This window comes from Pseudomonas sp. GW821-FHT11D10 (genome assembly GCF_058808435.1).
This window is the reverse complement of record NZ_JBXARR010000007.1, coordinates 1-57,671: the sequence shown is the minus strand read 5'-3', so window position 1 is coordinate 57,671 and position 57,671 is coordinate 1. Positions and strand designations below refer to the sequence as shown.

At 61.4% G+C, this 57,671-nt stretch carries 47 protein-coding genes (1 of these 47 running past the window's edge); 12 read left to right on the top strand and 35 right to left on the bottom strand.

Features of this window, described 5'->3' with window-relative positions:
• Together AC1RT4_RS20495 and AC1RT4_RS20490 are read left to right on the top strand one after the other, a co-directional pair.
• Nucleotides 1-472 carry the 3' portion of a methyl-accepting chemotaxis protein gene (locus tag AC1RT4_RS20495; RefSeq protein ID WP_371321019.1) on the top strand. The gene continues 392 nt to the left of window position 1, outside the view, so only the last 472 of its 864 coding nucleotides appear in the window; its start codon lies beyond the left edge, outside the window; its stop codon occupies nt 470-472.
• Between the two features lie 470 nt (nt 473-942).
• Complete coding sequence (locus tag AC1RT4_RS20490; RefSeq protein ID WP_085685558.1) at nt 943-1,326, top strand: DUF6124 family protein; 384 nt, start codon at nt 943-945, stop codon at nt 1,324-1,326.
• 107 nt (nt 1,327-1,433) lie between these two features.
• On the opposite strand, the gene AC1RT4_RS20485 is transcribed toward AC1RT4_RS20490, so the two are convergent.
• From AC1RT4_RS20485 to AC1RT4_RS20455, 7 genes are all read right to left on the bottom strand, one after another.
• Nucleotides 1,434-1,628 (bottom strand): FitA-like ribbon-helix-helix domain-containing protein, encoded by a 195-nt coding sequence (locus tag AC1RT4_RS20485; protein ID WP_262158578.1) that lies wholly within the window; start codon nt 1,626-1,628, stop codon nt 1,434-1,436.
• 488 nt (nt 1,629-2,116) lie between these two features.
• Nucleotides 2,117-3,490 carry a DUF1329 domain-containing protein gene (locus tag AC1RT4_RS20480; RefSeq protein WP_493087449.1) on the bottom strand — a complete coding sequence of 458 codons (1,374 nt, stop codon included), beginning with the start codon at nt 3,488-3,490 and terminating at the stop codon, nt 2,117-2,119.
• Nucleotides 3,491-3,521: 31 nt separating this feature from the next.
• The gene (locus tag AC1RT4_RS20475) at nt 3,522-5,480 is read right to left on the bottom strand and encodes a DUF1302 domain-containing protein (RefSeq protein ID WP_493087447.1); all 1,959 of its coding nucleotides are present in this window, start codon (nt 5,478-5,480) and stop codon (nt 3,522-3,524) included.
• Between the two features lie 45 nt (nt 5,481-5,525).
• Nucleotides 5,526-6,812 carry a phospholipase gene (locus AC1RT4_RS20470; protein WP_493087445.1) on the bottom strand — a complete coding sequence of 429 codons (1,287 nt, stop codon included), beginning with the start codon at nt 6,810-6,812 and terminating at the stop codon, nt 5,526-5,528.
• Between the two features lie 116 nt (nt 6,813-6,928).
• Nucleotides 6,929-8,497, bottom strand: coding sequence for an FGGY-family carbohydrate kinase (locus tag AC1RT4_RS20465; RefSeq protein ID WP_493087444.1), 1,569 nt, complete (start codon nt 8,495-8,497; stop codon nt 6,929-6,931).
• A gap of 20 nt (nt 8,498-8,517) precedes the next feature.
• The gene (locus AC1RT4_RS20460) at nt 8,518-10,113 is read right to left on the bottom strand and encodes a glycerol-3-phosphate dehydrogenase/oxidase (RefSeq protein ID WP_493087442.1); all 1,596 of its coding nucleotides are present in this window, start codon (nt 10,111-10,113) and stop codon (nt 8,518-8,520) included.
• Between the two features lie 5 nt (nt 10,114-10,118).
• Nucleotides 10,119-11,714 carry an FAD-binding oxidoreductase gene (locus AC1RT4_RS20455; RefSeq protein ID WP_493087440.1) on the bottom strand — a complete coding sequence of 532 codons (1,596 nt, stop codon included), beginning with the start codon at nt 11,712-11,714 and terminating at the stop codon, nt 10,119-10,121.
• A gap of 211 nt (nt 11,715-11,925) precedes the next feature.
• Between AC1RT4_RS20455 and gliR the strand changes: the two genes are divergently transcribed.
• On the top strand, nt 11,926-12,954 hold the full coding sequence (gene gliR, locus AC1RT4_RS20450; RefSeq protein WP_493087438.1) for an AraC family transcriptional regulator GliR: 1,029 nt from the start codon (nt 11,926-11,928) through the stop codon (nt 12,952-12,954).
• Here gliR and AC1RT4_RS20445 read toward each other — a convergent pair.
• The 7 genes from AC1RT4_RS20445 to mdaB form a co-directional block, all read right to left on the bottom strand.
• Nucleotides 12,951-13,319: a glyoxalase superfamily protein gene (locus AC1RT4_RS20445; protein ID WP_007953815.1), complete on the bottom strand. Its 369-nt coding sequence runs from the start codon at nt 13,317-13,319 to the stop codon at nt 12,951-12,953. The genes gliR and AC1RT4_RS20445 overlap by 4 nt on opposite strands.
• A gap of 117 nt (nt 13,320-13,436) precedes the next feature.
• Entirely contained in the window at nt 13,437-14,894 is a 1,458-nt protein-coding gene (locus AC1RT4_RS20440; RefSeq protein WP_493087435.1) for a D-aminoacylase, read from the bottom strand.
• A 1-nt stretch (nt 14,895) separates the two neighbouring features.
• Nucleotides 14,896-15,756: a MurR/RpiR family transcriptional regulator gene (locus AC1RT4_RS20435; protein ID WP_007953817.1), complete on the bottom strand. Its 861-nt coding sequence runs from the start codon at nt 15,754-15,756 to the stop codon at nt 14,896-14,898.
• A gap of 15 nt (nt 15,757-15,771) precedes the next feature.
• Complete coding sequence (locus AC1RT4_RS20430) at nt 15,772-17,121, bottom strand: GntP family permease (protein ID WP_085608174.1); 1,350 nt, start codon at nt 17,119-17,121, stop codon at nt 15,772-15,774.
• Nucleotides 17,122-17,370: 249 nt separating this feature from the next.
• Nucleotides 17,371-18,264 (bottom strand): NAD-dependent epimerase/dehydratase family protein, encoded by an 894-nt coding sequence (locus AC1RT4_RS20425; protein WP_493087432.1) that lies wholly within the window; start codon nt 18,262-18,264, stop codon nt 17,371-17,373.
• Nucleotides 18,265-18,367: 103 nt separating this feature from the next.
• Nucleotides 18,368-19,279, bottom strand: a complete 912-nt coding sequence (locus AC1RT4_RS20420; RefSeq protein ID WP_192563425.1) for a LysR family transcriptional regulator — start codon at nt 19,277-19,279, stop codon at nt 18,368-18,370.
• A 60-nt stretch (nt 19,280-19,339) separates the two neighbouring features.
• Nucleotides 19,340-19,930: an NADPH:quinone oxidoreductase MdaB gene (gene mdaB, locus AC1RT4_RS20415; protein WP_085701350.1), complete on the bottom strand. Its 591-nt coding sequence runs from the start codon at nt 19,928-19,930 to the stop codon at nt 19,340-19,342.
• Between the two features lie 204 nt (nt 19,931-20,134).
• Between mdaB and AC1RT4_RS20410 the strand changes: the two genes are divergently transcribed.
• Nucleotides 20,135-20,449, top strand: a complete 315-nt coding sequence (locus tag AC1RT4_RS20410; protein WP_102687323.1) for a putative quinol monooxygenase — start codon at nt 20,135-20,137, stop codon at nt 20,447-20,449.
• Here the strand turns inward: AC1RT4_RS20410 and AC1RT4_RS20405 are convergent.
• A complete protein-coding gene (locus AC1RT4_RS20405) occupies nt 20,439-21,203 on the bottom strand; it encodes a sulfite exporter TauE/SafE family protein (RefSeq protein ID WP_493087429.1) in 765 nt (254 codons plus the stop codon). The genes AC1RT4_RS20410 and AC1RT4_RS20405 overlap by 11 nt on opposite strands.
• 82 nt (nt 21,204-21,285) lie before the next feature.
• Between AC1RT4_RS20405 and AC1RT4_RS20400 the strand changes: the two genes are divergently transcribed.
• From AC1RT4_RS20400 to AC1RT4_RS20380, 5 genes are all read left to right on the top strand, one after another.
• Nucleotides 21,286-22,167 (top strand): LysR family transcriptional regulator, encoded by an 882-nt coding sequence (locus AC1RT4_RS20400; protein WP_493087427.1) that lies wholly within the window; start codon nt 21,286-21,288, stop codon nt 22,165-22,167.
• A gap of 42 nt (nt 22,168-22,209) precedes the next feature.
• Entirely contained in the window at nt 22,210-22,788 is a 579-nt protein-coding gene (locus tag AC1RT4_RS20395) for an NAD(P)H-dependent oxidoreductase (RefSeq protein ID WP_493087425.1), read from the top strand.
• 51 nt (nt 22,789-22,839) lie between these two features.
• On the top strand, nt 22,840-23,217 hold the full coding sequence (locus AC1RT4_RS20390; RefSeq protein ID WP_493087423.1) for a MerR family transcriptional regulator: 378 nt from the start codon (nt 22,840-22,842) through the stop codon (nt 23,215-23,217).
• Between the two features lie 146 nt (nt 23,218-23,363).
• Nucleotides 23,364-23,873 carry a flavin reductase gene (locus tag AC1RT4_RS20385; RefSeq protein ID WP_007953834.1) on the top strand — a complete coding sequence of 170 codons (510 nt, stop codon included), beginning with the start codon at nt 23,364-23,366 and terminating at the stop codon, nt 23,871-23,873.
• Nucleotides 23,874-23,932: 59 nt separating this feature from the next.
• The gene (locus tag AC1RT4_RS20380; protein WP_007953837.1) at nt 23,933-24,208 is read left to right on the top strand and encodes a helix-turn-helix domain-containing protein; all 276 of its coding nucleotides are present in this window, start codon (nt 23,933-23,935) and stop codon (nt 24,206-24,208) included.
• A gap of 51 nt (nt 24,209-24,259) precedes the next feature.
• On the opposite strand, the gene AC1RT4_RS20375 is transcribed toward AC1RT4_RS20380, so the two are convergent.
• The 7 genes from AC1RT4_RS20375 to AC1RT4_RS20345 all read right to left on the bottom strand — a co-directional run bounded on the left by AC1RT4_RS20375 (nt 24,260) and on the right by AC1RT4_RS20345 (nt 33,497).
• On the bottom strand, nt 24,260-24,817 hold the full coding sequence (locus AC1RT4_RS20375; RefSeq protein ID WP_493087421.1) for a chorismate--pyruvate lyase family protein: 558 nt from the start codon (nt 24,815-24,817) through the stop codon (nt 24,260-24,262).
• Nucleotides 24,818-24,891: 74 nt separating this feature from the next.
• Nucleotides 24,892-25,257, bottom strand: a complete 366-nt coding sequence (locus AC1RT4_RS20370) for an ArsR/SmtB family transcription factor (RefSeq protein WP_007953843.1) — start codon at nt 25,255-25,257, stop codon at nt 24,892-24,894.
• A gap of 130 nt (nt 25,258-25,387) precedes the next feature.
• The gene (locus tag AC1RT4_RS20365; RefSeq protein WP_480400950.1) at nt 25,388-26,839 is read right to left on the bottom strand and encodes an efflux transporter outer membrane subunit; all 1,452 of its coding nucleotides are present in this window, start codon (nt 26,837-26,839) and stop codon (nt 25,388-25,390) included.
• 9 nt (nt 26,840-26,848) lie between these two features.
• Nucleotides 26,849-29,926, bottom strand: coding sequence for a MexW/MexI family multidrug efflux RND transporter permease subunit (locus AC1RT4_RS20360; RefSeq protein WP_127796852.1), 3,078 nt, complete (start codon nt 29,924-29,926; stop codon nt 26,849-26,851).
• The gene (locus AC1RT4_RS20355; RefSeq protein ID WP_493087418.1) at nt 29,923-31,023 is read right to left on the bottom strand and encodes an efflux RND transporter periplasmic adaptor subunit; all 1,101 of its coding nucleotides are present in this window, start codon (nt 31,021-31,023) and stop codon (nt 29,923-29,925) included. The genes AC1RT4_RS20360 and AC1RT4_RS20355 overlap by 4 nt, the downstream gene beginning before the upstream one ends.
• 135 nt (nt 31,024-31,158) lie before the next feature.
• On the bottom strand, nt 31,159-32,316 hold the full coding sequence (locus AC1RT4_RS20350) for an acyl-CoA dehydrogenase family protein (protein WP_115076459.1): 1,158 nt from the start codon (nt 32,314-32,316) through the stop codon (nt 31,159-31,161).
• A 230-nt stretch (nt 32,317-32,546) separates the two neighbouring features.
• Nucleotides 32,547-33,497 (bottom strand): NAD(P)-dependent oxidoreductase, encoded by a 951-nt coding sequence (locus AC1RT4_RS20345; RefSeq protein ID WP_493087757.1) that lies wholly within the window; start codon nt 33,495-33,497, stop codon nt 32,547-32,549.
• 81 nt (nt 33,498-33,578) lie between these two features.
• Here AC1RT4_RS20345 and AC1RT4_RS20340 point away from each other — a divergent pair, with 81 nt between their 5' ends.
• Entirely contained in the window at nt 33,579-34,715 is a 1,137-nt protein-coding gene (locus AC1RT4_RS20340) for an LLM class flavin-dependent oxidoreductase (RefSeq protein WP_493087416.1), read from the top strand.
• A gap of 36 nt (nt 34,716-34,751) precedes the next feature.
• Here AC1RT4_RS20340 and rfbA read toward each other — a convergent pair whose 3' ends face one another.
• The 5 genes from rfbA to AC1RT4_RS20315 are packed head-to-tail and all read right to left on the bottom strand — an operon-like array spanning nt 34,752 to nt 41,132.
• The gene (gene rfbA, locus AC1RT4_RS20335) at nt 34,752-35,675 is read right to left on the bottom strand and encodes a glucose-1-phosphate thymidylyltransferase RfbA (RefSeq protein WP_493087414.1); all 924 of its coding nucleotides are present in this window, start codon (nt 35,673-35,675) and stop codon (nt 34,752-34,754) included.
• 42 nt (nt 35,676-35,717) lie between these two features.
• Nucleotides 35,718-36,800 carry a dTDP-glucose 4,6-dehydratase gene (gene rfbB / locus AC1RT4_RS20330; RefSeq protein WP_493087412.1) on the bottom strand — a complete coding sequence of 361 codons (1,083 nt, stop codon included), beginning with the start codon at nt 36,798-36,800 and terminating at the stop codon, nt 35,718-35,720.
• A gap of 54 nt (nt 36,801-36,854) precedes the next feature.
• Nucleotides 36,855-39,032: a prenyltransferase/squalene oxidase repeat-containing protein gene (locus tag AC1RT4_RS20325; protein ID WP_493087410.1), complete on the bottom strand. Its 2,178-nt coding sequence runs from the start codon at nt 39,030-39,032 to the stop codon at nt 36,855-36,857.
• A 22-nt stretch (nt 39,033-39,054) separates the two neighbouring features.
• Nucleotides 39,055-40,305, bottom strand: coding sequence for a glycosyltransferase family 28 protein (locus AC1RT4_RS20320; RefSeq protein ID WP_039772933.1), 1,251 nt, complete (start codon nt 40,303-40,305; stop codon nt 39,055-39,057).
• Nucleotides 40,302-41,132, bottom strand: a complete 831-nt coding sequence (locus AC1RT4_RS20315; protein ID WP_493087408.1) for an acyltransferase — start codon at nt 41,130-41,132, stop codon at nt 40,302-40,304. The genes AC1RT4_RS20320 and AC1RT4_RS20315 overlap by 4 nt, the downstream gene beginning before the upstream one ends.
• A gap of 708 nt (nt 41,133-41,840) precedes the next feature.
• Here AC1RT4_RS20315 and AC1RT4_RS20310 point away from each other — a divergent pair.
• Nucleotides 41,841-42,185, top strand: a complete 345-nt coding sequence (locus tag AC1RT4_RS20310) for a cupin domain-containing protein (RefSeq protein ID WP_007953863.1) — start codon at nt 41,841-41,843, stop codon at nt 42,183-42,185.
• Nucleotides 42,186-42,279: 94 nt separating this feature from the next.
• Here AC1RT4_RS20310 and mmsB read toward each other — a convergent pair whose 3' ends face one another.
• Both mmsB and AC1RT4_RS20300 read right to left on the bottom strand, forming a co-directional pair.
• The gene (gene mmsB, locus AC1RT4_RS20305; protein ID WP_039772935.1) at nt 42,280-43,167 is read right to left on the bottom strand and encodes a 3-hydroxyisobutyrate dehydrogenase; all 888 of its coding nucleotides are present in this window, start codon (nt 43,165-43,167) and stop codon (nt 42,280-42,282) included.
• A gap of 9 nt (nt 43,168-43,176) precedes the next feature.
• Nucleotides 43,177-44,703, bottom strand: coding sequence for a CoA-acylating methylmalonate-semialdehyde dehydrogenase (locus AC1RT4_RS20300; protein ID WP_011332335.1), 1,527 nt, complete (start codon nt 44,701-44,703; stop codon nt 43,177-43,179).
• Nucleotides 44,704-44,852: 149 nt separating this feature from the next.
• Between AC1RT4_RS20300 and AC1RT4_RS20295 the strand changes: the two genes are divergently transcribed.
• Nucleotides 44,853-45,800, top strand: a complete 948-nt coding sequence (locus tag AC1RT4_RS20295) for a LysR family transcriptional regulator (RefSeq protein ID WP_493087405.1) — start codon at nt 44,853-44,855, stop codon at nt 45,798-45,800.
• On the opposite strand, the gene yfiB is transcribed toward AC1RT4_RS20295, so the two are convergent.
• The 6 genes from yfiB to recC form a co-directional block, all read right to left on the bottom strand.
• Nucleotides 45,797-46,297 carry an outer membrane lipoprotein YfiB gene (yfiB, locus tag AC1RT4_RS20290; RefSeq protein WP_170929403.1) on the bottom strand — a complete coding sequence of 167 codons (501 nt, stop codon included), beginning with the start codon at nt 46,295-46,297 and terminating at the stop codon, nt 45,797-45,799. The genes AC1RT4_RS20295 and yfiB overlap by 4 nt on opposite strands.
• Nucleotides 46,297-47,565 (bottom strand): diguanylate cyclase DgcN/YfiN, encoded by a 1,269-nt coding sequence (gene dgcN / locus AC1RT4_RS20285; protein ID WP_273902674.1) that lies wholly within the window; start codon nt 47,563-47,565, stop codon nt 46,297-46,299. The genes yfiB and dgcN overlap by 1 nt, the downstream gene beginning before the upstream one ends.
• Complete coding sequence (yfiR, locus tag AC1RT4_RS20280) at nt 47,562-48,137, bottom strand: regulatory sequestration protein YfiR (protein WP_493087402.1); 576 nt, start codon at nt 48,135-48,137, stop codon at nt 47,562-47,564. The genes dgcN and yfiR overlap by 4 nt, the downstream gene beginning before the upstream one ends.
• Before the next feature lie 119 nt (nt 48,138-48,256).
• Entirely contained in the window at nt 48,257-50,365 is a 2,109-nt protein-coding gene (recD, locus tag AC1RT4_RS20275; RefSeq protein ID WP_493087400.1) for an exodeoxyribonuclease V subunit alpha, read from the bottom strand.
• Nucleotides 50,362-54,051 (bottom strand): exodeoxyribonuclease V subunit beta, encoded by a 3,690-nt coding sequence (recB, locus tag AC1RT4_RS20270; RefSeq protein WP_493087398.1) that lies wholly within the window; start codon nt 54,049-54,051, stop codon nt 50,362-50,364. The genes recD and recB overlap by 4 nt, the downstream gene beginning before the upstream one ends.
• On the bottom strand, nt 54,048-57,500 hold the full coding sequence (gene recC, locus AC1RT4_RS20265; protein ID WP_493087396.1) for an exodeoxyribonuclease V subunit gamma: 3,453 nt from the start codon (nt 57,498-57,500) through the stop codon (nt 54,048-54,050). Before recC ends, recB begins: the two co-directional genes overlap by 4 nt.
• Between the last annotated feature and the right edge of the window lie 171 nt (nt 57,501-57,671).

The following is a 57,671-nucleotide window of genomic DNA, read 5'->3' as shown; positions in this document are numbered from 1 at the left end:
CAACCTGCTGGCCCTCAACGCCGCCATCGAAGCCGCCCGTGCCGGTGAAGCCGGTCGCGGTTTTGCCGTGGTCGCCGACGAAGTCCGTGGCCTGGCCCAGCGCACCCAGAAATCCACCGAGGAAATCGAAGGCCTGGTGGCCGGTCTGCAGAACGGCACGCAACAGGTTTCCGCCGTGATGAACAACAGCCGCGCACTGACCGACAGCAGCGTGGCCCTGACCCGCAAGGCCGGCGACTCCCTGGAAAACATCACCCGCACGGTGTCGAACATCCAGTCGATGAACCAGCAGATCGCCGCAGCCGCCGAACAGCAAAGCGCCGTGGCCGAAGAAATCAGCCGCAGCATCATCAACGTCCGCGACGTGTCGGAACAGACGGCGGCGGCGAGTGATGAGACGGCTAAATCCAGCGTTGAGCTGGCGCGGTTGGGTGGGCAGTTGCAGCAGATGGTGAGCCATTTCCGCGTGTAAGCACTGCACGCGAAAGCCGATGTACAAAGAAGGGCAGCTGAAAAGCTGCCCTTCTTTTTTGTCCTGAAATTGCCATCTTCGGGAATTGGATGACGCGTTCTGAAACGTAATTACACGCGGTTGGCGATGGGTGTTTAAGGACACGCGGTGATACGTCCCGAAGCCCACAAAACCTTGCGCCGTTGCCTACGGCTACGCCAGAATCCGCCGGCTTGTGCGCCTTGGGCTGGCTGCGTAATTTGATTGCGTCACTGATTTCCAGTGATCGAGCTTAGCGGCTCGGGTAGTCGCTTTACGGTTGCACATGTCGAATCCAGTCAGGCACTCGCCTGCACTTGATGGTGGCTGTGCGCATGGCACCTTCGGGTGCGCCGGGTTTAAGGTGACTACCGGTCCGCTAACTTGCGCACAGCTGCCACCCTTTTGCTTAGCGGCGAAAAGGTGCGGCCTCAACCAAGAGGTTAGTCACCATGTTCAAGGTAACGCCAAACCCACCGCTCACCGAACCCACAACCCTCCCGGATCCGGCATCCCCCTACGAATGCCCCGGCTCAAAACGTTTCAACGAAGCCGCCGAACGCGCCCTCGATTATCACCTGGGCCCACTCAGCGCCCACATCATGGCCGCGCCCTACAAACCCAACACTCTCTACCAGGCTCATCCCGAAGCCGACACTGAATCCCTGCTGGTAGACGCCAGCGAATCCCTCGGCTCCGCCACCGTCATGCTCAACAATCATGTGGCGCTGGTCGAGGGCAGCCACCGCAAGACTCTGCAAGGCATCGCCCAGATCGTGATGATCGCCGAAATGGCCGTTAACCGTGCGCTGGACAAGGTCGTGCCGACGGACTGATGCGGGAGGTGGCGAGTGCGGTGCACTCGCCATTTTTTGCACCCTGTAAAAAGCCCGCCGCCACACTGTTTTTAGTGTGGCGGCGGGCTTTTTGTGAGCGGTGTTTATCAGCCGCTGAGGTTTTCTGAACGTGATGGCAGATCGAGCTCGACGCCACCCATGGTGCCGAATCGATTGCGTATCCGAGTACCTAACCCGCCAGCTCGATCAACGGTAGCCAACGCGTTTTCCAAAATCTTCCGCGCTTCGTCTTCCATGGAATGGCCGTTTTGGGCGGCAGCGATACGCAGTTGCTCTGTCATCTCCGACGGAGAGGGATAAGGAATAAAAACGGTTTCAGTCTCGTACTCATACACACGATCAGCCACCAACTCTGCAAATCGTGCCGCTGCATGATCTTCACTGTCAGCATGCGAGTAGAGCTCATCGATTAACGCCATTCGCCCCTGCAAGTCAGCATCGCTCTTTATCGAGTCATGACAGGCAGATAACAGTTTTTGATCATTTGCTACCTGACCGCCGAGCTCACCAATCATCTGTGCAATATCAGCTCTGGAGGCATTGGATTCCGTTGAATCGGGCATATTGCGCTGCATGCTTTCGCCTTCAATCTTGTTCGAGGGCGAAATCTATCTCGGATGCTGTTCTGGGTTCAGCAGCTACTTCGTCACACTTTATTGCGCAGTTAACCGATGACTGAATCATCGGCGCGCTGGCACCGCCAACAGCCACTCCCTCACCCCGCCCACTCTCGAAAGGGTGAAGGAGAAAGGGAGCTGATTCCCGTCGTTTACCGAGTCCCCCGCTGCCGCAACGCCGACGGCATGAAATACGAATCCTCCGGCACCGGTTGCGAGAAGTCGACGGTCGAGGCCTCTTCGTTATCCAGGTTCTGCACGTAGTACCGACGGGCCTGCAAATCGTGGAAGACGTCCAGTGCGCTCCAGGTGGTGGGCAGGTCGTAGAAGTTTTTCAGGTAGGCCATCGATACGCGCCACAGCTCGCCTCGCCCGTCGTATTGATCCACCAGTGCGGCGCCCCAGCTGTCTTCGTCGAGGAACAGCACGCGTTTGGAATAGATATGCCGTGAGCCTGGCTTGAGTGTGCCTTCGACCACCCAGACCCGGTGCAGCTCGTATCGTGTGTATTGCGGGTTGAGGTGGCCGGGGGTGAGCAGTTGGGCGTATTTCACGTCGGGGCTGCCGACTTTGTAGTTGTTGTAGGGGATGTAGATTTCCTGCTTGCCCTTGAGCTTCCAGTCGAAGCGATCCGGCGAGCCGTTGAACAGGTCGGTGTCGTCTGCGGTGCGCAGGCCATCGGAGGAAGCGATCGGTGTGTCGTAGGCGAGGTTCGGCGCGCGACGGACGCGGCGTTGGCCGGCGTCGTAGATCCAGGCCTGGCGGGCGTCCCTGAGCTGGTCCAGTGTCTCGTGCACCAGCGCTGCGCCACCGGCTAGGCGGGCCGGGCTTTTCACGAAGGCGAGGTAGTAGAACAGGATGTTTTTCAGGTCGGCAAACTGGCCGCCCGGGCGGTAGTAGTTGAAGAAGCCCTCCTGCTGCGAGGTCACCAGCGCGAAGCTGCCGTTGCGCTGCACCGGTGCTTCGGAAGCGCGACGGACCACGTAGATGCCGCGATAGCGGGTGATGTGGTTCCACAGCACTTCGACGCCATCCTTGGGCACCGGAAACGGTACACCGCCATAGGCATCGGCGAACCCGCTGCCGCCCTCCAGCAGTTTGGCCGAGGTCGCATTCTTCAGGGTGTTGTCATACAGCCACTGCGGCGCCGAACCGGATCGGCGCGAAGGATAGACCGGCATCTGGAAGGTGTCGGGGTAGCTGTTGAACAGGGCGATCTGGCCCGGCGTGAGATGCGCTTTGTACTGGTCGAGATTGGCCTTGGTGATGGTGAACAGCGGTTTGTCCGCCGCGTACGGATCAGGGTGATGCTGGCCGGGCTTGTAGCCGGCCGGCGCCTGGGTGATGCCGCCGGTCCAGGCCGGAATGGTGCCGGCCGCATTGCCGGCGCGCTCGGCGCCCATGGGGGTGAGCGAGGTTTTCAGTTGTTCGGCTTGCTGGGGCGAGATGGCGGCCAGTGCGCTTGCGGCGGTGAGGCTCAAAAGTAACGCCAGTGTGGACTTGGTCAGTCGTGATGCAGGAAACATGTTCGTTCTCCGAATTCAAAAACCTGTGGGCTCACAAGAAATACTTGAGGTTGAAACCGACGTTGTCGCGGTCGCGAATGCCGTTGTTCTGCCCACCGCCGTAGAACTCGGTGTACTGCAACTCGGCTTCGAGCCTGTTCTGGTAGTTGGCCTTGATCCCCAGCGTGTAGGCCTTGCGGCCCTCGATGGTGTTGCCGGCCTGGTAGCTGTTGCCCTTGAAGTCGTCCTTGTAGACGACGTAAGGCGAGACGTTGACCCCGGCGTACACGTCGTTCCAGGTGCCGTTGAACATCACCGTGTAGCTGTAGGAATCGCGGTTGACCTGATCGTCGCGATCGCCGCCGGACACATACGAAGTGTTGCCGGTACCGGCGTAGTAACGGTTGCTGCCGTCGTAGGCGGTGTATTGCAGGCTGCTGCCGCGCAGGTGCTCGGAGGCCAGTTCGAAGATGCCGAACATCGAGTCGAACGACAGCGTCGGGCCGAAGTTGTAGATGCTGCCCAGCGAAGTGTTGAACGCTTCCACCCGCTCGGCGTTGTTGATCTGGCTGTCGAGGGTGACCATTTGCCCGCCGACGTTGATGGTCTTGCCGGACACCGCTGCGGCAGCGCCATTGGCCAGGTCGCCGATCAAATCGTTGGTGGCCGCCACGCCGATGGGCAGGTTCGGCCGATAGGCCACTTCACCGAACACCGAAGCCTCGCCCAGCGTGGTGTTGAAGCTGAAACCGTACATGCGGATGTCTTCGGCATAGCGTCGATGGGCCTGGATGTTGCCCATCACATCGGCGGTCGCCAGCCCGTTGGCGAGGGCCCCGGCCTGACTGCCGGCAACGCTCGACAGCATGTTGGTCAGGGCATTCATGTCGATGCCGTTGTAGCCGCCAAGGTCAGCGGCGATGGTCGGCTCCTTGGCGTGGTAGTTGACCATGTACAAACCGAACTCGGTGCTGTTGAGCTCTTCGGCGATGTAGCGGAAGGCGAAACCAAACTGGCCGTCGTTGCGCGCGTTGTAGTCCTTGCCGATGGACGCCACCTTCAGGGTGTTGCCATAGGCCGGGGTCACGCCGTTGGCGTACAGGCCGGTGGACTTCAGCGCCGGGCCGAGCAACGGATTGTTGCCCAGTGCGCTGTACAGGCCGATGACATTGCCGAACCCCGGCACCGGCGTGTCGAGGGCTGTGCCGCTGAAGTTGTTGTAGGCCGTGTTGCCGCCGTCGGCGAACAGGTCGGTCTGCGAATAGAAGGTGCCGACCGGGTCGATGCGGGTTTCCTTCCAGTTGGTCTGGTAGAAACTTTCCATGGTCAGGTTGTCGCTCAGGCCGATGTTGAAGCTGAGCGCCTCCACCGGCATCAGCACTTCCTTGACCTCGGCACCCGGCAAGCGATATTTCGCGGCGTCCACCGGGTTGGTGGTGTTGACCCCGCCGCGATAGAAAATCCCCTCGCCCCAGTTGAACACCTGCCGCCCCACCCGCGCGGTGACCGGCATTGATGCGACGTCCCAGGTGCCATGAACATAGGCGTCGAGCATCTCGATCCGGCTGCCGGCGATGTCGCGGGTCTGGCCGGTGAAACGGTCGTCCTGGGGATAACTCTGGCTCGGTTGCGACGGGCTGTTGTTGTGGTAGTAGTCGTTGCGCTTGTCCATCAACTGGGTGTCGTAGAACGCGGTGCCGCGCAGGAACATCCCGTAGTTCTGGTAGTTGGCTTCCAGCTCCGAAGTGATCTTGTACACCTCGGAAACCAGACCGGTGTCGAAGTTGCGATTGCCGTCGTTGGTGTTGACGTCATCGTTGGTCTTGTCCCGGCCCTGGACCCGCCACAAGCGGCCGTAGGACAAGGTCGTGTCGAGCGAGCCGGTGACCTGATTGTCCAGCACGCTGAACTCGGCGGCCTGCACCGCATCGACTGCGCAGAGTTGCAGCAGCCCTGCCAAACCGACACCGGGGAGCGCTACGCCAGACAGGCGCAATCGAGTGTTGATCATCTGTTCCTCCTTCCCTGTTCTTATTGTTGTGTGTAGCCGCGATGCTTATGGCGCCAGTCCCGCACGGACATAAATCCGGCTGTGGGCGCCGAAATGGCCGAGCAGTCTGAGCAGTTGCTGATTGAGTTGCGGGTGCTCGAAGGTCTCGCGCTGCAACTGATTGCCCGCGCTGAAATCACTGCTCACCGGCGCCGTTTCCAGCCACTGGCCGATGGCTTCATCGAAGGCGGCGGAGTCGTCGACGGACTCGGCACTCACCACTTCGCGCAGGTAGTCCACGGAGTACGGCGGGTAAGTGGTGTCCCGAGTGGCATCGGCGTAGGCGTCGAGCATCGGATGCGGCTGACCGGCGCGCAGCACGCGGCGCAGCCAGGTCGACTGGTATTTCTCGACTTCCATGTGGCGGGTCGCGACCCGTTCGATGGACGCCTGTTTGTCGTCTGCAAAACCGGCCAGCGCCTTGCCCTCCAGCAGCAGAAGGCTCGGCAGTTCGACGCCGGGCAACGGCTTGGCGTGATACGGCTGGGTCAGGTCCTGAACGTGGTGCAGGCCCCAGCCGAGGAAGCGATAACCCCAATAAGAGTGACCACTGGCAAACGCCAGTCGCGCCAGCCCCATGTACTGATACGCGCGCCAGTCCGGCCAGCTGCGTTCGAGAAATCCGGCGGCCGCGTACACCACCGGGCTCTCATGGAAGAAGCCCATGTGGAACGGTGCCTGGGAACTGTACTGGAATCGCGCATCGCCAAACGGCTGCGGGCCGAAGCCATACAGCGCGGCGACTTCGCCGGGGTTGTCGCTGAACAGATTGATGTCGTGGCCGTAATCCGGCTCGTCGGCGGCGCTCGCCAGCACGGCCAGGGGCGCGACTTTTTCGTGATCGGCCACGCGAATGAAACGCTGGCGATTCCACGGCGAAAGTGTCTGCTCGACCATGACCTGATCGGCCTGCAGATGCTCGCGCTCGGACAGGTCCTTGCCCGGCAATGGCTGGATGACCATCGCCAGATAAATCTGCGGATTGATCCGCAGCGCAGTGAGGAAGTCGTGGCGCAGATTGTCGCTCGGCGTGGCGGGCAATTTGAGGTTGTCGGGGCGCGGCGGGTACTGCTTGAAATGCTCGCGGGCGAAGCGTTCCTGCTCATCGAGCAACGCGACGATGGCCGGGTATTGATCGGAGAGAAACTGCTCCAGCGGTTCGACCTCGACGGGCGACGCATCGCGCAACGCCGGCAGATCCTGCAACGCCAGGTAGCTGCCCACCGTATGGTTCGACCAGCCCCACGCCGTGGGGGCCATTGCGCAAAGCAGCAGGAGGGAGATCAGCTTCATTGCTTCTGGTTCTTGTTATGTGTGCCGTGGGGATCGAGCCTAACAACCGACCCCGCCCCTGACACTGTCCGATCTCACCAGAAAAGTTCTCCGATAGCGCCACGTGCGCTATTCGTTCAGGCCGGGTAACCGGTGATCTTGCGGATGCTCTGGTACAACGGTTTGAGCTGTCGATACATGCGCAGATAGACGTCCTTGTACAGTCGCTCATAGACCTGCTGCGCCTCGGGTTGCGGCTGAAACACCGCGCCGACCCGGGTCATCGCCGCTATAGCCGTGGGGAAATCCGCGTGCAACCCAAGCCCCACCGCGCAGCAAATCGCCGCGCCCAGACCGGACGCTTCATAGACGTGCGGACGCTCCGCCGGCAGACCGAAGATGTTCGCCGTGAGTTGCATCGCCGCATCACTTTGCGAACCACCGCCAGCGACCCGTAAACGGGTGACGGAGATCTTCGAGCGCTTCTCGATTTTCTCCATGCCCTGACGCAACGCATAGGCCAGACCCTCAAGGATCGCCCGGTAAATGTGCGCGCGGGTGTGCACGTCACCGAAGCCGATCATCGCGCCTTTGGCTTCTACGCCCGGCTCGCGGATCCCCGGCGACCAATACGGTTGCAGCATCAACCCCATCGACCCCGGCGGCACCGCATCGACCAGCGCGTCGAACAGTTGCTCGGGCTCGATCCCCTGCTCTTTGGCCTGCTGCATTTCCCGCAGGCCGAACTCGTTCTTGAACCAGCTGACCATCCAGTAGCCGCGATAAATCATCACCTCGCAGTTGTACTGATCTGGCACCGCCGACGGGTACGGCGGAATCAACGGGACAATTTCCAGATAGCGCGAGCGGGTGCTGGTGATCGTCGCCGTGGTGCCGTAGGACAGGCACACCGTGCCCGAATCGACGACGCCGGAACCGAGCACTTCACAAGCTTTGTCGGCCCCCGCCGCGATCAGCGGAACGCCTTCGGGAATGCCGGTGTGGCGACTCGCTTCGGCGCTGATGTGGCCGAGGGTTTCACCGGGTTTGTGCAACGTCGGCAGTTGCTCGGGACGCACCGCCAGCGCCTGCCATTTCCAGTCACGTGGCGCGGCCCAGCGCAGGCGTTTGAAGTCGAACGGCAGGTAACCGACGCAACAACCCACCGAGTCGACGAAACGTCCGCACAGGCGATGCGTGAGAAACCCCGAAAGCAACAGAAACTTGTCGGTCGCCGCCCACACGTCAGGTTGATGACGGGCGATCCAGTTGGCCTCGGCCTGGGCGCGAAAGTAATCCACGGTGGCCTGCGCGCCGGCCAGTTTGAACAGCCAGCCCCACGGCCCCTTGATCCCGCCTTCCACTTCGCTCTGGCGCTGATCGAGCCAGAGAATCGCCGGACGCAACGGTTTGCCCTCGGCATCGACGTTGATCACCGTGCCGCGCTGGGTGGTGAGAGAAACCCCGGCAATCTGCGAACGATCGATACCGGTTTGCGCCCACACCTGCTGGCAGGCCTCGCCCAGTTTCGCCCAGTAATATTCCGGATCCTGCTCGGCCCAGCCCGGTTGCGTCGAGTAATAGGCCTGCAATTCAACCTTGCCCTTGCCGAGCAGATTGCCCTGCAAATCGAAGAGCAGCGCGCGCACGCTCTGGGTGCCATTGTCGATGGCCAGCAGGTAACGCTTGTTCGGGTGGTTGTCCATGGAGCTCTCTTCGAGGGGCATCACTGCGCGATTTCCGGCAGGCCGTGATGGCGTTGCCATAACGCCTGATAGCGTTGCTGTTCCTGTTGCCAGTGTTCGTCGTCCCAGCCCAGCCGTGGCTGGCAGAGTTGGCGAATGGCCGGGAAATACTCCGCGCCGCCACGGGGCAGCAACAGGCCGAGACGGGTTCGGCGCAGCAGCAGGTCATCCAGGTGCAGGACCATTTCGGCTTCGCAGGCGAAGGCCAGTTCTGCCCACAAAGTGTCGGTGGCGCCCACCATTTCATGGCCCAGTTCGGTGAGCAGTTGCGCCAGCCTTGGCAAGTCCCGGCCATGTCGCCCGGCCAGACGTCGCCACTGACCGGGGCTGAGGCCGGGGATTGTCAGTGGCGGCACGGCGGCAAATACCGGCGCGGCATCGTCTTCGAAAGAACGGCCGAGCATGTCGGCGCAGGCCTTGAGCACTTCGATGGCTTGCGGGCGGAACGTCGTGAGCTTGCCGCCGGACAACGTGACGCAACCCGGCTCCTGCCACAGCACGTGTTCACGGGTTTCGTTCGAGGGTTTGTCTTGATGCTCGCCCGCCGCGCTGCCCACCACCGGGCGTACGCCGGACCAGGTTGAAAGCACGTCGGCCGTTGTCACTTCAGCGCCGGGAAACTGCTGTTGGCAGGCTGCCAGAAGATAGTCGAGTTCTTCGGTGCTGATGCTCGCGCTCTGGTCCAGATTCTCCCGGTGATCAAGGTCGGTGGTGCCGACGACCGTGGCGCCTTCCCACGGGAAAACGAACACAGGACGCCGATCCCGCTCATGCATAAACGTGAAAGCCTGCGCCACCGGCAAGCGCCAGCCCGGCAACAACAAATGACTGCCACGCAACGGGCGCAACTGACGCGACGCCTCAGGTGAACGCAGGCGTTCGGCCCAGGCGCCGGTGGCCACCGCCAGCACACCACAACGCAATTGCATTGAAGCGCCGGCCTCGCAATCTTCGACCTGAACCCCGCACACCCGCCCGTTTTCCCGCAGCAGATGTTCGACGCGCACGCCGTTTAGCACCACCGCGCCGTCGGCCCGTGCTTCGCTCAACACGCGCATTACCAGCCGCGCGTCATCGGTCAGCGCATCGACAAAACAGGTGCCGCCCAGCAGGTCATGTTCTTTCACGCCCGGCGCCAGATATCGCAGTTGCTGCGCGTCATGGAAGCGATGGTCTCGGCGCCCGGCCAATGCGTCATAGATCGACAGCAGACCACCCAGCACTCGCGGCCCGGGAAAGCCGCCGCGATAGTGCGGCATCATGAAGCTCATCGGCTCCACCAGCCCCGGAGCCTCGTCGAGCAGACGCTGGCGTTCGCGCACCGAATCGCGGGTCAGGCGCCACTGGCCCTTGGCGATGTAGCGCAAACCGCCGTGGACCATTTTTGAAGAACGACTGGACGTGCCCCAGGCGAAATCACGCTGTTCCAGCAGCAGGCAACGCCAGCCACGGCGTGCGGCTTCACGCAGGATGCCGGCGCCGCTGATGCCGCCGCCGATGACGATCAAATCCCAGGTTTCACCCGCCAATGTCGGCAGGATTTGCTGGCGCCATTCGGCGTTCCAGTCCGCGCTCATCGCCGTCACTCCTGCAACAGCGTGCCGGGGTTCAGACGCCCGGCCGGGTCGAAGTGCCGGCTCAACGCCTGCAAGGTGTCCATCGCCAGTGCGCCCTTTTCGCGCGGCAGGTAAGGCGCGTGATCCTTGCCCACGCCGTGCTGGTGGCTGATGGTGCCGTGGTTGTCGACGATGGTCTGGCTGGCCGCGTGCTTGAGGGCCTTCCAGCGAGCGAGCGTCGCGGGATAGTCCGCCGCCGGGCGAAACACGTAGGTGGTGTAGATGCTCGAGCCTTCGCCGTAGACGTGGGACAAGTGCGTGAACACATGCACCCGTTCGCCCTCGGCCGCCAAGGCATCCCGCAGGCTGTTTTCGATCCGGTTGAGCAGGTTGTCGACGTTGCTCCAGTCGGTGGCGGTTTCGAGGGTGTCGACCACGTAACCGGCGTTCCAGAGGTTCTCCCGCAGGTAGGGAAAACGGAAGCGGTTCTGCGCCCACTTCTTGCCCAGCAGCGTGCCGGTGAACACACCGCCGAATGCCTTCAGATGCTGACGGGCCTGGCTCAGGGACAACGAGTTCTGCTTGCGATTACCGGTCACACCGAAGGTCAGCAGGCACTTGCCCTGCCCCGCGCCGCGCAGGTTCAGGTACTTCTCCAACCAGGCGATCTGCTGCGGATGGCCGGCCAGCGCCAATTGGGTTTCGGTCTCCACCGCGTTGGACAGGCGCAGCATCGAAAGCGGCACCCGCGCTTGCGCCAGTTGCTGAATGGCTTGCAGCGCCTTGCTCCAACTGGGCAGAAACACGCCGTAGAAACGCTCATCTGCCGGCAGCGCGCTGACCCGCACTTTGACCTCGGAAATGATCCCGAAACGCCCCTCGCAACCCAGCACCACTTCGCGTAGATCAGGGCCGGCTGCCGAGGCCGGGAAGGTTGGAATATGCAGCGGTCCGGCAAAGGTTTCCAGGGTTCCGCCGGCGAACAGTTGCTCGATCCGCCCATAGCGCAGCGACTGCTGACCGCTGGAACGACTGGCCACCCAGCCGCCCAGCGTCGACAACTCCCACGACTGCGGGAAATGCCCCAGCGTGTAGCCACGGGCGCGCAGTTGGCTTTCCACCTGCGGGCCACTGGCGCCGGGGCCGAAAGTCGCCAGCAGGCTTTGTTCGTCGAGGTCGATCAGGCGGCTCATCCGCGCCAGCGACACCGTCACCACCGGCCGCGCAGAGTCCGGCGGGTTGATGTGCCCGGCCACCGACGTGCCGCCGCCGTAGGGAATCAGGCACAGGTCCTGCGCCTGGGCGAGCGCCAGCAACTGGCGGATGTGCTCGGCGGTTTCCGGGAACGCCACGGCGTCGGGATAGTTGCCCAGCGCGCCTTCGCGCAACGCCAGCCAGTCCGGCAGGCTCTGCCCCCGGGCATGCAGCAGACGGTCATGGGCATCGATGCTGTACAACGCGTGTTCCGCCAGCCGCGAGACCGGCACGCGGGCCAGCGCCGCTTCAAGCGTCGCATCGGGCAGCGCGCGTCCCTCCCCCAGTCGCTCATGGAGAAAACTTGCGCCCTGGGCCGGCAGTTCGACCACCGTGGTTGCATCTCCCCAGCCGTTCCAGCGTCGCATGCGTGTGTCCTTCTGTGCAGTCTGATCAGTGAGATTTCAGGCCCTCATACTAGTCAGCCGGCCGAAAGTGTCACGGTCGCATCCGGCCAGTTCGAGTAGCCAATTGAGTCAAACGTCGCGCAAGCGTTAGCCATTTACTTTAGTCGTGGATTCAAATTACCTTTCAGGGCGCTCATCCGCCCGTGGCGGCCTCGATCAAGGGAATTCGGTCATGCAATCGCTCGGCTTCACCTCCGTTCCGCCGCTGCTCAAATACCTGCGCCATGCCGAACATCTGGGCCTGGCCATCGAGCCTGCGTTAGCGGCGGCCGGGTTGCAGGCGCAGCAGTTGAGCGACAACAGTCTGCGCCTGCCGGGTGAAACCCATGAGCGGTTGCTCGACTACTTTTGCGAGCACTCGGGCGATCCGTTGTTCGGCCTCAACGCCGCGAATTTCGTCCTGCCCAACTCCTGGAGCGTGCTCGGCTACATCACCATGAATTGCGCGACACTGGGCGACGCCATGAGCCGCATCATGCCGTTCGAAAAACTGGTGGGCGACATGGGCGTCAGCCGCGCCGAGGTGCACGACAGCCACGTGCACCTGATCTGGAGCTGCCGCTTTGAGCGCCCGCGGATTCGCCGGCATCTGGTGGAAAACGTACTCGGTTCCTGGCTGCAATATGCACGCTGGATTGCCGACACCCAGTTGTCACCGGCCGCCGTGTGGCTGGAACACTCGATCCCGGCGGACACGACGCTGGCGCAGTACGAACAGTTTTTTGAGTGCCCGGTGCTGTTCCATCAGCCGTATTCAGCGCTGGTCGTGCCGTTGCCGTATTTGCAGTTGCCGTTGCGCCAGGCCGATGCACATTTGCTGCGCACGCTGGAAGAACACGCGCAGAGTTTGATGGCGACGCTGGAGGATGCGTCGCTGGAACAGCGGGTCAAGAGCATCCTGCGCCAGTTGCTCAAGGAAGGTCTGCCGCGCAAGGAACAAGTGGCTGAACATCTCGCCGTGTCCGTGCGTACGCTGCAACGCCAGTTACATCAGGCCGGCACTTCGTATCAGCAGATCCTCGATGAACTGCGCCAGGAACTGGCCGAGCATTACCTGCTCAACAGCACCTTGCCGATTCAGGACATTGCCCAATATCTGGGCTTCACCGAACCGCGCTCGTTTCACCGCACCTTCAAGAGCCGACGCGGCATGCCGCCCGGCGAGTTTCGGCAGACTCACCGGGTAGCGAATGACAGTTAGAGGCTGATCGCGTTGGTGAACACCAGACGATTGCCGAACGGATCGGCGATGGTCATGTCCTGGCTGCCCCACGGCATGGCCTGGATGCCCGGGTGCGAGAACTTGTAGTTCTTGGCGACCAACTGCTGCTGGAACGCCTCCAACTCATCGGTCTCGATCCGCAGGGCCGAACCCGGTGTTGCATCGCCGTGGTGTTCGGACAAATGCAGCACGCACTCGCCGCGCGAGACTTGCAGGTACAACGGGAAACCGGGTTCGAAACGATGCTGCCAATCGATCTTGAAGCCGAGGAAGTCGACGTAGAATTCCACGGCCTTGGCTTCATCGAAAATCCGCAGGATCGGGGTGGTTTTGCCGAAGCTCATGGGTTGCTCCCTGACTGATTGGCCCCAGAGTGTAGCCGGGGTGGATGTCAGCAATTCGGCTTGGTGATGGCTTTCTTTAATTGCAATGTGCCATCACCGTGACGCAGTCAGCAAAATTCAACGAAAGCCGTCGCGCAGATCGCCCTGGCGCGCCAGGAACCGCCCTGGTCTTTGGCCGTTGGCCTGACCGTCGCGGTAACTCAAAACACCATTGACCCACACACCCTCGATGCCCTGGGCGACGCGTTGCGGGTCGTTGAAATCCGCCACGTCACGCACGGTCGCCGGGTCGAACAGCACCAGATCCGCCCAGTGTCCTTCACGAATCTCGCCCCTTTCTTTCAGGCCGAAACGCGCCGCCGACAGACCGGTCATCTTGTGCACGGCAGTGTGCAGCGGAAACAGCCCGACATCACGACTGAAATGTCCGAGCACCCGAGGGAAAGCACCCCACAGACGCGGGTGCGGGAACGGGTCTTCCGGCAGGCCATCGGAGCCGACCATCGACAGCGGATGAGCAAGTATCCGGCGCACGTCGTTCTCGTCCATCCCGTAATACACCGCGCCCGCCGGTTGCAGGCGTTTGGCGGCGTCGAGCAACGACAGGTTCCATTCGGCGGCGATGTCCATCAGGTCGCGACCGCCCATTTCCGGATGCGGCGTCGACCAGGTGATGGTGATGCGGTGGGCGTCGGTGACCTGCTTCAGATCCAGGGTCGAAGAACTCGCCGCATACGGATAGCAATCACAGCCGACCGGGTGAGTTTTCGCCGCCTCTTCCAGCGAGGCAAGCAACTGCGGACTACGGCCCCAGTTACCGGCACCGGCGCATTTGAGATGGGAAATGATCACCGGCGATTGGGCGTGACGTCCGATGCGAAACGCTTCGTCCATCGCCTCCAGCACCGGTTCGAACTCACTGCGCAAATGCGTGGTGTACACCGCGCCGAACGCATTCAGTTCTTCGGTCAGTTGCATGACTTCATCGGTGGACGCCGAGAACGCGCTCGCATAGGCCAGACCTGTGGATAAACCGAGGGCACCCGCCTCCAGGCTTTCACGCAACTGCTCGCGCATCGCGCTGATTTCAACGTCGGTGGCGGTGCGAAACAGATCATCAAGATGATTGCTGCGCAGCGCCGTGTGCCCGACCAGCGCCGCGACGTTCAGCGTGGTATTGGCCGCTTCGACCGCCGCCCGATAATCGCTGAAACGTGGATAGACGAACGCCGCCGCTGAGCCGAGCAGGTTCATCGGATCCGGCGGATCGCCGCGCAAACTGACCGGCGCCGCACTGATCCCGCAATTGCCGACAATCACCGTGGTCACGCCCTGGCTGAGCTTGGGCAGCATTTGTGGCTGGCGAATCACCACGGTGTCGTCATGGGTGTGCACGTCGATGAAGCCCGGCGCCAGCACGCGGCCGGCGGCGTCGATTTCATCGGTGGCGCGGGCGTCGCCCAAGTCACCGATGCGCGCGATGCGGCCATCGAGGATCGCCACATCGGCGGCGTAACCGGGGCTGTTGCTGCCGTCGATGACCAGGGCGTTGCGAATCAGGGTGTCGTACAGCATGTCAGTCTCCCAGCGGCAGGTGATCGTCGCCGCCACGGTATTCGTCGAGGGCGAGTTTGATCCGCCGCAGACGTTCTTGATTGTCTTCAGGATTGGCCAGCGCCAGCTCGGTGGCCAGCACGTCGATGGCGAGCAGCATGCCGTAGCGCGCCGCCGTCGGTTTATAGATGAACGAGGTCTCGGCGCCTTGTAGCGGCAGGACGATATCGGCCAGTTCCGCCAGCGGCGAATCGGCGCGGGTGATGGCGAGAATCCGGGCGCCGTAGTTGCGCGCCAGCGCCACGGTCTCCAACAACTCCGGGGTGATTCCGGTCAGCGAACAGACGATCACCACCTGCTCGGCACTCAGGCTGGCGGCGGTGACGCGCATCATCACCGCGTCGTGGCACACCGCAATCGGGTAGCCGAGACGCACCAGCCGCACTTGCAACTCATCGCTGCACAGGGTCGAGCAACCGCCGATGCCGAAGGCGTGGATCATCCGCGCCTGGCCCAGCAGTTTCACCGCATCGGCGAAGCGCGACTCGTCGAACGCCGCCAGATGCTGGCGAAGCGTGGTTTCGATATCGCCGACGATCTGCCCGTAAAACGCCGACTGTTCGGGCGTGCCCGCCGGGTCGAGGAAACGGCTGCCGACGCCGCTGGCTTGGGCCAGTTGCAGGCGCAGGTCGCGCAGGTCGCGGCAACCGACGGTGCGGGCGAAGCGCGACAGCGTGGCGGTGCTGACTTCGGCCCGCTGCGCCAGTTCTTCGAGGCTGGCGGAGGCGGCAAATCCTACGTCGTCGAGCATCAGACGGGCGATGCGTCCTTCACCGGCGCTGAAGGAATCCTGACGGGCGCGGATCTGATAAAGGATGTCCATGGCGGAAAACTCCGACTACAGCAGGTAAGAAAGACCGACGGTCAGGGCAAAAGCGACAACCGAGATCAGGGTTTCCAGCACCGTCCAGGTCTTGAACGTCTGGGCCACCGTCATGTTGAAGTATTCCTTGATCAACCAGAAGCCGCCGTCGTTGACGTGGGAAAAGATAACCGAGCCCGCGCCGGTCGCCAGCACCAGCAGTTCCGGGTGTGGATAACCCAGACCGATGGCCACTGGCGCGACCACGCCGGAAGCCGTGGTCATGGCAACGGTGGCCGAACCGGTGGCGATGCGCATCAATGCGGCGAACAGCCAGCCCATGATCAGCGGCGACAGGTGAAATTCGTGAGCCAGGCCAACGATCTGATCGGTGACGCCGGCGTCCACCAGAATCCGGTTCAGACCGCCACCGGCGCCCACCAGCAAGGTGATGCTGGCGGTCGGTGCCAGGCATTCGTTGGTGAACTTGAGGATCGATTCCCGGTTGAAACCCTGCGCTATGCCGAGCGTCCAGAAACTCAACAGCGTCGCCAGCAACAGCGCAATCACCGAGTTGCCGATGAACAACAGGAACTGGTTGAAACCGCTGCCCGGCGTGGAAATCAGGTTGGCCCAGCCGCCGATAAGCATCAGCACCACCGGCAACAGAATGGTCGCCATGGTGATGCCGAAACCCGGCAGGCTGTCGCGGGGTTCGCGTTCGAGAAATTGCTTTTCCAGCGGGTTATCCGCCGGCAACTGAATGCGCGGCACGATGAATTTGGCGTACAGGGGGCCGGCAATGATCGCTGTCGGAATACCGATGGCAATCGCGTACAGCAAGGTCTGCCCGACCGACGCCTGATAAGCCTGCACCGCCAGCATCGCCGCCGGGTGCGGCGGCACCAGCGCATGCACCACCGACAGCCCCGCGACCATCGGCAAGCCGACCATCAGGATCGACACGCCAACCCGCCGCGCCACGGTAAAGGCAATCGGCACCAGCAACACGAAACCGACTTCGAAAAACAGCGGCAGCCCCACCAGAAACGCGATGCACACCATCGCCCAGTGCGCGTTTTTCTCGCCAAAGCGCTCGATCAGCGTGCGTGCCATCTGCTCGGCCCCGCCGGACTCGGCCATCATCTTGCCGAGCATCGTCCCCAGCGCCACCACCAGCGCAATGTGCCCCAGCGTCTTGCCCACCCCGGCCTCATACGCCCCCACCACGCCCGACGGCGGCATCCCCGCCACCAGCGCCAGGCCGATGGAAATCAGGGTGATGACGATGAACGGATTGAGCCGGTAACGGGCGATCAGAACGATCAGGGCGATGATGGCAACGGCGGCGTACACCAGCAGCCAATAGCCGAAGGACGGTGTCATGCGGTACTCCTCGAAAGGGTCACGTTCGAATGGGTTGTGAAACTCATAAATCATTTCTAGATCGAGTTTTCAAACGAAGTGAAAGTAATTTTCGTGGAGGGATAAGGGTTGTCGTTTTTGGATATGTCTTGTCGCGAATAATGAAAATCGAGGGGTGGGATTTTCATGTCCCTCGGGCACAAAAAAACCGGTGAAAACAAGCAAGCTTGCTTCCACCGGTCTCGGGGACGTCACCTTTTCAGCGTGAACTCACACCATTTCGTTACGAATCCATTCAACCACCGACGTGCGCTTCGGCGCCCAGCCCAGCAGTTCGCGGGCGTGTTTGCCGCGTACGCGGCTGTTGGAACCGAGGCCGTAGTTGGCCATTTCGTAGCCCCACTCGGCTTCGGCGTCTTTCAGTGGCCAGTCTTGTGGCTGGCCGAGGTTCAGGGCCTGGGCCATGGCGGTGGTCATGTCGATGAACGACGCTTCACCGCTTTCGACGAAGTAGAAGGTGCCCGGGACGTTTTTGGTCAGGGCCAGCAGGTACAGCGACACCACGTCTTCGATGTGCACGTTGGACCAGATGTTCTGGCCGGTGCCGACGTGACGCACCACGCCGCTTTTGCGCGCCTGTTTCAACAGGCGCGGCAACTGCACGCTGTCGCGATTGACGCCCAGGCTGTGGCCGTAGATCAGGGTGTTGCAGATGACGGCCGAGTTCACGCCGTCCTTCGCTGCGGCGAGGATCAGGTTGTCGATGGCCACGCGTGCGGCCTTGTCGACGGTCGGCTCCGGCAGGTTGTCTTCGAAGTAGATGACGTCGCTGGATTTGCCGCCCGACGCATCGCCGACGATGCTCGAACCGCTGGTGTGCAGGAACACTTTGTTCGAGCCACGCAGGGCATCGAGCAAGGCTTCGACCGCGCCGCGATGGTCGCTGCTGGCGGCGTTGATCACGGCGTCTGCGGCGCGGGCCTGTTCGGCCAGCAGTGCCTTGTCGTCGAGGGTGCCGATCACCGGGGTGATGCCCAGTGCTTTCAGCTCATTGGCCTGCTCGGCGCTACGCACAAGACCGGTGACGGTGTGGCCGGCCTGGACCAGACCGGTGGCGATGGAGCCGCCGATAAAACCGGCAGCGCCGGTGACGAATACGTTCATGGAGAAACTCCCTGCGTGAGTAAGTGATGCAACGAGTATCGACCGGCGAGTCCTGTGGAAAAACCCGCCCTCAACCAATTCACTGTTGCGCAGGGATCACGAATCAGCCTTTGAAATCGGCGCTGGCGTAAGCCGCCAGTTTGCTCTGGATGAAATCCAGGAAGCACTGGATGCGCAGCGCCAGCTGCGAGTTGCGGTAGTACACCGCGTTGATCGGCTGGCGATAACCGCTGTTGAATTCCGCCAGCAACACCTTGAGGCGCCCGGCACGAATGTCGTCGATGGTCATGAAATGCGAGAGGCAGGCGATGCCCTGGCCTTCCAGCGCCAGGTGGCGAACCGTCTCGCCGCTGGAGGCGCTGATCGCCGGGGTGATCGGCCAGCGGTCGCCGTGCACGTAACGCAGCGGCCATTGGTTGAGGCCTTCGTTCTGGGTGAAGCCGAGCAAGGTGTGCTCGCTCAGATCGGCCACTTCCAGCGGCGCGCCGTGCTTCTCAAGGTACGCAGGACTGGCGACGATCAACAGCGGACTGCAACCCAGCGAGCGGGCATGCAACGTCGAATCGGCGAGTGTGCCGATGCGGATGGCGACGTCGGTGCTTTGTTCCAGCAGGTCAATGATCAGGTCGTTGCTGTTGAGTTCGAGTTGGATGTCCGGATACAGCCGCCGGAATTCGTCGATGTACGGCACGATGGCGTGGAGCATGAACGGCGACGCGGCGTTGATGCGCAGTCGCCCTGATGGCGTCTGCTGACGGGAAGAAAGGCGCTCTTCGAGCTGGTCCATCTGGTCGAGGATCAGCTTGGCCTGTTCGAAGAAATACTTGCCCTCTTCGGTCAGGTCCATGCGCCGGGTCGTGCGGTTGATCAGCGTGGTGTCGAGCTTGGCTTCCAGCCGCGACAGCGTGCGGCTGACCGCCGACGGCGTCTGTCCGACCTGCTCGGCGGCGGCGGAGATCGAACCGCATTCGATCACGCAGACGAAAATCTGCAACTCATCGGATCTGGCTTTCACGGGTGTCCTCGAATCGAAAGGCCTGCTGCGCAAGCTCAGGCCTTCGATAGTAGCCGAGCGTCAGGCCTTGAGGCCAAACACCTCGGTCAGATGCTGCTCGTAACGCGCCACGTCGGCCTCGATGTTCGGGCGTTTCATCACGTCCACACAGAGGAACGTCGGCAGGCCGGTCATGCCGAGGAACTCGTTGGCCTTGTGGAACGGGAAGTACACGGCGTCCACGCCTTTGGCTTCAAAGAAGTCGGTCGGATCATCGAACGCCTGCTGCGGCGCGTTCCAGGTCAGCGACAGCATGTACTGCTTGCCCTGGATCAGACCGCCGCTGCCGTACTTCTGCGACGCGTCGGAACGGGTGCGACCGTCACTGGCGTAGAGGCTGCCGTGGCCTTCGGTGAAGACTTCGTCGATGTACTTTTTCACGGTCCACGGCGCGCCCATCCACCAGCCCGGCATCTGATAGATGATCACGTCGGCCCAGAGGAATTTGGCGACTTCTTCGGCGATGTCGTAACCCTCGTCGATGAAGGTGGTCTTGACGTCGACACCGCCGCGATCCAGCACGCTCAGCGCCGCTTCGTGCAGGGTGGTGTTGTAGCGACCGTCGGAGTGGGCGAATTTTTTACCGCCATTGAGCAACAGCACTTTTTTCATGGGAGAGCCTCGATCGGATTCCGATACGCAGCGCAGAGCGCTGGATGGAGAAGGGGAAAAATTGAATGGCGGCAGATTAGCGATCCGCCTCGCGCGGAATAAGCACTGGTTGCGCAAAATTCATTTGAGTAAAACGCACGAATCGAATGCCGATTGTTGCCTTAGGATTGGCCGCCATCTGAATCTGAATGGAGTTTTTTTGCGATGAGCGAACGCCAGGGTTTTATCCTGCACGCCAAGACCCGCCCGGAAAAAGCCGAGGCTTTCGAAGCGTTTTTCCGCGCCTACGTCGAGCCGAGCCGCGCCGAACCCGGCTGCATCGAGTACCACATGCTGCGCGACAAGGAAGACCCGAGCCTGTTCATTTTCTACGAGATCTGGGAAAGCCAGGCGCATCTGGACGTGCACTCGAACCTGCCGCACATGCAGCAGTTTCTGGCCCAGCGCATGGAGTATCTGGAGCGGGATTTCGATATCCGCCCGATTGAAATGCTCAGCGCATCGTCCGCTAGCCGCTGATCAGCAAATGGGCGCCGAGCGCGCCCAGACCGATGAAGAACACTCGCTTGAACAGCACGGCGCTGATGCGCTGGCGCAGCCATTGGCCGAGCAGCATGCCGAGCACGGCGGGGATCAGCGCCAGCAGCGAGGCGCTCAGTTCCGCGCCACCGAGCGACCCGCGCCAGAGCAATCCACCGGCCAGTGCCAGGGTCGATACGGTGAAGGACAGGCCCAGCGCCTGCACCAGTTCATCGCGGCTCAAGCCAAGGGCCTGCATATACGGGACGGCGGGAATCACGAACACACCAGTGGCCGAAGTGATGACGCCGGTGATCACGCCACACAGCGGGCCAAGCCACAGTTCATGGCGGCGGCTGACACTCAGCGTCGGCAGGATCAATCCGCTCAGCGCATAGAGCAATAATGCCGCGCCAAGTCCGCGCACCACCCAGTGCCCGCCCGCCATGCCGATCCACAAGGTGCCGACCGCCGTGCCGAAGAAGATCGCCAGCAGCATCGGCCACAAGCGTTTCACCAGCCCCCGCAAATGCCCGCCGAACGCCAGTTGCCAGACGTTGGTGAGGGTCGCCGGAATGATCAGCAACGCCGCAGCCTGCGACGGTGCCATAGCCAGACCGAGCAAACCCATGGCAACGGTGGGCAGGCCAAGACCGATCACACCCTTGATCATGCCGGCGACCACGAAGGTCGCAATCACCAGCAATGACAGGGCCAGACCGAGGTTTTGATAGAAATCTGCGAGTGCGTTCATGGCGATACTGTGCGCCTGCGCGGGTGAACTGAAAATCTGTCATACACTGAGGCAGCCTCTCTCTCAGCAAGAGTCACGACCGATGCACTTCGACCTCACCGACCTGCGCCTGTACCTGCACATCCTCGACAGCGGCAACATCACCGCCGGCGCCGCACGCAGTCATCTGTCGCTGGCGGCGGCCAGTGCGCGGATCCGGGCGATGGAAGCGTCGTTGGGCACCGAGTTCTTGGAGCGCGGGCGCCGTGGTGTCACGCCGACGCCGGCCGGCAAAGCCCTGGCGCAACATGCGCGGGTGATGCTGCAACAGGCCGAACGTCTGCAACAGGATCTGGCCGAATATGCGCGCGGCGTCAAAGGTCAGGTGCGGTTGCTATGCAACACCACGGCGCTCAGCGAATACCTGCCGGAGGTGCTGGCGGATTTCCTGCGCGAGCATCCAAACCTCGACATCGATCTGCAGGAACTGCCCAGCGCCCGCATCACCCATGCCTTGCGTCAGGGTGCGGCGGATCTGGGCATTGTGTCCGACGCGATCGACACCACCGACTTGCAGACCCGAGCCTTTCGCGATGATCCACTGGTGCTGATTCTGCCCCTGGAACATCCACTGTCTGACGCGAGCGAAGTCAGCTTCAGCGACGCCCTGCGCCACGACTTCGTCGGGCTGCACGCCGACAGCGCACTGGCGGTGTACCTGGAAGAACAGGCCCTGCACAGCGGCTCGCGGATGCAGATCCGTATCCGCGCCGATGGTTTCGACGGGGTGATGCGCATGGTGGCCCGAGGTGCCGGTCTGGGTATCGTGCCGCTGGCGGCGGTTCAGCGCGCCGCGCCGCAAGCCTTCAAGACCCTGCCGATGAATGAAGGCTGGGCCAGGCGCAAACTGTTGCTGTGCGCCCGCGACTTCGCCGCCCTCCCCGCTTATGCCCGCGCCTTGCTCGACGCCTTGACTCTGCCCTGAGGGGCAGACTTTATCCTTGGGGTTTCTTCCTCAGGGGCAGTCATGATGGGCAAGCGGATTTTGTTGATTCTCGGCCATCCATCCAGCGAAAGTTTTTGTGCGGCACTGGCCGGACGCTACTTGGAATCGGCCCGCGAGGCCGGGCACGAGGTGCGGCAACTGTCCCTCGGCCAACTCGACTTCGACCCGGTCCTGCGCGACGGTTACAGCCGAGCCCAGGTCCTTGAACCGGATCTGCTACAGGCCCAGGCCGACATCCTGTGGGCCGAACACCTGACGCTGGTCTACCCGATCTGGTGGGGCGGGATTCCGGCGCTGCTCAAAGGTTTTTTCGACCGGGTCCTGCTCCCCGGCTTCGCGTTCAAGTACCGCCAGGGCAAAGCATTTCCCGACAAACTCCTGCAAGGTCGCAGCGCCCATTTGCTGGTCACCATGGACACCCCGCCCTGGTATTACCGCTGGATCTATCGCATGCCCGGCCTGCATGAAGTGCGCAGGAACACGTTGGCGTTCTGCGGTATCGAACCACGCCGGACGCTGACCTTCGGGCCGGTGCTCGGCGCCAGCGACCATCAGCGCGAAACCTGGCTGAAGCAGGCCGGATCGATTGCCCGCCATTGAGTTTTCCGCTATTGGTGCTCGGGCCCGCTGACGGAGAAAAGGGATTTGCACATGTACATCGGCCAGGCCGCACAGCGTTCGGGAACCACGATCAAAACCATCCGCCATTACGAGTCGATCGGCCTGCTGCCCGAGGCCCCGCGCCAGGGCAAATACCGGGTCTACGACCCGCAGACGGTCGAACTGCTGAGCTTTATCAAATGCGCGCAGGCGCTGGGTTTTCGCCTCAGGGAATTGCAGGCGATCTTTGCCGGCCAGCCCGAACTGACGCCTTATGAAAAGGCCCGCCGCGCGATTGCCGACAAGCAAAAGGAAATCGCCGCACAACTGCTGAAACTCAGCCGACAGCAAGAGGAATTGAGCGCGCTGGAGGCCAGTCTTGAACACGCGCAGCAGCAATGCCTGTCGAGCGTATCGAGCGCAAAATAAGCACAAGGAATAGCTTGCAAGGTACGTATACATACGTACTATATCACCAGAGCGAACGTGTTGCCCGATACCCGTTTTCGCACAACGACAACGGACAAGGAAGAACGGATCGGCTCCATTAAACCTACATGGAATGAGGTGACGCGATGGTTGATTCAACGGAGTTTCGTAATGCAATGGCGATGCTGGGGAGTGCCGTCACCATCGTCACGACCGATGGCCCTGCGGGGCGTTTCGGCTTTACCGCGTCGGCGGTGTGCAGCGTGACGGATTCACCTCCGACGTTGCTGGTGTGCGTCAATCGCTCGTCGTCCAATCACGAGCATTTCAAGACCAATGGCGTGCTGTGCGTGAACGTCCTGACCGGCGACCACCAGTCGACGTCCGGCGCGTTCGCCAATCGGCAGTTGAGCATGCAGGAGCGCTTTTCCAGCGTGAACTGTCAGACCCTCAAGACCGGTTCGCCGGTGATCGAAGAAGCGCTGGTCAGCCTCGATTGCCGGGTCAGCAAGGTCGACGAGGTCGGCACTCACAGCATCTTCTACTGTGAAATCCTCGAGCTGCAGCAACACAGCGAGGCCACGGAAGGCCTGGTCTATTTCAACCGCAGTTACTACCGTCTGAACGACGAACTGCGCCTGGCACCCGAGCAGTGATCCAGACACCCGCCGGCCTCGGCTGACGCTGGCCGGCGGGTCATGACAGGGATGTAACCATGCTATTCAATGAAGACAACTTCGCGGATATCGACCTGAACCTGATCATCATTTTCCTGGTGCTGTTCCGCGAACGCAGCGTGTCACGCACGGCCGAGCGCCTGCACGTCAAACAACCCGCCATCAGCGGATCGCTGGCACGGTTGCGCAAGCGGTTCGATGATCCGTTATTTCTGCGTTCTTCGAGAACCATGCGCCCGACCTCGAAAGCCGAGCAACTGGCGCAGGCGCTGACGCCGGCCATCAAGCAGATCGAAGCGGTGATCCGGCTCTGAAAAACCGGCGAAAAAAAACCTGCGGGATTTCACTCCCGCAGGTTTTTTTCATCAGGCCGACTTGAGCGCCTGAGCGTATTCAACCCGAGCCCAGAAGGCAGGCAAAAAGCACTCGCAGACCAGCAGCGCCGAGCCATTGCGGGTGAAACGCGAGCGCCGGGCCAGCAGACGTTTGGCCTGTGGCGCGAAGCGATAGGACAGCGCCGCCAGCGGTGCGCCGGGGGACAGCAAGGCGCACTGGAAAGGCTCGCGCAGGGTCTGTTCCGACGTGTAGAGAATCTCGGCCAGCGGTCGACGGCCATAGCCGTTCAGATCCGCCCAGTCGCCATTCAGTGCCGGCACGCTGGTCAGGCTGCGCGCGGTGACGCAGGCCTCGCCATCAAGCTTCATCACCACTTCGCGCACCCAGCCGAGGGTGGCCGGCGGCACGTTCAGCGCTTGCGCTTCTTCAGGATTGAGCGGGCCATGGGACTGCTCGACGACTTCGATTGAATAATCGCCCATGGCTTTCAAACGTGGGGTCAGTGCCCCGGGCAAAAACAGCCAGTGATGCTCGGAGCCGGTCAATTCCGACAGCGGTCGCGATGACCAGTAATGACTTGTATCCATACCCGCTCACACCTTCCTGGTGATGATGAATTGTTGGTTGCCGTGGAAGGCCAACCCTTCACCGGCGGTGTCTGTCACTCGGCTCCGTTTTCTTCGGTCACTTCGTGTTTGCTGATGACGCTGATGGTCTGTTCATCGGTCTTGACCGCCGACAGCAGCGAGTCGAGCAATCCCGGAAAACGCACGTCCATGTCTTCGCGACGCAGGGACAGCAGGTTTTCCCGACCGTAAGGGCGCTGCCAAATCAGACCGCTGTCGCGCAGAACCCGCCAGTGGTGAGTCATGGTCGACTTCGATGCGCCCTTGAGGATCCGGCCGCATGGATGTTCCTGGCCATCGGACAACACTTTCAACACGGTCAGGCGTAGCGGGCTTCCCAATGCGTTCAGCACATTTTCCAGAAGGATCTGATCCTGATTGGGATGATTCGGGACGTTCATAGGTAGGTACCCTTGATGATATAGGCGGGAAAAATCCGGCTTGTATTCGTCTATACGAGAACAGTAAGACTATACACAAGATGCTTTTTCCCCGCGACAGCCGCCCCGAGGGCGGCGTCCCGCAAAACAACTACAAATCGCTGCTCTGCGCTGTCTCCAGCGCGGGCGCCTGGAAGCCGCCGCCCAGCGCCGCCATCAACGAAACCGAACTGTCGATGTGCTTGCTGTTGAGGAAGGCCAGGCGCATTTCGTCCTGGATCAATTGCTGCTCGATGTTCAGCGCATCGAGGAACGTGTCCTCCCCGGCCTTGTAGCGCGACTGCGACAGATCGTAAGAGGACTGGGCAATCGAACAGGCATCGCGCTGCACGACGATCTGCTGCTCGAAAGAACGCAGCTGAGTCACCGAAATCGCCACCTCGTGCAGGGCCGAATTCAGCACTCGGTTGTACTGCGCGATGGAGCTGTCGAGCTCGGCATTGCCGGCCTTCAGATCCGACCGCAGACGCCCGGCATCGAAGATCGGCAGCGACACCGTCGGCGCCACATTCCAGAACTTGCTGACCCCGGCGAACAACGCATCACCGGTCAGCGCATGGGAACCCGCCGCCGCTACCAGGTTGATGTTCGGGTAGAACGTTGTCTTCACCGCCTCGACGTTCTTGGTCTCGGCCTCCACACGCCAGCGTGCAGCGACAATGTCCGGACGACGGCCCAATAGTTGAGCCGGCAACTGCGCCGGCAAAGCCACCACACTCGCTTGCAGATTCGATGGCCGCTCAAGCGTGTGCGCACGATCGACGCCCTTGCCGATCAGCGCCGACAGTTGAAGACGAGCGATCTCAATGTCTTCGTTGGCGCCGATCAGCGTCGATTCCGAACGCGCCTTGAGGCTCTGCACTTGCTTGAGTTGCGACAGGTTGTCGAGGCCCGAGCCGTAACGTGAATCCGTCAGGTCCACCAGTTTGCTCAGGCGTTCGAGATCCCGTTGATTGAGCTCCGAGACCTGCCACGCATAAGCCAACTGGTTATAGGCCTTGACCACGTTGGTCGCCAGAATCAGCCGCGACGATTGCAGATCGACTTCCGCCGCTCTTGCGCTGTTGAGCGCCGATTCCCAGGCGGCACGCTGGCCGCCCCAGAGGTCGAAGGTGTAGCTGAAATTCACCGCCAGATTGCGTGCGGTGAAGTACTTGTGACCCTCGCCGCTGTAATCCTCGAAGCGCGACAGCCGACCGCGAGTGACACCCGCCGACGCGTCCATTTCCGGATAACGCTCGGCATCGCGCAGGTCGAGAAACGCATTGGCCTTGGCCACCCGGGCAGCGACTTCCTGCAAGTCCGGGTTGCTGGCATACGCCTCCTCGATCAGCGCGCCCAGACGTGGATCGCCCAGCGACGTCCACCAGTCCGCGCGCGGCCATTGGGCCGGAGGTAGCTTGTCTTTCAGGCTGTCGGACGGCGCATCGCCAACCGCCAGCAACTTGCCCTGATGATCGATCCCGGCGTAGTTCACACAACCCGCCGCCAACAGGATGGACGCCGCCAGCGGCGCCAGCATCAAACGTGTAATCGAATGCATGTCACGTCCTCACAGGATGGGTTGCGGCACACCGGCCGGTTCGGCTTCGGGTGCATGGGTCGGCTGCTTGATCGAACTGAGCAGCGTGTACACCGACGGCAGAATGAACAGGGTGAACAAGGTGCCGATCAGCATCCCCACCACAATCACCAGGCCCAGGCCGAAGCGGCTGTTGGCGCCGGCACCGCTGGCGAACAACAGCGGCGCGAGGCCGACCACCATCGCCGCAGTGGTCATCAGGATCGGCCGCAGACGCACCTGCGCGGCGTGCTGGATCGCTTGCACGCGGTCCATGCCTTGCTGGCGCTGCAACTCGTTGGCGAACGCGACCATCAGGATCCCGTGCTTACTGATCAGACCGATCAGCGTGATCAGGCCGATCTGGGTGTAGATGTTCATCGACGTCATGCCCAGCGCCAACGGCACCAGGGCCCCGCAGATCGACAGCGGCACGCTGATCAGAATGATGAACGGGTCGCGGAAGCTCTCGTACTGCACGCTCAGCACTAGATAGATGATCACCAGGGCCAGGCCGAAGGTGAACGCCAGGCTGTTGCCTTCCTGCACGTATTGGCGGGCGTCGGACTGCCAGTCGAAACTGAAGCCGGCCGGGAAGCCTTCCGATTGTTTTTGCAGGAAGCCCACCGCATCACCCAGGGTCACGCCCGGCGCCGGAATGGCCTGGAACGTGGCGGAGTTCTGCTGGTTGAACTGGGTCAGGCGATTCGGCTCGACCTTGACGCTGAGAGTGGCCAGTGTCGACAGCGGCACCGGATTGCCCTTCTGGTCCTTCACGTAATACAGCTTCAGGGTTTCCGGGGTCAGGCGATCCGCCGACACCGACTGCGGAATCACGTCGTAGGAACGGCCGTGGAACGAGAACCGGTTGACGTACTTCTCGCCGATCAGGCTGTTCAGCGTTTCGCCAATGTCCTGCATGCGGATGCCCAGGGCGTTGGCCTTGGCCCGGTCAACCTGGATTTCCACCACCGGGTTGTTGAAGTCCAGATCACTGTCGACCACCGCGAACAGACCACTGGCCTGCGCCGCCTGCTTGAGCTGATCCATCACGTTGTACAGCGCCAGGTATTCCTGATCGCTGCGGATCACCATCTGCACCGGCAGGCCACCGGTAGAGCCCGGCAACGGCGGCATCTGGAACACGAAAATGCTCGTGCCTTCGATCTGGTTCACCCGCGCCTGCAAGTCGGGCTGGATGGTGTTGGCATCGCGGCCGCGTTTTTCCCAGTCCACCAGGTTGATCCCGCCGACGCTGTTGGACAGGCCGTCGGAACCGTTCGCCACCCAGTTGCTGTAACCCTCGGGGATTTCGTTGAAGGTCTTGTACAGCTCGTGTGCATAGGCTTCGAGGTAATTCAGGTTCGCGTGCTGCGGCGCCTTGATTGCGGTCAGCAGGATGTTCTGGTCTTCCAGCGGCGCCAGTTCGGTCTGCGCCGAGCGATAGAGGAACGGCAGGCTGAAGAAGATCACCAGCGCCACGCTCAGGCTGATCCAGCGACGCGCCAGCGAACCGCCGAGCAGCGCGCCGTAACGACGGGACAGGTACTGGAAGAATCGATCCGCCTTCACCGCCATGAAACCTTCGCTGGTTTTCGCGTCCAGCAGGCGAGTACTCATGATCGGCGACAGGGTCAGGGCGACGATGCCGGAAATCACCACGGCACCGGCCAGGGTCAGTGCGAACTCCTTGAACAGCGTGCCAGTGAGGCCGCCCATCAGACCGATCGGCGCATACACCGCCGCCAGGGTGAAGGTCATCGCCACCACCGGCCCGGCCACTTCACGGGCACCGATCAGCGCCGCGTCGAACGGCGTCTTGCCCTCTTCGATGTGACGGTGAACGTTTTCCACCACGACGATGGCGTCGTCCACCACCAGCCCGATAGCGAGCACCATGGCGAGCAGGGTCAGCAGGTTGAGGCTGAAGCCGAACATCTGCATCAGCATCGCCGCGCCGAGCATCGACAGCGGAATGGTCACCAGCGGAATCAGCACGGTGCGGAAAGTGCCCAGGCACAAGTAAATCACCAGCACCACGATCACCAGCGCTTCGAGCAGGGTGTAGCTCACCTCGTCGATCGACGACTGAATGAAGTGCGCCACTTCGAACGGGATCTGCACGGTCACGCCCGGCGGCAGGGTTTCCTGGATCTGCGGCAGCAATTCGCGCACACGCTTGACGATGACCAGCGGGTTACCGGTCGGTGCGGCGTCCAGACCGAGGAACAGTGCCGGCACATCGCTCATCGCGCCGCTGGTGTCGGTGGAGGCTGCGTTCAGTTCTACAGTGCCGACGTCACGCACACGGATGATGTGGCCGTTGTCGTTGCGCAGCACCATATCGCGGAAGTCTTCGACACTGTTCAGGTCAGTGTTGACCCGCAGGTTGCTGACCACATACAGGCCTTTGACCTGACCCGGAGCTGCCTGGAAGTTGTTGCCCTCGATGGCCGCCGACACGTCCTGCCCGGTCATGCCGTAACCGGCCAGACGCTGCGGATCGAGCCACAGGCGCATGGACAGTTTCTGCTCGCCCATGATGTTGATCTTGGCCACGCCTTCGATGCCGGCGAACATTGGTTCGACGACTCGGGAGATGTAGTCGGACATCTCCGGAATGGTCAGGTTGGAGCTGGCGAACGCGACGTAGGCCACGCTGGTGAAGCCGCCGGAAGTGCGTTCCACCACCGGGTCGTACGCGTCCTTCGGCAAGCGGTATTTGATCTGGTTGACCTTGGCCATGACCTCGGTCAGCGCCGCGATGGAGTCACTGTTGAGCGCCATGCGGATCGTCACCTGGCTGCGGCCCTGGGTCGAGGTCGACGACAGATAGTCGATGCCTTCGACCGAGGCCACGGCCTGGCTGATCGGCTGCGTGACGAAGCCTTGCATCAGTTCCGAAGAGGCGCCGGGATACTGGGTCGTGACCGTGATGGTCGACGTTTCCAGCATCGGGTACTGGCGGATCGGCAGGTTCATCAGCGCGCGTACCCCGAACAGCAGGATCAGCGTGCTGACCACCACGGCCAGCACCGGGCGGCGAAGAAAGAGGTCGGTGAAATTCATTTTTCCAGCCCACTGAGTTTAAGAGCAATCGTGTCCGGGACACCTTCCACCGCCACGCCGTCGTGGAGCTTGAGCTGGCCGGACGTCACCACCTGCACGCCTTCGGTCAGGCCCTTGTCGACCACCGCCCAGCCATCGCGGCGCTCGCCGACCTTGATGCTTTCGCGCTTGACCTTCTGCACGCCGGCTTCGTCGGTGTAGACCGAGAACACGCTTTCGCCGTAGGCGTTGTAGGTGATCGCGGTTTCCGGAATCAGCAGCTCGGCGGTCTGCGGCAGGGTCACCGAGACCCGTGCATACATGCCGGGACGCAGGCGTTTTTGCGTGTCGGTGATGACCGCTTGAACGTTGATGGTGTGGGACTGGTTGATCTGCGGATCGACCGCCACGATCTTGCCGGCGAAGGTCACATCACCCCAGGCATCGACCTTGGCCTGCACGGTCTGGCCCAGTTGCACTTGCGAGCCATCGCGCTCGGCGAGGGTGAAGTTGACGCGCAGCAGGCCCGGATCCGTCAGGGTCGCCACCGCGCTGCCGGCTTGCAGGTACTGGCCCAGATGCGCCTGGCGAATGCCCAGGGTGCCGGCGAATGGCGCACGAATGTGCCGTTGGGCGATCTGCGCCTGCATGCGTTCCATGTCGCCTTTGGCCGCGTCGTATTGAGCGCGGGCACTGTCGAAGGCGCGACGGCTTTCGGCGCCGGTCTTGGCCAGTTCCTGAACCCGGGCGAACTGCGCCTTGGCCGATTCGTACTCGCCTTTCAGGCGCACCAGTTCGCCTTGCTCCGGCGCATCGTTGAGCTTGAGCAGCACCTGCCCCGCCTTCACTTCATCGCCGGACTCGAAATCGATGTCCACCACTCTGCCGCTGACTTCAGCCGACACCAGCACCTGACGCTGCGCTTCAAGCTTGCCGATCGCTTCGAGGTAGTAGGTGTACGGTTGTTTCTTGACCACGGCCAGACCGACCCGGGTGCTGGGGATCCGTTGCTCGGCCGCCGCCGGTGGCGGCGACCAGAAACGCCAGCCCAGTGCAGCGGATAACACCACCACAAGAACAATAAAGATCAGCGACTTGATAATGTTTCGAGCAAGCATGTGGCACTCCCTTGACTCTTTGCTGCGAGCACAAAAGTTTGAGTTTTAAGAAAATAAAGGTGCAACTTAAGGCGGGCGCGTTATCGATCCCTGTGAACTTTCACTTGTAAACGCGCCCGCTTTATTTATCCGCTGTTACGCCGCGGCCAGTACGTTGGTTTTATCCAGGTAGTACTTGCCGATACCGTGCAAGTTCAAAGGCGACAGGGTGAAGTGCTTCGACCCGGTGTGGATATCGCGGAAGCAACGCTCCAAGAAGTGCGACTTGTAGACGGCTTTGGAACCGGCCATCGAGTAGATCTGGTTGACCGCGTTGACCGAGTTCTCGGTCAGCACCGAGGCTGCCAGGCCGACGCGGGCGCTGACCGGTTCGCCGATGGTTTCACCGCGGTTGATCACCTGGTGGATCGCATCTTCCAGCAGCAGTTGTGCGGTGTGCACCGAGGAAATGGCGCGACCGGTCTTCTCGAAGATCACCCCTTCCAGACCCGGATCGGTGTTCACGGCGCGGTCATTACGGAAATGATCGACCGCAGCCCGGGCCACGCCCAGCACGGTGGACATCGCCGCCAGGGTGCCGAACTCGTAGTAACCGGTGGCGTAGGCCCGGGAGCTGCGCGCTTCGGGGGATTGTTTGAGGGTTTCGACGTCCAGCGAGAAGGACTTGTGGACGATCACGCTGGAGCACTGGAAGTGATGGCTGCCGGTGCCGCGCATGCCCAGGGTGTCCCAGGTCGGCAGGATGGTGCACTGGCTGGCGGGGACGAAGAACATCCGCACTTCCGGGGTGGTGTTGTTTTCGGTGCCTTTGACGGTGGCGGTGCAGACCAGCCAGTCGGCGTGGGCCGAGCCACTGGCGAACGCCCATTTGCCGCTCAGCAGGTACTCGTCGCCCATCGGCAGAGCTTCGCCGCCGGAGTGGATGGCGCCGATCACGAAACCGTCGCAGTGGTTGTAGATCGCTTCGGAAGTGGCTTCCGGCAGGTAATCCGACAGGCGCCCCATCGCCACTTGCACCGCCAGCTGCCACGACAGCGAGGCGTCAAACCGGGCGAATTCCAGCAGCAGGGCCGAGGTGGTCTGGATATCGACCTGGGACCCGCCGAACGCCTTGGACACCGAGGTGCGGCCAAAACCGTCCTTGAAGAATCGGGACATCACATCCTTGTGCGTCGCATTGGTCTGCTCGCTGTAATCGCGGTGCTGAATAATCAGCGGATTCAGTGCACGCACCTTCTCGAGCCATTCATTGGATTCGGAGGGAAGGCTGTTCCATTGCATTAGATTTTTCATAACGGCTCCTAGCTATTATTTATTTACGATCAGCAGACGAAAAAACAGACAGAACTTTTTATTGTTGTTAAACCCCGATAAAAATGTACGTCTACAGTCGTACATTTGACAAGCACTATTATCAGGCTTCTTTCATTTCCCAATAAAAGAGCAATCACTGTCCGACAATTACGCAAGGCGCAAGAGGCCAACGTAACTTACACACAAGTTACGTTGCTTAAATCTTTTGATTACTTCACGCCGGCGCGCCGGTCACTGACTTTCGACAGTGACGCCCAATCCTGGTCAGCCTGACCATGGGCCATGCCGTCCAGCAGGTTGTCCTTCAACACGCTGGCAAACGGCAGCGGCACTTGGGCAGCCTCCCCGGCTTCCAGCGCCAGGCGAACATCCTTGAGGCCCAGCGACAATTTGAAACCAGCCGGCTCGAATTTTTCATCGACCATCAGCTTGCCGTAGCCCTGATAGACCGGCACGGCAAACAGGGTCGAGGTAATCATCTCGATGAACGCCTCGCGACTGATGCCGTAACCGCCGGCCAGGGTCGAGGCTTCGGCCATGGATTCGATTGCCGAAGCGATCATCAGATTGGCCGACAGTTTGGCGGCGCAGGCCACTTCAGCCGTGTCGCCGAACGTCCAGGTCTTGCGCCCCAGCACATCGAACAGCGACTGCACCCGGGCCAGTGCTTCGGCGGGCCCGGAGGCGAGAATGTTCAGATTGCCGGCAGCCGCCACATCGACCCGCCCCAGCACCGGTGCCGACACGTAACCGACGCCGCGTGCTTCATGCACGGTCGCCAGTTCCTTGGCCAGCGCCACGGACACCGTGGACATGTTGACGTGAACGCTGCCGGCCCGCAGACCGTCCAGCGCCTTGGCGTCGAAGAACACCGAGCGGATTGCCGTGTCATCGCCGAGCATCGAAATCAGCACCTCGGCCTGCGCCGCCAGTGCCGGTGTCTCGACAGCTTCGGCGCCGGCCGCAGCCAGTGCTTCCAGCGGTGCCGATGAACGATTCCACACGCGGACCCGATGCCCGGCTTTCAGCAGGTTCAGCACCATCGGTGCGCCCATCGTGCCCAGACCGATAAATCCCAGTTCCATATCGCGTTCCTCTCTCGATGAGGTCTTCAAATCCGTTTGTGCAATGACCCATTGTTTGCGATTGTACGTGTACAGGCGTACATTTCAAGTGCCGCGATGATTCATTCTTCGCGGCAAGGGTTTCAAACACACCTTTACCCAAGGCAAGGAGGCTTTATGCAATTCGGGATCTACACCGTTGGCGACGTCACACAAGACCCTACCAACGCCCGTACCCCCAGCGAATCCGAGCGCATCCAGGCCACCCTGCAAATTGCGCAGAAAGCCGAAGACATCGGACTGGACGTGTTCGCCACCGGCGAGCACCACAATCCCCCGTTCATCACCTCCTCTCCCACCACGCTGCTGGCCTACATCGCAGCCAAGACCCAACGCATCATTCTCTCGACGTCCACCACTCTGATCAGCACCAACGATCCGGTGCGTCTGGCCGAAGAATATTCGCTGCTGCAAAACCTCTGCGGCGGCCGTATGGACCTGATGCTCGGCCGGGGCAACACCGCACCGGTCTATCCCTGGTTCGGCAAGAGCATCGCCGACGGTCTGCCACTGGCGATGGAAAACTATCGCCTGCTGCACCGGCTCTGGCGCGAAGAAGACCTCAACTGGAGCGGACGCTTTCGCACCCCGCTGAAAAACTTCACCTCGATCCCGAGGCCCCTCGATGACCTGCCGCCCTTCGTCTGGCACGGCTCGATCCGCACACCGGAAATCGCCGAACAGGCGGCGTATTACGGCGACGGTTTTTTCGCCAGCCACATCCTCTGGCCCCGTGAGCACTTCATGGCACTGGTCGAGTTCTACCGCGCACGGTTTGCCCATTACGGTCATGGCACGCCGGAGCAGGCGATCGTCGGTCTCGGCGGGCATATTTTCATGCGTCGCAACTCTCAGGATGCGCGCCGTGAATTCCGTCCCTACTTCGACAACGCCCCGGTGTACGGCCATGGCCCGTCGCTGGAAGAGTTCATGGAAATGACCCCGTTGGCCGTCGGCAGCCCTCAGGAAATCATCGACAAGACCCTGACCTTCCGCGAGTACTTCGGCGACTACCAGCGCCAGCTGTTCCTGTTCGACCATGGCGGCATTCCGCTGAAAACCGTGCTGGAACAACTCGACATGTTCGGCAAGGAAGTGTTGCCGGTGCTGCGTGAAGAAACCCGCAAACGCCGCTCGCCGCTGGCGGCCGAAGCGCCGACGCATGCCAATCGCCTGGCCCGTTTGCAAACCCTGTCGGCCGAACCACGCTCGACGGTCAAAACTGCACAACTCGACAGCGTGACCGGACACTGAACCTGCGGGAGCGAGCAGGCTCGCTCCCACATTTAGTCAGGCAGCGCCTTTCAGTGGGCGCTGTGCATCCATCGCCACCACCACGTCATCGTGGATCAAGCGCGCCAGATACTGACCGTAACCGGTCTTGCTCATGCTGCCCGCGTGCACCAGCAATTGCGCGTCGTCGATCCAGCCCTTGTTGTAGGCGATCTCTTCGAGGCAGGCGATTTTCAGGCCCTGGCGTTTCTCGATGGCCTGCACGAAATTGCCCGCTTCCATCAATGCATCGTGGGTGCCGGTATCCAGCCACGCCATGCCGCGGCCCATCACCGACACGTTCAATTTTCCGCGTTGCAGATAGACGTTGTTGACGTCGGTAATCTCCAGCTCGCCGCGCGGCGACGGCTTGATGTCGGTGGCAATCTGCAGTACTTCGTTGTCGTAGAAATACAGGCCGGTGACGGCGTAGTTCGACTTCGGATCGCTCGGCTTTTCGCAGATGCTCAGGGCCTTGCCGGCAGCATCGAATTCCACCACGCCAAAGCGCTCCGGATCGGCCACGTAGTAACCGAACACTGTCGCGCCTTCATCACGAGCTGCCGCTTGCAGCAGGGTTTCACCGAAGCCGGCGCCGTAAAAAATGTTGTCGCCGAGCACCAGGCAGACGTTGTCTTCACCGACGAATTCGCGACCGATGATGAACGCTTGAGCGAGACCGTCCGGGCTCGGTTGTACCGCGTAGCTCAGGCTCAGGCCCAACTGGCTGCCGTCGCCGAGCATGCGCTGGAAGCCCGGCAGATCTTCCGGCGTGGAGATGATCAGGATCTCGCGGATTTCCGCCAGCATCAGCACCGACAGCGGGTAGTAGATCATCGGTTTGTCATACACCGGCAGCGACTGTTTCGAGACGCCCAGGGTGATCGGGTGCAGACGCGAACCGGCGCCGCCCGCCAGCAGAATTCCTTTGTACTTGGCCATGCTTTTTTCCTTTCAAGCAGTGAGATTTGAATGACTGAATGTTCAGGCCACGAGGGCTTCGTCGCGTTGCTCGCCGAGGCGCTCCAGCGCGTAGGCGCCGGACATCACCCGCACCCACCAGGCGCGGTTGTCCAGATACCAGTCGACGGTTTTCTGCATGCCGCTTTCGAAGGTTTCCTGCGGAGTCCAGCCCAGCGTCGCGTGGATTTTTCCGGCATCGACCGCGTAGCGTTTATCGTGGCCCGGACGATCCTTGACGAAGGTGATCAGGTCGCGGAAGTGCGTAACACCCGCCGGCTTTTCCGCACCGCGCGCCTCAAGCAAATCGCACAGGGTGTGCACCACTTCCAGGTTGGTCTTCTCGTTGTGGCCGCCGATGTTGTAGGTCTGCCCGACCTCACCGCGCGTGACCACCGCATACAGGGCGCGGGCGTGATCCTCGACGAACAGCCAGTCGCGGATCTGCGCGCCATCGCCGTACACCGGCAACGGCTTGCCTTGCAGCGCATTGAGAATGACGTGGGGAATCAGTTTTTCCGGGAAGTGGTACGGCCCGTAATTGTTCGAGCAATTGCTCATCACCACCGGCAGGCCGAAGGTGCGATGCCAGACACGGACCAGATGGTCGGAACCGGCCTTGGTCGCCGAGTACGGCGAGCTTGGCGCATACGGCGTGCGCTCGGTGAACGCTGGATCTTCGGGTTTCAGGTCGCCGTACACTTCATCGGTGGAAATGTGGTGAAAACGGAACGCCGCCTGACGCGCCGCGTCCAGTCGGTTCCAGTAACCGCGCGCCGCTTCGAGCATCGTGTAGGTGCCGACGATGTTGGTTTCGATGAAGGCTTGCGGGCCATCGATCGAGCGGTCCACGTGGGATTCAGCGGCCAGGTGCATCACCGCATCCGGTTGCAGTCGCGCGAACAGTTCGTCCAGCGCCGGCTTGTCGCAGATGTCGACCTGGCAGAAACGGTAACGCGGCGAATCGGACACATCGGCCAGCGACTCCAGGTTGCCGGCGTAGGTCAGTTTGTCGACGTTGATCACTTCACATTCGGTCTCTTCGATCAGAAACCGCACCACGGCCGAGCCAATGAAGCCCGCGCCCCCTGTCACTAAAATTTTCATCAGCGCCTCCCCTGGCAAAATGATGATTGAACGTCCTTCGATGCTGTGTGCGGGTCAGTTCAACAACGCCACCCAGTATGGCGACAGCCCTTGTTCGAGAATCAACAGTGTCTGGATGCAGACGAAGCTTTCGTCGGTGGTCGCCGAGGTTGCGTTGAGCGGGCCGAATCCACCGTCCTGCTTCTGATGGGCAGCGATCCAGTCTTTCGATTCCTGCAAATATGTCGGCTGGGCGTCGAGCAGAAACATCGCCGCGATGGCCATGTAAGTGCCCACCAGGCTGACCGCTTTGCCCGGCCGGTAATGGAACGAGCCGTTGGCCAGTTGCAGCTTTTGCAGCCAGGCGACGGTTTGCTCGGCATCGACGATGCGGCGGTTGAGAATGAACAGCGTCGACACCACGCGGTACACCGAAAACGCGTCCGGTGGATAACCCGGCTTGTTGGCGAAACCGCCATCGGCCGAGCGGCAGCGCAAGGCGAACGCCATCACGCCCTGCTCGTCCGGCGCCTTGGCTTCAAGCGCATGCAGCGACAGCACCGCCAGGTTGGTGTGCCAGATATCCGAGCCGAAACCCGGCACATCACCGAACCCGCCATCGGGGTTCTGACACGCTTGCAGGTAACGCACGCAACCGCCGATATCGTTCGGCAACGCGCCCAGCACCCGCAGCGACAGCACCGCGCAGTAGGTCGCGAACACATCGCTCAGATGCCCCGGCTGCTCGGCGAATCCGCCGTCGGTGTTTTGCGAGGCCCTGATGCAATCGATCAGGCTGGCCTTGTTTTCGATTTGCAGACCCAGCGCGTGCAAGTCCGAAATCACGTGCAGCCCGGAGAACACCTGCCAGGTCTTGTCGGCACGGAACCCCAGCGGCGCGGTTTCGGCGGTCAGCCCGTAAGGGGTTTCATTCGACGCCCGGGCCTTGGCCAGCCACGCGAGATAACGCTGCAGATCGACATTGATGGTCGGCACGCCATTCGAGTGAATGCGCTGCACATCGCCACCGCCATCGATCACTTGCAGCTCACGGTTTACCAACGCCGCATCGTCATGATGAGCAACGGCAGCGGCCGGCTCGATGGACTGCAAGGCGTGGGCGGCGGCAAGCTGGGTTTTCAGACTTTTCAGGTGCAGCGGCAGGTAAGTCAGGTTGCCAATGCTGAAGATCCCCGGCTGACGCGGCGGCGCCCAGAACTGCCGAATGAACGGCACGGTCGGGTCATCCGGCGTCGACCAGAAATAGCCCTTGCCCATGAACAGACCGCCATTGCGGGCGTCGTGAAACTCCAGCAACGCCGCCGTCACCGAAGCCCGGTCGGCTTCGCTCGCGCCGGACGGCAAGGCCTGAATCGCCTGCAACAGCAACGCCACGTCGTAGGCGGTCTTGATCGGAAATGGCGACTCGTGATTCTTGTACGAGGTGTGCCAGTCGCAACGCACTTTGCCGTTGATCCCGACCCGATCCCAATACCCGCCGTACGCCGGATCGCGGAACAGCGCCAGGGTTTGCAGCAGGAACGAACGGGCCAGATTCGACAACGCATTGTCGTCGCGCGCATCAGCCAGTTGCGCCAGCACCAGACTGACCTGAGCACGCACGCCGCAACGGGTCAGCGCCACATCGACACAGGATTGGCTGTCGCTGCCGGCCACCCGGCCGATCAGGTTTTCTGCATGAATCTGTAAGTGCCCGACCAGGCCGAGACCCAACGGCTGATTGTCGATACGCGCCAGCAAGGCCGTGGCGCTGATGTCGAGATCGATCGAGGTCGCCAGCTCCAGCGGAGTCGACCAGTCGCTGCTGTAGAGACCGGCGACCGTGGAGCGGGCATAGAGCGCTTCAACCTTTTCCAGCAGGCCGTGGATCGCGGCATTGTTCGCTGCGTTCTGCGGCACCCGGCGCTGGTAGGCAATCAATGCCGCCAGCGCGTCCAGTTGCAGCGCCAGCGTGCGGCAACGTCCGGAGCCGTGCGGCGTCCAGTAGCGGTCGGCAAGCTCGTGGAAACCGCCATTCGAAGCATCATGCAAACGCATCAGCCCGTCATGGGCAAAACGCAGTTCGACATCGTCGCCGTGCTCGGCCTGGTAGAGCGTCGCCGCGACCTGATCCTGCAACTGCTTGTCGCTGGAAATCGCAACCTCGCCACTGGCATCGGTCACGGCGAAAAAACCGCCGTGGTCGATATCCTTGAGGCCTTGATCAAATAGAAACTGCGGATGCAGTGACATGGTGAATCCCTCTTCCTTGAGGTTAAGCGGCTTTGCTTTCGGTCAGCGACACAACGCTGCCCTGGCACAACTCGATGATGCGCGTCGCGGCGCGGGCGGCACCTTCGCCATCCGGCGCGGCCACTTGCTGATGCGGTGCGTAGTAGGCCGAAGCGTCGGTGTCTTTTTCCAGTTCGCCCTGGATCAGCTCGACGATCGCATCGCGGTCGTGGCCCAGATGCGTCGGGAAACCCAGCAGCTCCAGACGGCGCAGCGCCTCGAGTTCGTGGTACTCGGACTTGGACGGCAGCACGAACAGCGTTGGAATCTGCAGTGCGGCGATTTCCGTCACGGTGATCCAGCCCGGCGCCGAAATCAGCAGGCTGGCTTCGCGCAGCAAGCCCATCCAGTCCGGGTAGTACGGCACGCAGACGACGCCGTCCTGAGCCTGGATATCCTGGCGACCAAGCAACACCAGTTTCAGCTCCGGATTGCGCTCGCGCAGGATCTTGAAGCTGTCGAGGTAGGCGGCGAGCAGCGCGTCCTTGTTCTGGGCAAACATCGTGGTGCCGCTGATCGAAGCCACAATGAACGGCGAGTCGCCGAGGTTCAGTTGCTCGCGCACGTTCAAGCCGGTCTGCACATTGATGTCGCGGATCATCGGGCCGACGAAATGCGCCTTGCCACTGACCAGCGCTTCGGCCACCGGCGTGCCCTGATCGAGGGAAGCCACATACGGTTTGTCGGTCAGCACCAGTTGGCTCTGATTGATCATCCAGTTGAACTGGCTGTGCAGCGCGGTGCGGGCCCGGGCCATTTCCAGCGCGTTGACCTCGAAACCGCCGTCGGCCAGATCATGGTCTTCGAGCTGGCACAGGGTGAAGTCGTAGCGCTCGGTGACGAACACCAGCGGCGTGCCGCTGAAAATCGCGGCAAGGCAGGCGGCCATGTTGTAGTCCGACACCAGAGCGGTCGGCTTGTATTCGGCGATCAGGGCCAGGTAAGACAGAATTCGCTCGCCGGACAGGAAGGTATTGGCGATATAACCGCCAATGTAATTATTCCAGTCGAGTTCTTTCGACAAGTTGCTCTTTTTCGAGTAATCGACCAAACGGCCGGCAATATCCACAACTTCTACGCCAGACTTTTCGAACATCGGCGTGAAGGTCGGCTGCAAGGAAGCCAGTGCCACGGTCAATGGCATGTCCGGACGCTGTTTCTTGATCGCCTGAGCGATGGACAGCGCGCGCATGTTGTGACCGGAACCGGTTGGATTGGGGGCAAATAAAATCATTCTTGAATCTCCATTAGTTGAACAACGCCATGAACCACAGTGTTTTCCAATACATCCCTTATAACCACCGAATACGGTTTGATAACGGCACCGTCACCAATATTCAGTGGACCTACCAAGATGGCGCCCTCGCCAATAACGCAACGACTTCCAATGCGCACCGGTGCCTCCTCCCAAGGCAGTGAGCGGAAAGAATGATCATGGGTGGAGGCCACGATCGTGACCCCCTCGGACAACTCGCTGAAGGCACCGACGGATACGCCGCCGGCCGCCTCGATCACCACACCGGCCGCCAGTCGCACGCCGGTGCCCAATTCGATGCCGCCCAGTTGCGACATGCCGCCCTGACGGTTGCTGCGCCCGATCAGAATGCAGTCCCGGGCGATTTCCACCGACGCCCCGCCGCGCAATTCGGCATCGATCAAAGCGTCGTCGCTGATGTCCCAGGTCAGGGTGTCGGGGTTCAGCGACTTGAGTCGCGCGACCGACTGCGTGGACCGATCGAGCATCGACGGCAAGCCCTGGCGCGCCCGCTCCCGGACTTTGGCCAGCACCGGTTCCGGGCTCGGCCGGCCGTCCTCGACCACGGTGCGCCGGGCAATGACCCGCGCCGGGCGGCCGACGACGATTGCGTCCGGCGGCACATCGGCGGTCACCAACGCGCCAGCCGCCACCACGGCCCCGGCACCGATGGAGACACCGGCAGCCACGGTGGCCTTGGCGCCCAGCCAGACGTTTTCGGCAATCCGAACCGGCGACTGAGCCGTCCCCAGGCACTGGGCACCGGTGGCGAACATGCTGGATTTGCCGATGGACGCATACTGCAAATCGCACCTGAAGCCGATGAAGCAGTCATCGCTGATCTGCACATGTGTCAGGCGACTGCCGGCTCGCAACCAGACGTGCCGGCCAAGTTCACTCGCACTATCAACAGTCGTCGAAACTTCAATTACGTTTATGTCGTCCACAATAAAGCCTCATTCCATTGATGCCGGGCACATAAAAATTCGATAGGCGTGCGCATCCCGCAGATATAAATCCGCCAGTGCACAAATAATAATTAACTGTTTATTTAAGGCTTTTACTCAAAGCACGCGAGACATTGCGTCCGCGCCACTTATTAACTGCCCGGTTCATTCAACTGTCATTATTCATTAACGACAGATAGAAGTTCACACTTGAGACGAAGACCAAGTCAGTTATCGAGATGAGAAAAAGCCGATTCAAGTCTGTCCGTGACTCAGGTGGAGCTCCCTTCCGAGGAATAGTCCTTTAGTACGAATGTTATAGTACAGACGATTTTGTTTTGCAATAGGTGTCAGAATGGTTATCTCGTTTTAGTCTAAAAATTGATTGAACTTTTATGGTGCATGCTTGTATTAAAACCGTCATGTATGCACAGCGATGGTGCAAATCCAGTTTTTACGCAGATCTGCGCCAGCGCTTACAGGCATCTGGAGGTCGACCCCAGACATTCCGACAGCACCCGCGAAAGCTACGGTGACGGCTCTAACTCCCTCTGGCCTGGAGCCGTCATGCCCGCACCTATCACCGTTTTGCGCGACACCCATCCCCTGCCCGTACTCGACGCCTGCAAATGGGAAAAGCTCGAGGGCGACCCGCACACCGTCAACCTCAACGCCTACACCAGCGAAGACGGCAGCAAGATCATGGGCACCTGGATCTGCACACCGGGCAAGTGGCGAGTGGATTACGTGAAGTGGGAGTACTGCCATTTCCAGGAAGGCTACTGCGTGATTACCCCGGACGGCATGGAGCCGATCCACCTGCGCGCCGGCGACATCTTCGTGGTCGAGCCAGGCATGAAAGGCACCTGGGAAGTGGTCGAGACCGTGCGCAAATATTTCGTGTTCGCCTGATACAAAAAAGCCGGGAAACCACCCGACGTGATTTCCCGGCAACACCTACTGCATCTGAATTGCAGACCTGTGACGAGTACAGGCCTGACGACGATTACTGCGGCTTGCGATAGCTGTTGATGATCGCCGAGAAGTCCTTGCCCCCTTCCCCGCGCTGACTCATCGCCTGATACAACTGCTGCGCCACCGCGCCCAGCACCACCGGCTGATGGGCCTGACGCGCCGCTTCGGTAGCCAGCCCCAGATCCTTGAGCATCAGCTCGGCGCCGAAGCCGCCGGTGTAACCACGCGAGGCCGGTGCCGTTTCGACGATGCCCGGCCACGGGTTGTACATTTCCGAACTCCAGCAACGCCCGGTCGAGCTGTTGATGATCCCGGCGAGCACCGTGGTGTCGATGCCCAGCGCATCGCCCAGCGCCATCGCCTCGCTGACGCCGACCATCGAAATGGCAAGCAACAGGTTGTTGCAGATCTTGGCGATCTGCCCGGTGCCGACCTCACCGCAATGCACGATGTTGCGGCCCATCTGCGCCAGCACCGGTTGCAGGGTGGCGAACAGTTCCGGGGTGGCGCCAACCATGAAGGTCAGCGTCCCGGCCGTGGCGCCACCAGTACCACCGGACACCGGTGCATCGGCCATGGCCACGCCTTGTTTGGCAGCCGCCGCAGCTACATCGCGCGCAGTCTGCGGGTCGATGGTGCTGCAATCCACCGCTGGCACGCCTTTGCCGATCCCGGCGAGAACACCGTCTTCACCGAGCCAGACGCTGCGTACATGCACCGCCGCCGGCAACATGGTGATCACCAGTTCTGCATCTTCAGCAGCTTCGCGAGCCGAGGCGCGAATGGTGCCGCCCAGTTGCTCGAGTTCCGCCAGCACGGTTTTGTTCAGGTCCACCAGGTTGAGCGAATGCCCAGCCTTGATCAGGTTGCGCGCCATCGGCGCGCCCATGTTGCCCAGCCCGATAAATGCGATTTTCATGGCCATTCCTCAGCGCAGGTTGATGGTGGTGTTCACGCCGTCGTTGACGCTGTCGTCATCGAACCAGCGCGCCGTGACCGTTTTGGTCTGGGTGTAGAACTGCACCACTTGCTTGCCGTACGGGCCGAGGTCGCCGAGTTTCGAACCGCGCGAACCAGTGAAGCTGAAGAATGGCACCGGCACCGGAATCGGGATGTTGATGCCGACCTGGCCGACGTCGATTTCAGTCTGGAATTTACGCGCCGCCGCACCGCTCTGGGTGAACAGGCCCGTGCCGTTGCCGAACGGGTTGGCGTTGACCAGCGCGATGGCCTGATCGAGGGTGTCGACTTCCAGCACCACCAGCACCGGGCCGAAGATTTCCTGGGTGTAGATCTGCATGTCGGTGGTTACCCCGGAGAACAGGGTCGGGCCGACGAAGTTGCCTTTCTCGTAGCCCGGCACGCTGATGTCGCGACCGTCCAGCTCGAGTTTGGCGCCTTCCTTGATGCCGCTTTCGATCAGATCGAGAATCCGCGCCTTGGCCTTTTTCGAAATCACCGGACCGACATCGGTGCCCGGCTCGTTGCCGGCGTTGACCTTGAGTTTCTGCGCCAGCGCTTTCAGATCCGGCAGCCACTGCTTGGCCGCGCCCACCAGCACCACCACCGAGGTAGCCATGCAACGCTGACCGGCCGCACCGAAACCGGCACCGACCAAGGCATTGAGCGCTTGCTCGCGATTGGCATCCGGCAGCACCACCGCGTGGTTCTTCGCGCCCATCATCGATTGCACGCGTTTGCCGTGTTTACCGGCCAGGTCATAAACGTGGGTGCCGACGGCGGTCGAACCGACGAACGAAACGGCCTTGATGTCCTTGTGGGTGCACAGGCCATCGACCACGTCCTTGCCACCATGGACGACGTTCAGAACTCCGGCCGGAATGCCTGCTTCAATCGCCAATTCCACCAGCAGCATGGTCGACAGCGGATCCTGCTCGGATGGCTTGAGGACGAAGGTGTTGCCACAGGCGATGGCCATCGGGAACATCCACAGCGGGATCATCGCCGGGAAGTTGAACGGGGTGATGCCGGCGCAGACGCCGATCGGCTGGCGCAGGGTGTAGGTATCGACGCCGCCAGCGACGTTCTCGGCGAACTCGCCCATCTGCAGGCTGCCGATGGAGCAGGCGTGCTCGACCACTTCCAGGCCACGGAAAATGTCGCCCTCGGCGTCAGCGATGGTCTTGCCCTGCTCGGCGCTCAGCACCACGGCGATGCGTTTGGAATGCTCGCGGATCAGCGCTTGCAGCTTGAGCATGATGCGCATGCGCGCGCCGATCGGGGTCAGCTTCCAGGTCTGGAAGGCGCGCTGGGCGGCGCTGACGGCGGCGTCGACTTCAGCGGCGGTGGCGAACGGAACCTTGGCCAGAACCTGCTGGGTCGCCGGGTTGACGATGTCGTGCCACTCGGTGGTCTGCGACTCGACCCACTCGCCGTCGATCAGCAGCTTGACCTTCTGGATCGTGGTTTCGTTGGGCGTAAGCGATGCGTTCATGCTGGTCTCCAGAACTTGTTATTATCTTAGGAGCCAAGGCGAAAGGTTCGCCTTGAGATGAGGCGTGTGTCACGAATTGGTTGTCGGACTGTTTTTGGAGTATAGATGTGCAAACTTCTAATAAGAACGCACATATAAGCCCGTCCATCATGCAAAAAAACATCACCTCTCTAGGCTCGCTGAACTGGGACGACCTCAAGTTTTTCCTCGAAGTCGCCCGCACCCGCAAGGCCAGCACGGCGGCCAAGCGCCTGGCGGTGGACTACACCACCGTGTCGCGGCGCATCAGTTCACTGGAAGCGGCGCTCGGCACTTTGCTGTTCGAAAAATCGCGCACCAGCGGTTTCGTGCTGACTGCCGAGGGTCAGCGCCTGCTGAGTTACGCCGAGTCGATCGAAAGCACGCTGCACATGGCCTGCGAGCAGGTGTCCGGCTCCGGCGTCGCACTGTCCGGGCATGTGCGCATGGGTTGCACCGAAGGTTTCGGCAGCTTTTTCATCACCCCACAACTGAGCCACTTCGTCGACGCCTACCCGGCGATCTCGGTGGACATCCTGCCGCTGCCGCACTTCATCAGCCTGTCCAAACGCGAGGCCGACATCGTCATCGCCCTCGAACGCCCGGAACACGGACCGTACGTGTGCTGCAAACTCTGCGACTACCGCTTGCAGCTCTACGCAACCCAGGAATATCTCGACAAACACCCGCCGATCCGCCGCCCCGCCGACCTGGGCAAGCATCAATTCATCAGTTATGTGGATGATCTGGCGTTCAGCTCGGAGCTGCTGTATCTGGCGAACGTGTTGCCCGGCGCCAGCGCCAATTTGCGCAGTACCAGCGTGATCGCGCAGTTCGTGGCGGCGCAGCAGGGGCGCTCATTGGCGATTCTGCCGTGCTTCCTCGCGGCACAGGATCCGCGCCTGCTGCCGGTGTTGCCGGAGGAAATCGACATCACCCGGCAGTTCTGGATGTACTGCCGGGAGGATCTTCGGAAGTTGAAACGGATCACCCTGTTGTGGGATTACATCCGTGCGGTGACCGAGCGCAATCAGGGTCTGTTGATGGGTGAGACCCGCGAGATGCAGTTCGCCGATTAATCGGCGCTGACCACGATCGACACCCGGCGATTTTCGGTGCGGCCGGCGGCGGTATCGTTGGAGGCGACCGGTTCGCGGCTGCCGAGGCCTTGCAGCTGGATGTTCTCTTCCTTCATGCCGACCGACGTCAGCACTTTGCCGACGCTTTTCGCGCGACGCAGTGACAGCTGCTGGTTGTAGGTTTCCTTGCCCGAGGCGTCGGTGTGGCCATCGACCCGCACGCGCTCGATGCCGACACCCAGCAACGCTTTGCCGATACGCTCGACGATTTCGGTACTTTGCTTGTTCAGGCTTTCGACATCGCTGCCAAACAGCACTTTGCCCGACAGGCCGAACTCCCAGCCGTCATCGGTCAGCTCGAAGCCTTGCTGCTTGAGGACTGCGACCTGGGCTGGCGTCAGGCCTTTTTGCGGGGCGGTCTGGCAACCGGTCAGGGCCAGCATGGCCGTCAGCAACAGGGTGGAAAACAGGCGAAAGGAAAGTGAGAACACGGGCATCAGCTCCTGGTTTGAACGGGATCGACCGGGTGCTCCGACCCGGCCGTGAATTGGGCGCCGCGCGACAAACGCTTGGCTTGGTACATCGCGGCATCCGCCGCATCGAGCAAGGTGCCGGGCGTGGCGCCATGATCGGGGTAAACGGCGATGCCGATACTGAGCGAAGTCACGACACTGCTGTCGCCGGGCAGTGCAATCGGGATGTCCATGCTGGCGAGGATCTTGTCGGCAATGCGCTCGGCGTCTTCGGTCTTGTGCAAAGGCGTCAGCAGAACGGCAAATTCATCACCACCCAGACGCGCCACCAGATCTTCCTCACGCAACTGCGCCCGCACCCGGTTGGCTACCGCCACCAGCACTGCGTCGCCGGCGGCATGACCGAAGCTGTCGTTGATATCCTTGAAGCGGTCGCTGTCGAGAAACAGCACCGCCACGCGCTCGTTCAGTTTGTGGGCGCTGCGTAGCGCACGGATCAGGCGACCCTCGAAAAAGGCCCGGTTTGGCAATCCGGTGAGACTGTCGTGACTGGCCTGGTGGGCGAGGGTTTCGTTCTCGCTTTTCAAGTGGGTTTGCCAGTCTTCGAGTTCATCGAGCAGAGCATTGAAGTCGTTACCCAGATTGTCGAGCTCGGCAATTTTCGCCCGGGGCACGCGTCGATCCAGTGCACGTTCGCTGCGCGCGGCGTGAGCCACTGCCGCCAGACTGTGCAGCGGGCCGATGATCCTGCGCAACTGGCGACGCGCCAGATAGAGCGCGACCCAGGCGCTGATCGCCGTGCAGAGAATGATCCCCGCCAGACCGCTCAGCAGAAAGCGCATCAGGCTGCCGCCGTGACCGATCAGCAAAATGCGCCCGATCTCGCGATCCTGATGGAGGATCGGCAGGCTGATGGGTTTTTCCAGAATGACCCGCGCGACCTGCATCTCCAGTTCGGAAAACAGGCCGTTCTCCGGGCGCTGCCAGCGCGCGAGCAACTGGCCCTGAGTGTCCAGCACCTGGGCATCCGCCACTTCTTCGGTCGATGCGATCAACGCCAGCGCTTCGGTCGCGGCGGCCTTGTCGTTGAACACCACGGCGGCTTCCACGGTGTAACTGATCGAGCGGGCGATCAAGTGCAGGTTGTGATCGGCATAGACCCGCAGCGCCAGCACCCCAAGCAGCGTCAGCGACACACTGGCCATTGCCACGGCGACCAGCGCCACAATCAGATTGCCACGACCAATGACCGAGCCCAGTGACGGGCGCCCTGTGGATTTGTCGCGTCTCATGGCACCGCCGGTTTGCGGCGCGACAACTGCAGCACGCTGGGATGAATGCGCACGCCGCTGCGGGCGACGGAGTCGAGATTGACCTCGAACGACACTTGCTCATCGCCGACCCGCAGGCAGAACAGGCTGCCGACCGTGCATTGATCGCCGCCTTCGCTGATGCTCAGCACCGGATGGCCGATCAGGGATGCGAACAGCCGGCTGCGTTCGTCGGTCGTAAGCTTGCCGATGTAGACCGCGTCGCACTCGCTGACGATGGCCGGGTTGTCGGCCAACAGTCGACGCACGATGACCGGACGCCCCGTGGCCTGGGTCGTGCCCTTGACCAGGTCGTCGGTGTATTCGGTCGGGCCGACGATGCACAGGCGCAATTGCGCAGGCTCTACCGGCCAGCGCGCGTAACTGAGGATACCGAGGACAACCTGGGTGACGGATTTGGCCCGCTGCTCGGCCATGCCCACCGGGGTTTGAGTCTGGGCAGCGGCCACACCCGTGAACAAACAGAGCACACCGGCAAGCAACGCCTGCTTGCAGCCAACTACGCGCTCTGTCGCCCAGACAGCCACCTTCATGCAGGGATTCTCTTGGATCGTTACTAAATGATGCCGCAACGATAGCACAGCGTTGGAACGCCAGCGATACAGCGACCTCTGACCGGTCGGTCAATTACCGGCGGCAATCGAAGGCACCTTCATCCTTTATGCGGCGCCCCTTCTTCCAGTTCCAGCATCAGTCCACTCAGGCGCTTCACCTTGCGCTGCACCGCTTCTTCAAACACGCCGCTCCGAGGCTCAATCAAGGTGAACCAGTCCTTGGCCCGGGTAATTCCGGTGTAGATCAGCTCCTTGGTCAACACGGGATTCAGGGCGTCCGGCAGGATCAGCGCGGTATGAGCAAACTCCGAGCCCTGCGACTTGTGCACAGTCATCGCATAGACGGTCTCGACATCGTTGAGCCGGCTAGGCAGCACGAAACGCACCCCGCCGCGCCCGTCGTTACGCGGAAACGCCACTCGCAACACCGACTTACCGGCGTCCGGGCCATCGCGCTCGGGCAATTTCAGGGCGATACCGATGTCACCGTTCATCAGCCCCAGACCGTAGTCATTTCGGGTCATCAGCACCGGCCGGCCTTCGTACCATTGCTGATCGCTTTCGATCAGACGCGCCTTGAGCAACGCGTCGGTGATGCGCTGGTTCAGCCCCTCGACACCCCACGGCCCTTTGCGCACTGCGCACAACAACTGGAAGGTATCGAAGGCCCGCAGGACGTCACGCGCCCAGTCGACCCAGCCTGGATGTTCGAGCGGCGTTCCGCTCACCGGACGTCGATCGCGCAAGACGCTCAGATAGTGTCGATAACCGTGAGGGCCTTCGCCGTGTCCATCGAGCACCAGGTTCTCAAGTTTCCGGTCGTGCTCGTTCTGAAGCGGCAACGAAAACACATCGCCATGAGTTTTGGCTTCCAGCAACTGGCGAGCCTCAACCGGGAGTTGCTGATTCACCCGTCGCGCCAGTTGACCGATGCCGCTGCCCTCGCCGAAACGCCGCGAGTGACGCAACATCACCACTTGCTGGGCCAACGGATGCGCGCCGTCAGAGCCTTCGTGCAAGCCGCTGTCCTGCAGGGATTCGCCGCTCACCTGTTCCAGCCACTGGCGGGTCTGCGGACTGTACCAACCGGCCTCGGCATCGCGACACAAATCCCCCAGCACCGCCCCCGCCTCCACGGAGGCCAGTTGATCCTTGTCGCCCAGCAACACCAATCGGGCATGAGGCGGCAAGGCATCGAGCAGATTGGCCATCATTTCCAGGTCGATCATGGACGCTTCATCGACCACCAGTACGTCCAGGGGCAGACGGTTACCGGCATGGTGACGAAAGTGCCGAGTGCCGGGACGGCTGCCGAGCAGGCGGTGCACCGTGGTCACCTCGGTCGGTATTTTTTCCCGGACGCTGTCAGCGACCTTCAGCGATTGCACCTGCTGACTGATGGACTCGGTCAGCCGCGCCGCCGCTTTACCGGTAGGCGCCGCGAGCCGAATGCGTAATGGTTGATGCGCCTCGACCGCAGGTGCCTGGAGCAACGCCAGCAAACGGACCACCGTCGTCGTCTTGCCGGTACCCGGGCCACCCGTGATGATGCTGAAGGCACTTCGGGTGGCCAGGGCGCAGGCGAGTTTCTGCCAGTCGATGACATCCGCACGCTGCGCCGGATCGAACAGTGCGTCCAGCCGCCGAGCAAGATCGGGTGGTGTCTCTTCCTGCTCCGCGAGCCGCTGACGCAATGCGCTGTCGATACGCCGCTCATAGGCCCAATAGCGCCGCAAGTACAAGCGCTTGCCGGACAACACCAGCGGGCGTTCCTGCGCCGACGCACCTTCGTCGGCGGCCAGTGCCACCAGCGAACTGCCGGCCAGCACCTTGCACCAATGCGCTCCGTCGAGGGTTTCGAGCAGTTGCGAAGGCAGCAGCAACACGCCGGGTTGCGCATCCCCCTCCGGCGGCAGGGACAGTGCAAAATCCGGTGCCTTGAGGGTTTCGAACAGATCCAGGCAGACATGACCATGGCCGAGCTGGTGACTGGTCAATGCGGCGGCTAGCAACACCAGTGGATCGACATCGGGTACCAACTCATGAAGAAAGGCCACGAATGCCTTGTCCAGTGCCCGCAACCAGCCACGCTCGACCCATTGGGTCAGCAACAGCAACAGATCATCGGCACGGGTCAGGGGCGTCAGTTGCGCGAGGCTTTCGGCGGTCAGCGGCGTTGGCAGCAGGTCGGCGAATGTCCGGTTCATAGCAGTACTCCCTGTTCCCACGCGGGCTCGGCCTTGGGTTGCGGTTTGCCCTGGAACATGAGGTCCAGACGCTCGATCAGTTCCCTTGGTGGTCGCGCGAAGTAAACGCCACCGCCAGGGGCCCGTGTCCCGCGCAGGAACAGATACAACGCGCCGCCGATATGCCGGTCGTAGTCGTAATCGGTAAGCCGCGCCTTGAGCTGACGATGCAGTGCCAACAGATACAGCACGTATTGCAGGTCGTAACGGTTGTCGAGAATCGACTGTTCCATGGCCCGTTCGGTGTACGCAGCGTCATCGACACCCAGCCAGTTGGATTTGTAATCGGCCACATAGTAACGACCCTCATGCTCGAACGTCAGGTCGATAAAGCCTTTGAACATGCCATTGAGCTGCACCGCTTCGGCGCCGACCCGGGCCACACCGTTGTGGGTGAAATGACGCACCTGTTCGTCGAGCTTGAGCACGTCGACTTTGTGGCTGGCAAACCAGAACTCCATCTCTACCCGATACTGCTTCAATTGCTCAAGCACCACTGGCGGTTGGTCGAGCCCTGCGGGCAGTGGCAGTTTGAGCAAGTGTTGCAACCAGTCGCCGAGGGTGGTGATCCAGCCTTCCCAGCCCCGCCGATTGCAACGCCGGGCAATCGCATCGTCCAGCGACTCGCGGGTAACCGCGAACCCTTCCTCCCCTGCCCACTCCAGCAAACCGTGAAGAAACGTTCCTGGATTCGGTCCGCGAGGGAAGCGGTGAATATCAGCCCCGCCGGCGATGATCTCGCGCGGAGCTTCAGGATCGAGGCGTTCGTCGTCAAACAGCTTTTGCGCCTGCGGACTGTCGGGAGCTTCGTCATTGCCAACGCTCAGCACGTCACTGATGCGCAAGGCGCTGTACGACGCGATCCACCAGTTTTCGCTGGCCCTGCGACTCGGCAAAAGGGTGGCACGTAGTGTGGCCTCATTACGCGGAGGCTGATACTCCTCGCTGGTGGCCTCCGGCATTTCAATAACGCTCAGCGCCGAACAATCCTGTTGCAGATCGTCCAGCCAGCGGGCCAATCCGCTGGACTCGTTCAACGTTGCGCCGCCTCCCAACAGATAGCCCAGTGCAGAAAGATGCAGCACCGAGCTGCTGTGATTGCCGCGCTTGAGATCCGTCACCCCGAGCCAGCACGCATGTTGTGCACGGGTCAGCGCGACGTAGAGCAAGCGGAGATCTTCCGCCAGGCGCTCGTTGTCCGCCAGGGCGATCAGGTCGGCGTCGGGCTTCAGACTGATACGGGCCTTGCCGGACTCATCGTGGTAATGCAGCGGCAATCGACTGCCATCCACAGGTTTGGCCGAGCAGATGAAAGGCAGGAACACCAACGGGTATTCAAGGCCCTTGGACTTGTGAATGGTCACGACCTTGACCAGTTGTTCGTCGCTCTCAAGACGCAGGATCTGCTCTTCACCTGCCTGCCCGGACAGCGCCAGGTGCTCGGCAAGATGACGGATCAGTGCCTGCTCGCCATCGAGTTCCGACGCGGCCTGTTGCAACAACTCCGACAGGTGCAACAGGTTGGTCAGCACCCGCTCGCCATCACTGCGGGCGATGAGCATCTGCGGCAGTTGAAAGTCGTGCAGCAGGCGCCGCAACATCGGCAGCACCCCTTGCTTGCGCCAGAGCTCACGATAACCACGAAACTGCATGACCCGGGTTTCCCACACCAGCTCGTCCTGATTCAGACGCTCCAGCTCAGCCAGCGGCAGGTTCAGTGTGATGCACGCCAGCGCCGCTTTGAGGGAGCGTTCGACATCCGGCTCGGCGCACGCCTTGAGCCACGACAGCAGATCATGGGCTTCCTGAGCGGCAAAGACCGAGTCCTTGTCCGACAGATAAACGCTGCGGACTCCGCGCGCTGCGAGCTCACCGCGTACCGCCTGCGCCTCTTTACCATCGCGCACCAGGATCGCAATGTCCGCTGGCCGCAGCCCACGCCAATCCTTGCCCTCCTGCGCAAACCCGGCACGACCGGTTTGCCCGCCATTGAGCAGAGTCGTGATCTCACTGGCGCAGGCCGCCGCCAACTGCTGGCGATAAACCGCCCCGGACAGTGGTTTGTCGGTGGATAGATGCCAGATGTTCAGCGCTGGCACATCCAGCCCGGATACCTGCAAATGTTCTTTACGACCCTGAGCCTCCACAGGCTGGAACGGCACCGGGTTATCGCCGCTTTTCTCTCGGAACAGAAATGCTCCGCGCCCTTGCTCACGGGACTCGGCACGTTCGAATACATGGTTGACCGCACTGACCATCCCGTGACTGGAACGGAAGTTCGTACCCAGGGTATGCAGTCGCCCGGTTGTGGCCTGGCGGGCTCGCAGATAGGTGTAGATGTCCGCGCCACGGAAGGCATAGATCGCCTGCTTCGGATCGCCAATCAGGAACAGCCCGGTCTCGGGGTTATTCTCTTCAATGCGATAGATGCTTTCGAAGATCCGGTACTGCACCGGGTCCGTGTCCTGGAACTCATCGATCAGGGCGACAGGGAACTGCTCGCGAATGAGCGTGGCGAGCCGCTCCCCACCGTCGGATTGCAAGGCCGAGTCCAGACGCAACAGCATGTCGTCGAAACCCATTTCGGCTCGACGGCGCTTCTCGTCTTCAAAGCGGGCACCGACCCATTTGGCAGCATGCTGCAGCACGGCTGCATCGGGCGTCGGCAAATTGTCGAGGCTCGACTTGAGCACAGGCATGGCATCCAGGCCCGGGTGGCTCGGCGGCTCGCCTTTCCAGGCTTCAGCCATGCCATCGGGTGTTAATCGGGCGAACCCGGTGCCGATATCCAGTTGTTCGAGCGCCTCATCCTCGGCCCATGCCTTGAGCTTTTCGAACCAGGGTTCGAAATAACGGGCCTGCATCTTGCGCCCGTCCACGGTTTTGTTGACGACGCCCTGATGGCAGATGGCGAGTAACTCATCAGCCCACTGCCGCCATGGGCCCTTCAATTCCACCAATGCCGCACGGCGTTCCTGCAGGCATTCTTCGATCAGCTCGGATGGCGTCTTTTCTGAATCCCCTTCGCGCTCGGTGCCAAACAGCCCACGCACACGCGGCAACAGGGCCGCCGGCCCTCCCCAATGGCTGCGAACCCAGTTCAAGGCATCCCCCTGCATCGGATAGCAGAACAGCCGCCAATAATCGCGCAGCACTTCGCCGAGCAAGTCGCTGTGATCGGTTTCCAGAGTCTGGGTAAACAGACTGCCGCTGTCGAACGCATGCTCGCGCAGCATTCGCTGACACCAACTGTGGATCGTCGAAACCGCGGCTTCGTCCATCCATTGCGCGGCGATATCCAGGCGGTTGGCACAACCGGGCCATTGTTGCGGATCGAACTCTGCACGCAGTTCATCGATCAACGCATCGGGGGGCGGTGTCTCGTCACGGAAGAAACGGGCGGCCTCGGCCAGACGTGTGCGTATACGTTCGCGCAGCTCTTTGGTGGCCGCGTCGGTGAAGGTCACCACGAGAATCTGCGGGGGCAACAGCTCTCGACCGAAACCACTCGCCTCGCCTCCATGGCCAAGGATCAACCGCAGATACAACGCCGAAATGGTAAACGTCTTGCCAGTGCCCGCACTGGCTTCGATCAGCTGGCTGCCCTTTAACGGGAATGCCAGGGCGAGTGGCGGCTGGTTACTCATGCGCCGGCCTCCTCGTGGGTCCATGAGCGCCACGGTGCCTCAAGCAGAGGGCGATACAGTGCATCACACCAACCGGAGAAGGTTTCATCCGCCTGCAGTGCATCGAAGTCGGCGAATTGTCGGGACAGAGCCGGGCTTTCTCGCCGCTCGCCTTCGCTGGTCTGACCATCGCCCTCATAGGCTTTACGGGCAGCTGCTTCAGCCTTGACCGGATCGGTCTGGGCCAGCCATGCAAAAGCCGTTTTCACCGCGACCGGAAGTGGCTGGCGCATGCCCGTCTGCCAGGCGAGCAGCAGATCCTCGAGAATTCGGCCCGCCCGGGCCTGTTCCAGAGGTTCAAGCAGGAGCGTGTCATCACTGGCCACCAGTGCTGTCGTCAGGGAAAGTCCACTGGCACACGCGACAAGATGGCTGACCCAAGGCTTGGTCATGCGATGCCATTTACGGCTCTTGATCGAGCCAATGCTGTTGGGGATTGTTGTGACCGACAGTACGCCACCATCGGCGCGCCGGTGCAAACCGCCCAGCCATCCTTCAAGGCGCAGTTCCTGCCATTCAAAATTGATCGGTAGGGCGTTGGTCAGGGGTGTTGGCCATAACGCCAACAGCTGTTGATATCGTTGCAACAAGTCTGGCAAAGGCTCGATCAGCTCTCGTTGAAGGCATTCACCGAACCCGGCCATGGGCAACAGTCCGCTGTTCTGCAGGCGTCGGGCTTGAGATGCGAGCGCCTGATCAACATTGTCCGGGTGTCTCAAGGCTGCCCCGAGCAAGCTGTCGCTGAGCATGTATCGCTGCAATGCATCCAGCACAAATGGCTCCTCGTCAGCCTGAGGTACCTGCGCCGCTTCGAAGTAAACCTTGAGTCGCTGAGTGAAAAAGTGTCGGACCGGATTGCGCAGGAAGTCCTGCAGCAGCTCCAGACTCAACGGCTCCTCCTGAACATGGGAGGCAAGCATTGTTGCGACGTCGTTCTGTTCGTGAGGTTGATGCAGCACCTGCCATTCGCTGGCATAGCTGAACAGTTTGTCCTCCTCATGGAAGTAGCGCGAACTGAATGGCTGCAACGGATGCTCCTGAGTCATGGCAATCAGGAGATCCTCGTGGTCTTCGGACGATCGCCATCCATTGGCGAGATGATCGCGTAACTGGCCGATCAACACAGAGGCTGGCCGCTCGCTGTTGTCGCGAATGCTGCGGCCCACCCAACTGATGTAAAGCTGGTGACGGGCGGACAAGAGCGCTTCGAGCAGAAGATAGCGATCATCCTCGCGACGTGAGCGATCTCCCGGTCGGTAGTCGCTGCCCATGAGATCGAAGTCCAGCGGTGGTTGAGCGCGTGGATAATCACCATCGTTCATGCCCAACAGGCAAACCAGCCTGAACGGGATCGCGCGCATCGGCATCAACGTGCAAAAGTTCACGGCTCCCGCCAGGAAGCGCTGCGACAGACGCCCCTGATCCAGCCCCGCCAGCCAGGCCTCACGGACGACGGTCAGTGGCAGCTCGTCCAGCAGACCGACGGCTTCACAGGTTTCCAGCCAGGTTTCGCGCAACTCCTCGAGTTGAGCCAGCAGATAGTCGTCATGCTCATCTTCGGGCTTGAAAAACAGCTGCATCAACGCCTGAAGCCGATGTCCCCATTCCTGCGGTTGCGCGGGTTTCATCAGTTGCTGATGCGAGAGTTCCAGTGCATCCAGCAACGCTACCAAAGGGCCGATCAACGCGGCATCGAGACCACCGATTTCATCGTAGGGTTCGATATTCCCACAGGTTCCGGAACTGCCGACGGCATAGCCGAGCAGCATCCGGCGCAGGCCGAAGCGCCAACTGTTTTGCTCCAGCTCATCGGGCAATCCCAGCTCGGCCCGTTGCCCGGCATCGATGCCCCAACGCACGCCGGCACCTTCGATCCAGCGATGCAGGGTCGGCAAGTCTCGCTCCTGCACACCAAATCTTGCGCGTAACGCAGGAACGTCGAGCAGGTCGAGAATTTCACTGACGGGGAAACGGCTGTCCGGCAGCTTCAGCAGATGCTCGACAGCGATCAGTAATGGATCCCGTCCGCGCTGGCCCTGATCGGCCATGGTGAAAGGAATGAAGCGTGGATCCTGACGATCCAGCTGCCCAAATACGGCGCGGATATGCGGCGCATAACTATCGATGTCAGGCACCATCACGATTACGTCGCGAGGGCGTAATTGGGGATTGGCACTGAAACGGGCCAGGAGCTGGTCGTGAAGAATCTCCACTTCGCGCTGGGCGCTATGGGCTATGTGAAAGCGGATCGAATCGTCTTGAGTCAGATCGACTGCCGGCCAGAGCGCTCGAGTCTCGCTGAGCGGCCGCAGCTCCAGAATGTCGTCCTGTAACTGATTGAGCATGTTCTTCGGCTGGTTTTCGCTGAACAGATCGATACGTCCGTTGCGAAATGCTGCGCGATAGCTGTCCGGCTCGTCGTAGCTGTCGAGAAGGTTGATGTAATCGCGACCTTGCTTGCCCCACGCTGCGAGAAGGGGGTGAGCATGTTGGTGGAGCGATTCAGAATCCAGCACCACGGGCATGCCGTTTTTTCGGGCTTGCCGCTTGTACTGATGGCGCAAGAGATCCTTGTCGGCAACGATATCGGCCCAGTGATAACGACAGGGGTTATGGACGCACAACAAAACCTGGCTGAAACGGGAAAGCCCGGCCAATGCCTCCAGAACCTGTGCGGGCAGAGAGGAAATTCCGAAAACGATCACTCGCTGGGGAAGTCCGGTCGGTGCGCGTTCAAGACTGTTGATGCGCTCCATGAACCGCTGGTGCACGCCCGCCCGACTTTGAGCCATGCCTTGCTCGCCCACATCGTCCAGCAGAGCGCGCCACAATTCTGCCTGCCAGCAACTGGTCGGTGAGAGCGGCTTCGCTTCACCTCTTACATTGCGGAGTTGATGATGCCCCTCTGCCCAGTCCTCAAGCCAATCAGCGCGGTAAACTTGGTATTGGTCGAAGAGGTCTGCCAGACGTTCGGACAACTGGTAGCGTTTGCGTAGATCGGTGTCATGGGTGAGGAAGCGTTGTAGCGGTTCGAAATGCGGTCGGGTGATGACCTGTGGCAGCAGGCGCATCAGGCGCCAGGTCAAAGGTGCCTTATCGAGCAGCGACTTTGCCGGAATCTCCTCTCGTCCCAGCACCATCCGGTAAAGCTGCCACATAAAGCTGCCCGGCAGTTGCACATCAATAGCGGCGGCGATACCACAGCCGCCGGAGTCGTCCTCTTCAGAGTCCTCAGCCAGTGCCAGCTTGAGCCATTGAGCGATGCCGTTGCTCTGTACGAGCGCGATTTCATTCTCCAGGGGAGCCAGTGGATAGCGCCGCATGATGCTGATCACAAGGCTGCGCAGTTCATCCAGGCTGTTGCTCTGAACGACCATGAATGCAGCGTTGAGGGACTGGGTGTCCGGCATGAAGGCTTCCTTGGGAAAGTACAAAAGCTAGGGCTGAACCTTAGCATTGTCGGCAGGCGACGACAGCCGCAAGGCGGCTGAGAATGCTGTAAGAACTTTCCTGCGGGCAAAACAAAACCCCAACTGCTTTCGCAATTGGGGTTTCGGAATTTAATCTTGACGATGACCTAC

What these genes read in the sequence shown, in the direction of transcription:
- AC1RT4_RS20490 (WP_085685558.1), top strand. Translation starts at nt 943, where the DNA reads ATGTTCAAGGTAACGCCAAACCCACCGCTCACCGAACCCACAACCCTC.
- AC1RT4_RS20485 (WP_262158578.1), bottom strand. Translation starts at nt 1,628, where the DNA reads ATGACAGAGCAACTGCGTATCGCTGCCGCCCAAAACGGCCATTCCATG.
- AC1RT4_RS20480 (WP_493087449.1), bottom strand. Translation starts at nt 3,490, where the DNA reads ATGTTTCCTGCATCACGACTGACCAAGTCCACACTGGCGTTACTTTTG.
- AC1RT4_RS20475 (WP_493087447.1), bottom strand. Translation starts at nt 5,480, where the DNA reads ATGATCAACACTCGATTGCGCCTGTCTGGCGTAGCGCTCCCCGGTGTC.
- AC1RT4_RS20470 (WP_493087445.1), bottom strand. Translation starts at nt 6,812, where the DNA reads ATGAAGCTGATCTCCCTCCTGCTGCTTTGCGCAATGGCCCCCACGGCG.
- AC1RT4_RS20465 (WP_493087444.1), bottom strand. Translation starts at nt 8,497, where the DNA reads ATGGACAACCACCCGAACAAGCGTTACCTGCTGGCCATCGACAATGGC.
- AC1RT4_RS20460 (WP_493087442.1), bottom strand. Translation starts at nt 10,113, where the DNA reads ATGAGCGCGGACTGGAACGCCGAATGGCGCCAGCAAATCCTGCCGACA.
- AC1RT4_RS20455 (WP_493087440.1), bottom strand. Translation starts at nt 11,714, where the DNA reads ATGCGACGCTGGAACGGCTGGGGAGATGCAACCACGGTGGTCGAACTG.
- gliR (WP_493087438.1), top strand. Translation starts at nt 11,926, where the DNA reads ATGCAATCGCTCGGCTTCACCTCCGTTCCGCCGCTGCTCAAATACCTG.
- AC1RT4_RS20445 (WP_007953815.1), bottom strand. Translation starts at nt 13,319, where the DNA reads ATGAGCTTCGGCAAAACCACCCCGATCCTGCGGATTTTCGATGAAGCC.
- AC1RT4_RS20440 (WP_493087435.1), bottom strand. Translation starts at nt 14,894, where the DNA reads ATGCTGTACGACACCCTGATTCGCAACGCCCTGGTCATCGACGGCAGC.
- AC1RT4_RS20435 (WP_007953817.1), bottom strand. Translation starts at nt 15,756, where the DNA reads ATGGACATCCTTTATCAGATCCGCGCCCGTCAGGATTCCTTCAGCGCC.
- AC1RT4_RS20430 (WP_085608174.1), bottom strand. Translation starts at nt 17,121, where the DNA reads ATGACACCGTCCTTCGGCTATTGGCTGCTGGTGTACGCCGCCGTTGCC.
- AC1RT4_RS20425 (WP_493087432.1), bottom strand. Translation starts at nt 18,264, where the DNA reads ATGAACGTATTCGTCACCGGCGCTGCCGGTTTTATCGGCGGCTCCATC.
- mdaB (WP_085701350.1), bottom strand. Translation starts at nt 19,930, where the DNA reads ATGAAAAAAGTGCTGTTGCTCAATGGCGGTAAAAAATTCGCCCACTCC.
- AC1RT4_RS20410 (WP_102687323.1), top strand. Translation starts at nt 20,135, where the DNA reads ATGAGCGAACGCCAGGGTTTTATCCTGCACGCCAAGACCCGCCCGGAA.
- AC1RT4_RS20405 (WP_493087429.1), bottom strand. Translation starts at nt 21,203, where the DNA reads ATGAACGCACTCGCAGATTTCTATCAAAACCTCGGTCTGGCCCTGTCA.
- AC1RT4_RS20400 (WP_493087427.1), top strand. Translation starts at nt 21,286, where the DNA reads ATGCACTTCGACCTCACCGACCTGCGCCTGTACCTGCACATCCTCGAC.
- AC1RT4_RS20395 (WP_493087425.1), top strand. Translation starts at nt 22,210, where the DNA reads ATGATGGGCAAGCGGATTTTGTTGATTCTCGGCCATCCATCCAGCGAA.
- AC1RT4_RS20390 (WP_493087423.1), top strand. Translation starts at nt 22,840, where the DNA reads ATGTACATCGGCCAGGCCGCACAGCGTTCGGGAACCACGATCAAAACC.
- AC1RT4_RS20385 (WP_007953834.1), top strand. Translation starts at nt 23,364, where the DNA reads ATGGTTGATTCAACGGAGTTTCGTAATGCAATGGCGATGCTGGGGAGT.
- AC1RT4_RS20380 (WP_007953837.1), top strand. Translation starts at nt 23,933, where the DNA reads ATGCTATTCAATGAAGACAACTTCGCGGATATCGACCTGAACCTGATC.
- AC1RT4_RS20375 (WP_493087421.1), bottom strand. Translation starts at nt 24,817, where the DNA reads ATGGATACAAGTCATTACTGGTCATCGCGACCGCTGTCGGAATTGACC.
- AC1RT4_RS20370 (WP_007953843.1), bottom strand. Translation starts at nt 25,257, where the DNA reads ATGAACGTCCCGAATCATCCCAATCAGGATCAGATCCTTCTGGAAAAT.
- AC1RT4_RS20365 (WP_480400950.1), bottom strand. Translation starts at nt 26,839, where the DNA reads ATGCATTCGATTACACGTTTGATGCTGGCGCCGCTGGCGGCGTCCATC.
- AC1RT4_RS20360 (WP_127796852.1), bottom strand. Translation starts at nt 29,926, where the DNA reads ATGAATTTCACCGACCTCTTTCTTCGCCGCCCGGTGCTGGCCGTGGTG.
- AC1RT4_RS20355 (WP_493087418.1), bottom strand. Translation starts at nt 31,023, where the DNA reads ATGCTTGCTCGAAACATTATCAAGTCGCTGATCTTTATTGTTCTTGTG.
- AC1RT4_RS20350 (WP_115076459.1), bottom strand. Translation starts at nt 32,316, where the DNA reads ATGAAAAATCTAATGCAATGGAACAGCCTTCCCTCCGAATCCAATGAA.
- AC1RT4_RS20340 (WP_493087416.1), top strand. Translation starts at nt 33,579, where the DNA reads ATGCAATTCGGGATCTACACCGTTGGCGACGTCACACAAGACCCTACC.
- rfbA (WP_493087414.1), bottom strand. Translation starts at nt 35,675, where the DNA reads ATGGCCAAGTACAAAGGAATTCTGCTGGCGGGCGGCGCCGGTTCGCGT.
- rfbB (WP_493087412.1), bottom strand. Translation starts at nt 36,800, where the DNA reads ATGAAAATTTTAGTGACAGGGGGCGCGGGCTTCATTGGCTCGGCCGTG.
- AC1RT4_RS20325 (WP_493087410.1), bottom strand. Translation starts at nt 39,032, where the DNA reads ATGTCACTGCATCCGCAGTTTCTATTTGATCAAGGCCTCAAGGATATC.
- AC1RT4_RS20320 (WP_039772933.1), bottom strand. Translation starts at nt 40,305, where the DNA reads ATGATTTTATTTGCCCCCAATCCAACCGGTTCCGGTCACAACATGCGC.
- AC1RT4_RS20310 (WP_007953863.1), top strand. Translation starts at nt 41,841, where the DNA reads ATGCCCGCACCTATCACCGTTTTGCGCGACACCCATCCCCTGCCCGTA.
- mmsB (WP_039772935.1), bottom strand. Translation starts at nt 43,167, where the DNA reads ATGAAAATCGCATTTATCGGGCTGGGCAACATGGGCGCGCCGATGGCG.
- AC1RT4_RS20300 (WP_011332335.1), bottom strand. Translation starts at nt 44,703, where the DNA reads ATGAACGCATCGCTTACGCCCAACGAAACCACGATCCAGAAGGTCAAG.
- AC1RT4_RS20295 (WP_493087405.1), top strand. Translation starts at nt 44,853, where the DNA reads ATGCAAAAAAACATCACCTCTCTAGGCTCGCTGAACTGGGACGACCTC.
- yfiB (WP_170929403.1), bottom strand. Translation starts at nt 46,297, where the DNA reads ATGCCCGTGTTCTCACTTTCCTTTCGCCTGTTTTCCACCCTGTTGCTG.
- dgcN (WP_273902674.1), bottom strand. Translation starts at nt 47,565, where the DNA reads ATGAGACGCGACAAATCCACAGGGCGCCCGTCACTGGGCTCGGTCATT.
- yfiR (WP_493087402.1), bottom strand. Translation starts at nt 48,137, where the DNA reads ATGAAGGTGGCTGTCTGGGCGACAGAGCGCGTAGTTGGCTGCAAGCAG.
- recD (WP_493087400.1), bottom strand. Translation starts at nt 50,365, where the DNA reads ATGAACCGGACATTCGCCGACCTGCTGCCAACGCCGCTGACCGCCGAA.
- recB (WP_493087398.1), bottom strand. Translation starts at nt 54,051, where the DNA reads ATGAGTAACCAGCCGCCACTCGCCCTGGCATTCCCGTTAAAGGGCAGC.
- recC (WP_493087396.1), bottom strand. Translation starts at nt 57,500, where the DNA reads ATGCCGGACACCCAGTCCCTCAACGCTGCATTCATGGTCGTTCAGAGC.